We start from the raw sequence: 57312 nt of genomic DNA on the forward strand, positions 1-57312 counted from the left end.
TGCCTTCCAGCGCCGGCAGGGCGCTGATCAGTTCGCGGGTGGCGCCGAAACGGCCGCTGGTGGCAATGCCGCGGATGGACGGCCCATGTTCGCGCAGCAGCGCGGCGGGATCGGCGGCGTCCCACAAGCGATGGACGTGGTAGCGGGACGCCAGATCGGCCACCAACTCGGGCAGCAGGGGGCCGACCATCAGCAGGTGGGGGGCGGAAGCGGGCAGGGAATCTGTCATGGATACGGCTTTAAGAAATGGCCCGGTAACCGGGCCGGATGGAATCAGTTCGTCTGGATATTGCGGGACTTGATGATCTGCCCGTAGCGGGCGCGTTCGCGGGCGGCAAGCTCCTGCAACTGCTGGGGCGTGGAGCCGTGCGCCACCGCGCCCTGGGATTCCAGCTTGGCCTTCATTGCGGGTTCTGCGGCGATGTCGCGGATCGCCTGCGACAGCTTTTCGATCACGGCGGGCGGCGTGCCCGCAGGCGCCAGCACGGCGGTCCAGGAGCCGGACTGCGCATTCTTCACCCCGGCCTCGTCAATCGTCGGCACATCCGGCATGGCGGGCGAGCGTGTGGCGCCGGTCACCGCCAGCGCGCGCAGTTTGCCGCCGGTGACGTAGGGCATGGTCTCCAGCACGGAGGCGAACAGCATGTCGACCCGGCCCGCCATCAGGTCGGTCATGGCCGGACCCCCGCCCTTGTAGGGCACATGCATCAAATCCACGCCGGTGGCTTGCTGGAATATCTCGGCGGACAGGTGCGGAGCGCCGCCGGTGCCCGAGCTGGCAAACGTGTGCTTGCCTGGTTCCGCGCGCGCCAGCGTCACCAGTCCGGCAACGTCCTTGGCGGGCAATCCCGTCGGTACGACCAACACGAAAGGCAGGTCCGAAAACAGCGAAACGGGCGCGAACGCGGTGGCGGGATCCGAATGCAGCTTATAGATCCACGGGTTGATGGCAAGCATGCCGGAGTTAGCGAACAGCAACGTGTAGCCGTCGGCCGGCGACCGCGCCACGAGGTCGGCGGCGATCTGCCCGCCGGCGCCCGGGCGGTTGTCCACCACCACCGAAGACGCCAGCTTGTCGCCCAACGCGGCGGCCAGCAGGCGAGCCGAAATGTCGGTGCCCCCGCCCGGTGAAAACGGGACGATCAGGTTGATCGGGCGCTCGGGATATCCGGCGGCGCTGGCGTTCCAGGGCAACGCGGCGGTGGCGGCCAGGGCCAGCGCCGCGGCGATGAGCCGGACGCGTTGTCGGGCGATAGGGAATGTCTCCATGTCTCTCTTCTCTTTTTAGGCGTGGGGGCGGCAGCTGCCGCGAATGAAACGTGCTGCGAAAATGCTCCTTTTGATCCTGCGGGCCGGCTTGGCGGCCTTGTCGCCGAGTATAAAAACGGCTACCGATAGATAGCCGTTCGAGCTATAAATAGCATTGATCAATTCAAGGATTGAATCGATGGAATTTCGTCAGCTGGAGTGCTTCATCGCGGTGGCCGAAGAGCTGCATTTCGGCCGCGCGGCCGAACGGCTGTGCATGACGCAGCCGCCCCTGTCCCGGCAGATCCAGTTGCTGGAGCAAGACTTGGGCGTGACGCTGTTTGAACGCAATAGCCGGCAGGTGCTGCTTAGCGCGGCGGGCAGGCGGTTCCTGCGCGATGCGCGGCATCTGCTGGAGTTCTCGGCGCGCGCGGCGGCGACGGCCAGGCGCACCTCGGGCGGCGATGCGGGCCATATCACGCTGGGTTTCACTGCCGTTGCATCCTATCGGCTGATGCCGTCGATGATCATGTTGGCGCGCAAGCTGCTGGCAGGCGTCGAGATCCAGCTTCGCGAAACGGTCAGCACTGATCTGGCGCGGCTGTTGCTGGCGCGCGAACTCGACGTCATCCTGGCGCGCAGCGTGCCGCAGCAGGCAGGAATCGAATCGCGGCTGATCGAACGCGAACCATTGGTGCTGGCATTGCCCGCGGATTCCCCCTTGTGCGAACACGACACCGTGCCCCTGCGTTTATTGCAGGGGCAGCCTTTCGTGCTGTATTCGCCGCGCGAGGGCAAGTACTTCTATGACCGCATCGTGGGCGCTTTCGGGCTGGCCGACGTGCAGCCCGACTACGTGCAGCGGGCAGGGCAGACGCACACCTTGCTGGCGCTTGTGCGGGCGGGGTTGGGCGTGGGCATCGTGCCGGATTCGGCGCGGGAACTGCGGTTTGAAGGCGTGGAGTTTCGTCCGATAGGCCAGCGCAACCTGTATGCCGACATGTATTTGGCCTGGCATGCGCAGCACGACAACCCGGCGCTGGACGCCTTTCTTCAACGGGTGGTGGACGCCCCGGCGAAGTGAGTGCGCCTGGCCGGCTGCGACGGCAGCGTTACATCTGCATCTTCTTCTTGCCCAACAGCGTCAGCGCCAGGCTCCTGCCCGTGCGCATGAAGGGGTAGAGCGCGTTCGACAGGCACGGATTGCGAAAAACGGCGGCGTTGACGCTGTTGAACAGGTCGTTGCCGGTGCTGATCAGCGCCAGTCGGTTGATGCAATCGGCGCCCCAATAGTCCTGGCCGTCCAGATGCAGCAGCATGCCCTGGTTCAAGTCGTAGCCTTGCGCTTTGTATGCCACCGCCATATCCGGGTGGTCGCGCATATTCAGCAGATCAATCGGGCCCACGGCTTTTTGCAGTTGCAGCATCCGCACGTAGTTCGAGCAGAAGGGGCAGTCTCCGTCATATAGCAGGAAGTTCTTGGCGATGGACATGGCGCACCCTATGGTTTGCGCGGGCCTGGAAAGCCCGCCCGTGCGTACAGATTAAAGCGCATTTCGCCCGTCATCAAAAAGTGCCCGCCGTGCCCAAGGGCCAGGCGTTCAAGCTTCGGGCCCCGGACCGCGCAGCCCCTCGGCTTCCTGTGGGCGTCGTTCGCCCGCGCCCCGGTCCTGGGCCCGCCAGCCCGCGCGGAGCTCGGCAATGTGGCGCAGCGCCTTCTGCGACATTTTCCACCAGCCGAATGGCCGCGGATCCGCCAGCATACTCATCGCGCGGGCGTAGTCCAAGGTCAGTCCCGGCGTCCAGGCCATCGTGATGGCGCGCTTGCGGATTTGCGAGGCCACCCAAAGCTCGGGCGTCAGCAGTAGCCGGATCAGGACACCCCATCCCGCCCGGCTGCCATGCAGGCGGCCGACCACGCCGTCCAGCGCGGCGTCAAGCGCACGCGCCACCGAACTCGAGCAATTGCGATGGGTCAGGTTGTAGGTGCTGTCCTGCCGGTATTCACTCCAGAACGCGGCCAGCTTTTCCGCGTCGTAATTCCGGATGCGCACCCGCGTGGTCGACGGGCACCAGGCCTTGGACTCGGTCGCGTAATCGGGTTGGTACACGCCGGGAATGTCGTTGTCGGGCGTCGCGCGCAGCAAGTTACCGAACTCGTCGGGCGACCGGTCGATTTCTTCCTTGGGATACAGGCTGATGTAGATGCCCTCCGGGGACTCCAGCGCCGCATGGCCGGTGGAGATCACGCCATTCACGTCGACGGCGGCGATATAGCGGTCGACGAGCGGATAGTTGCGCGTTTGCGCCTTGGCCGACCCGGACGGCGTCCAGACGTGCACGGTAAGGGCCCGTTCAGAGTCCGTCGGGGGGCCATCCCAAACAGGCGCCGGCGCCGCGGGTTCGGCGGGTAGATAATCGGACGAGTCGTTAGCCGCAAACGCTGGGTTAGAGGCCAGGTGTTTGACGCGCCGAGCCAGCCACAGCAATTTCAGGCCAGCGATGGCCAGGAACAGCCCCAGGCAATACGGCACCGTGCCTACGTAGTCCGTGGGGTAGGGCTGGAAGAAGAAAATGGCCAGCAGGATTTCGGCCACCCCGGCGCCAAACGCGTAGCGCCAGCGGTCGTATCGCACGACATAGGCTGCCAAACACTGCAGCACCCCGTCCATCAGGAAAAGCGCGCCGAAGATCATCGACAGCACGAAGTGCCCGTGATGGTGCCCGATCAGGATCAAGCTGCCGGCCAGCAGTACGAAAACGCCCTTGGTGTAGCGCAAAACGCGCTGACCGCCCACGCCGGAAGAGGCGATCAATAACGTGGCCAGCCCTTCAATAATGAAGAGGACGGCAAACGCGTTCAGGGGAAAGTACAGGGCATTGTCAAGCGCGTCGATAAAGACGACGATGCCCGCCGCCAGGAACACGACGCCCAAGCCGAACAGGACGCGCCATCGCTTGCGCAGATAGGGGACGCCCAAAAGCAGCAATACAAGTTGTGGCATGCCAGCGATCCGAGGAGTGGACAGGTAAATTCGGAGTTGACGTCCATGGTACCGAAACCTGCCCGATTCTGAACACGTTAATGCCATTTTTCAATTCGGCTTCGCACCCGTTGCCGGGTGCGGCGGGGCCATCCCACGGCGCGGCCTGCAACCTATCGTCTTAATCGGGCGTTGCCCAAGCCAGGGTCATCGCGTAGGCGCGCACGTCCTGCGGCCAGGTTGCCAGGCATTCGGCAAATTGCGCACGGTCTTCCGCGTACAGCGCCCGGGTCGCTTCCTCGAAGCCAGGCAGGTTCCCAGCCATGCTGGACATGAACCGGTAAGCGGCTTCCTGGCGTTGGCGCAGCTGGTCCCGCGTTTCGTTCTCGCGTCGCGCCTGTTCCACCAGTTTGCGAAGCGCCACCGAGGCGCCGCCGGGCTGCGCGCCCAACCAGTCCCAGTGCCGCGGAAGCAGGGTGACTTCGCGGGGCACCACGCCCAGCTTCGGCCGGCCGCGCCCGCGCGGCGCGGCATCGGCCGAACCGGCCGGGTCCCCGGCGGCGCCGGGCATGACGGCCGGTTTGTCCGCGTTCGGGGGCATGTGACGCGCGATGACCTGCGCATCGTCGCCGCTCAGGTCCAGGTCTGTCTGCTGGCCCGTGCCGTCTTGAAACACCAGCAGTGCCGCGCCGTTCTGATGGCCCAGCGCGCGTTTGACGGCCAGCGCCACGTCGGCCAATGGCCCGGCGGCCAACATGCGGTGGCCTTCGAACGCGGTATAGGAAGGAGGGGTGGCGATGACGTTCATGGCAATAAGGGTCCGAGGCCCGAGTGAAAAGTGAAGCAGGCTCGAATTATGATCCGGGTAAAAACATTCGTCAATATTACCCGGATAAAATAAATTCGTTGTGATTCCACTTCGAGGGCAATAAATCAGGGCCGCATCGCCGATGCGGGCTGGCGCCGTGTTGGCGTTCGGGCGGTGATCCGTCTCCCGCTTTTAGCGCTGCCGAAGGTGCAAAAATTCCGTACAAACCTAGGGTCAACACCTAGTCAAAACATACAGGCGGCGTATAATCTTGCTTTGCGCCCGGAGTTACCCATGCGTCTCGTTCAAAAAGCGCTCACCTTCGACGATGTGTTGTTGGTGCCTGCGTATTCCGAGGTGTTGCCGCGCGACACCTCCCTGGCCACGCGCCTGACTCGCAATATCAGCCTGAATATCCCGCTTGTGTCCGCCGCCATGGACACCGTTACCGAATCGCGTCTGGCCATCGCCATGGCGCAAGAGGGCGGCATCGGGATCATTCACAAGAATTTGTCCGCCGATGCCCAAGCCCGTGAAGTGGCTCGCGTCAAGCGCCACGAATTCGGCATCGTGATCGATCCGGTCACCGTCACCCCCCAGATGAAAGTGCGCGACGCCATTGCGTTGCAGCGCCAGCATGGCATCTCGGGCCTGCCGGTGGTCGAAGGCCGCAAGCTGGTCGGCATCGTGACCAACCGCGATCTGCGTTTTGAAGAAAACCTGGATCAGCCCCTGCGCAACATCATGACGCCGCAGGAACGCCTGGTCACCATGAAGGAAGGCGCCACGCTGGACGAAGCGCAGGCCCTGATGCACAAGCACCGTCTGGAACGCGTGCTGATCGTGAACGACGGCTTTGAACTGCGTGGCCTGGCCACCGTCAAGGACATCGTCAAGAACACCGAACACCCGATGGCCAGCAAAGACGGCCAAGGCCAGTTGCGCGTTGGCGCAGCGGTGGGCGTGGGCGCCGGCACCGAAGAGCGCGTGGAAAAGCTGGTTGCGGCAGGCGTCGACGTCCTGATCGTCGACACGGCCCACGGCCACTCCAAGGGCGTGCTGGAAGGCGTGCGCTGGGTCAAGCAGAACTACCCCAAGGTTGAAGTCATCGGCGGCAACATCGCCACCGCCGCCGCCGCGCGCGCGCTGGTCGAGTACGGCGCCGACGGCGTGAAGGTCGGTATCGGCCCCGGCTCCATCTGCACCACGCGTATCGTCGCGGGTGTGGGCGTGCCGCAGATCCATGCCATCTCCGAAGTCGCCAAGGCGCTGGAAGGCACGGGCGTTCCGCTGATCGCCGACGGTGGCATCCGCTACTCGGGCGACGTCGCCAAGGCGCTGGCCGCCGGCGCATTCGCCTGCATGATGGGCGGCATGTTCGCCGGCACGGAAGAAGCGCCGGGCGAAGTCGTGTTGTTCCAGGGCCGCTCGTACAAGTCGTACCGAGGCATGGGCAGCCTGGGCGCCATGACGGACGGCTCCGCCGACCGCTACTTCCAGGATCCGTCCAACAACGCCGACAAGCTGGTTCCGGAAGGCATCGAAGGCCGCGTCCCCTACAAGGGCAGCGTGCTGGCCATCATCTTCCAGCTGGTCGGTGGCATTCGCGCGTCGATGGGCTATTGCGGCGCCGCCACCATCGACGACATGCGCACCAAGGCCGAATTCGTGGAGATCACCTCCGCCGGCGTGCGCGAGTCCCACGTACACGACGTGCAGATCACCAAGGAAGCGCCCAACTACCGCGCCGACTGATCCACACAGTCAACTACAATGTCATGCATTACGCACCGGCAGAATCGCAAAATCTTGTAGCGGTTCTGCCGGTGCGGTTTTATTTCCAACGGGTAGAGTCTCCATGCACCAGCGCATCCTCATTCTTGACTACGGTTCGCAAGTCACCCAGCTGATCGCCCGCCGCGTGCGCGAAGCCGGCGTCTATTCTGAAGTCCACCCCGGCGACGTCGACGACGCCTTCGTGCGTGAACAGATGGCGCAAGGCCTGAAGGGCATCATCCTGTCCGGCAGCCACGCTTCCGCCTACGAAGAAGGCTCCATGCGCGTGCCGCACGCCGTGTTCGAGCTGGGCGTGCCCGTGCTGGGCATTTGCTACGGCATGCAGTCCATGGCGCAGCAACTGGGCGGCGTGGTCAGCTTCTCGGACCACCGCGAATTCGGCTATGCCGAAGTCCGCGCCCACGGCCACACCAAGCTGCTGGAAGGCCTGGCAGACTTCGACACGCCTGAAGGCCACGGCATGCTGAAGGTCTGGATGAGCCACGGCGACAAGGTCACCGAGCTGCCCCCGGGCTTCAAGCTGATGGCCTCCACGCCGTCGTGTCCCATCGCCGGCATGGCCGACGAAGACCGCCGCTTCTACGCCGTTCAGTTCCACCCCGAAGTCACGCACACCGTTCAAGGCAAGGCCATGCTGGCCCGCTTCGTGAACGAGATCTGCGAATGCCAGGGCGACTGGAACATGCCCGACTACGTCTCCGAGGCCGTTGCCCGCATCCGCGAGCAAGTCGGCACCGACGAAGTCATCCTGGGCCTGTCCGGCGGCGTGGATTCGTCCGTTGCCGCGGCGCTGATCCACAAGGCCATCGGCGACCAGCTCACTTGCGTCTTCGTCGACCACGGCCTGTTGCGCCTGGACGAAGGCAAGCAGGTGATGCAGACCTTCGCTGAAAACATGGGCGTGAAGATCATTCACGTCGATGCCACCGCGCAATTCATGGGCAAGCTGGCCGGCGTTGCCGACCCGGAAGCCAAGCGCAAGATCATCGGCCGCGAATTCGTGGAAGTGTTCCAGGAACAAGCCGGCAAGCAGCAAAGCGCCAAGTGGCTGGCCCAGGGCACGATCTACCCCGACGTTATCGAATCCGCTGGCGCCAAGACGGGCAAGGCCACGTCGATCAAGTCGCACCACAACGTAGGCGGCTTGCCGGACACGCTGAACCTGCAGCTGCTGGAACCCCTGCGCGAACTGTTCAAGGACGAAGTCCGCGAACTGGGCGTGGCCCTGGGCCTGCCGCCGCAGATGGTCTACCGCCACCCGTTCCCGGGTCCGGGTCTGGGCGTGCGGATCCTGGGCGAAGTGAAGCATGAATATGCCGAACTGCTGCGCCGTGCCGATGCGATCTTCATTGAAGAACTGCGGAATACCAAGGACGAGGCCAGCGGTCTGACGTGGTACGAGCTGACGTCGCAAGCGTTCGCCGTGTTCCTGCCGGTGAAGTCGGTGGGCGTGATGGGCGATGGGCGTACTTATGAGTACGTTGTGGCGCTGCGTGCCGTGCAGACGTTTGACTTCATGACGGCCGATTGGGCGCCGCTGCCGCACCCGCTGCTGGCTCGGGTTTCTTCGCGGATCATTAATGAAGTGCGCGGGATTAACCGCGTGGTTTATGACGTCTCGAGCAAGCCGCCGGCGACGATTGAGTGGGAATAACGCCCTTCGGGGGCTACCGCTAGCGACTGCAGTAAGAACGGGAGGCTCGAATTCGAGCCCTCCCGTTTTTTTTGTCCGCACTAAAGCAATCTCGCTAAGCCGCACTTGCTCGTCGCCAGCAAACTAGGGTTATCCGGGATTCTTTATGCTTAAACTTTTGTGAAGAATAAGCGCCAGATGCAGGGCACCGCCGTGATGAGGCATCAAGGCGGTTCACCGGGGTGCGGCACCTGACGCACCGTACGCAGGATCGCGCGGTGGCGCCCCAAAGGAGAATCGCATGCTGCTGCGTAGACATTGCCTGGCCATGATGATGCTGGCGCTGGCTGGTTGGGCGACGGGCAGCCAAGCGCAAACGGCGCCTCAGGCGTGGCCCACCAAGCCGGTGCGCCTGGTCGTGGGGTTGGCCCCTGGCGGGCTGGTCGACGTGCTGGCACGCACGGTACAGCCGCATTTGGCCGAGGCCTTGAAGCAGACCGTTATCGTGGAGAATCGGGGCGGCGCGGGGGGCAACCTGGCGGGCGCCGAGGTCGTGCGCAACGGCGGAGACAACCACACCTTCTTGCTCAATCCATCGACCACCGAATCGGTCAACCCGCTGATGTTCGCCAGCATGCCGTTCGATCCGCAGCGGGATCTGCGGCCGGTCGCCTTGTTGGCCAACAGCCAGTTGTTCCTGTTCGTCCGGTCCTCGCTGGGCGTCGATACGCTCGAAGCGTTCGTCGAATACGCGCGCAAGCAGCCCAATCCGCTCAACTACGGTTCAGCCGGCAATGGCACGACGCCGCATCTGGCTGGCGAGCTGCTCAAGCAGGCTACCGGCATGCAGGCCACCCACGCGCCCTATCGCGGCGTGGCGCCGGCGATACAAGACCTGGCCGCGGGTCAGATTGACTTTGCGTTTGGACCGGCCACGGTCTTTCCCATGGTGCAAGCGGGCAAGCTGAAGGTGCTGGCGGTGGCAAGCCGGCAACGGGCTGCCGTGGCGCCCGACATACGAACCTTTTCTGAGGCCGGCATTGACGGCGTTTTCGCGGACAGCCTGTTCGGCGTGTATGCCGCCGCTGGCACCCGCGACGATGTGGTCGATCGCATGAACGGCGAAATCAATAAGGTACTGGCTCGGCCGGAGATCAAGGCGCGGTTCCTGGACGCCGGCGCCGAGGCGCTACCGCTAAGCGTGGCCGACTACACCGCACGTGTGCAGGACGAGAAGAAATTGTTCGCCCCATTGATAAAGTCGTTGGGGCTGAAGGAACAGTAGAGAAATAAGGAGTCAGACTGCAATTTCGCCGATGCCAGCGCAAAAATGCAGTCTGACTCCATGGTGCATCAACCCAACAGTTCCTTCCGAACAATCTCCGCGCCTTCGCTCAGCGCCAGCAATTTGCCTTTAGCAATAGCGCGCGACAGGGGCGCCATGCCGCAGTTCGTGCACGGATACAGCTTGTCGGCATCCACGAACTTAAGCGCCTTCCGCAGCGTGTTGGCGACTTCTTCCGGCGTTTCAACCTTGTCGCTGGCCACGTCAATGGCGCCGACCATCACCTTCTTGCCGCGAACCAGTTCGAGCAGATCGATCGGCACGTGCGAGTTGTGGCATTCCAGCGAGATGATGTCGATACTAGATTGTTGCAGCTTGGGGAACGATTCCTCGTACTGACGCCATTCCGAACCCAGCGTCTTCTTCCAGTCGGTGTTGGCCTTGATGCCATAGCCATAGCAAATATGCACGGCCGTTTCACACTTAAGGCCTTCAATGGCGCGTTCCAGGGTGGCGATACCCCAATCATTCACTTCGTCGAAGAAGACGTTGAAGGCGGGCTCATCGAATTGGATGATGTCCACGCCTGCGGCTTCCAGTTCGCGGGCTTCCTGGTTCAGGATCTTGGCGAATTCCCAGGCCAGCTTTTCGCGGCTTTTGTAGTGGGCGTCGTACAGCGTGTCAATCATCGTCATGGGACCTGGCAGCGCCCATTTGATGGGTTGCTTGGTCTGCTGACGCAGGAACTTGGCGTCTTCGACGAAAACCGGTTTTTGGCGGCTGACGGCGCCCACCACGGTCGGCACGCTGGCGTCATAGCGATCACGGATTCGAACGGTTTCGCGCTTTTCGAAATCGACGCCGTCGAGATGCTCGATGAACGTCGTGACAAAGTGCTGACGGGTCTGCTCGCCGTCGCTGACGATATCGATGCCGGCGTGCTGTTGCTCTTGCAGCGCCAAGCGCAAGGCGTCTTGTTTGCCCTCGATGAGCTCTTCGTCTTGCAGTTTCCAAGGCGACCACAGTTTTTCAGGCTGTGCCAGCCACGAGGGCTTGGGCAGGCTGCCGGCGGTGGAGGTGGGCAGTAGTTTTTTCATGATCAGGCGGTCTCGTGTGTTTTTTAAGTGATTAGTGCGCGTAGCTGGCGGCCCAGCTTTCCAGCACTTGCTTGTAGGGCTTGATGAAGTGCTCTTCCGTGAACTTTCCCTGCTTCACGGCGAGCTGGCTGCGCTCATCGCGGTCATAGACAATCTGCGTCAGCGAGTAGTCCTGATTATTCAGGCTCGGTTGATAGACCTTCCCCGCGGCGGAATTGGCGTTGTAGATCTCGGGACGGTAGATCTTCTGGAACGTTTCCATCGTGCTGATGATGCTGATCAGCTCAAGGTTCGTGTAGTGGCCAAGCAGGTCGCCCTGAAAGTAAAAGGCCAACGGCGCGGCGCTGCCCGGGGGCATGAAGTAACGGACCTGCAAGCCCATTTTTCCGAAGTACTGGTCCGTCGGCGAGAATTCGTTTTGCTGATATTCAACGCCCAGGATGGGGTGCTGGTTTTCCGTGCGCAGGTACGTCTTGCTGCTTGAGGCGCTGATGCAGATGACAGGCGGCTTGCTGAACCGCGCTTTGTAAGCGCTGGAACCGACAAAGTGCTTGAACAGCTTGCCGTGCAAGTCGCCGAAATCATCAGGCGAGCTGAAGGTGGATTTGTTCTTGTTGTGCTCTTGCAGAAGCACGCTGAAGTCGTAGTCGCGCACGTACGAAGAGAAGTTATTCCCGACGATCCCTTCGATGCGTTCGTTGTTGTGGCGGTCAACGATATTGGTCTTCAAGATTTCAATCAGCGGAAACAGATCACTGCCACCGTTGGCGGCGATGTTCATTTCAACGGAGATGATTTCTAGTTCGACCGTGTAGCGATCCGCCTTGGGGTTGTCCCAATGCGCCAGATTATTGAAGCGCCTGTCGATCATCTTCAGCGTGTTGCGAAGATTCTCCTGGCGGCTCGTGCCCCGCGCCAGATTGGCGAAGTTGGTGGTTATGCGAGTGCCGTCGGAGGGCTGGTAATTTTCATCAAAAGGAATGCTCTTGATGTTGAATGTGAACGCGTTGCTCATGGGGTGTGCTGATTTTGGCGAAAGAAATGCGAAGTCCGGCTGCCGCTTGGCGACGGACGCTATCGCCGCTCCGGGCGGCGGTTGAATTGGCTTTGCGTCAGGCTGCTACCGCTTCTTCTGCGGCGGCAATGCTTGGGTGGCACATCAGTTCGATTAAGGGCAATGCCCGTTGGACCGCCAGTCTGGCCCGCTCGATCAAGGCCTCGTCCTGCAGGCGGTAGTCGGCAAAATCCTTGTCGGTCGCGTACACGCCCAGTGGCAATGTGCGCGCCTGGAAGAAACTGAACAGCGGACGCAATTGGTGATCGATCATCAGGGCATGGCGTTCGCTGCCGCCGGTGGCCGCCAACAAGACGGGCTTGTCGATCAAGGCGTCCTGATGAAGAAAGTCGAAGAAGTGCTTGAACAGCCCCGTGTAGGAGCCCCGATAGACCGGCGTTGTCACCACCAGGATGTCAGCTTGCTCGACCACGCCAAGTTCCCGCTCCACCGTGTCGGGCAATTGGGAGCGCCAAACTGCGCCAGCAAATTGAGGGGCGAGCTGGCCCAGTTCGACCAGGTGTTGTTCGCAGGGAACCGCGTCGGCGATCAGGTCCAGCAGGTGCTCGGCCAGGGCCGCAGACTTGGAGGGGCGTTGCAGTCCGCCGGAAACGGCAACTAGACGGAGTGGACGGGTCATTTTTGCTTCACATGAATGGTTCTACGCGGTGCCGCATCTGCTTTTGTGCAGGTGCAGCAACAAGCCGGCATCGCATACTAGGGTAGGGGAGTGATGAAGTAAAATGGTTTTATTTCACGAATCCATGAGCGGAACTCATCTGAATGCTTGAACGCATCCACCTCAGCATCGTCCAGCAGGTAGAAAAGCAGGGGTCGTTGACAGCCGCCGCGGGCGTCCTGAACCTGACCCAATCTGCCCTGAGCCACAGCATGAAGAAACTGGAGCAGCAACTGGGCACCGACGTCTGGCTGCGGGAAGGTCGAAGCCTGCGCCTGACGCAGGCTGGCCAATACCTGCTGGCGGTGGCGAACCGCGTGCTGCCGCAGCTGGACCTGGCCGAAGAGCGCCTGGGCCAGTTCGCGCAGGGCGAGCGCGGCGCGCTGCGTATCGGCATGGAATGCCACCCTTGCTACCAGTGGCTGCTTAAGGTGGTTTCCCCTTATCTGGCCGCTTGGCCCGACGTGGATGTGGACGTCAAGCAGAAGTTCCAGTTCGGTGGGATCGGCGCGCTCTTCGGTTACGAGATCGACTTGCTGGTCACGCCCGACCCGTTGTTCAAGCCGGGGCTGAAGTTCGAACCCGTGTTCGACTACGAGCAGGTGCTGGTCGTGGCCAGGGGCCATGCCCTGGCAACGGCGGCGTATGTGAAGCCCCAGCAGCTGAATCAGGAAGTGCTCATCAGCTATCCCGTGGACATCGAGCGCCTGGACATCTATAACCAGTTTCTGCTGCCGGCCGGTGTCACGCCCAAGCGCCACAAAGCCATTGAAACCACCGACATCATGGTGCAAATGGTAGCCAGCGGGCGCGGCGTGGCCGCTCTGCCACGCTGGCTGGTCGAGGAGTATGCGGTCAGGATGGACGTCGTGCCGGTGCGGCTGGGTGCGCGTGGCATCGCGAAGCAGATCTTTCTTGGCGCACGCGAGGCAGACACCGCCATCGACTACGTGCGGGCCTTCATCGAACTGGCCCGCCATTCAGCTACCGCCACTGCCGTTGCGCAAGACGCCAATGGATGAACACTATCGTCGAACGCACCCCGCTTGCCGGGCCATTCGGCGTGCCTTTCAGCGATGCCCTTGATTCATTCCAACACCCCCAAATCCCCCGGCCACATTACCGACGCCTATTCGTTGGAGGTCAGCGCGAAGGACATCCCGGCGCTGATCGCAGCGACGCCGCGGATATTGCCGGGGTCGACCATTTCCATTCCCTACCTGCCGGGCCAGGACAACGACGCGCGATTGGCTGCGGCGCGTGCCGTGCGAGAGCTGGGCTTGGTGCCGATGCCGCACTTTTCCGCCCGCCGTATCGCGTCGCTTGCCGAGCTTGAATCCTTCGTCAAGCGCGCGGTCGCCGAGGCCGGCGTTGACCGCTGCTTCGTGATCGCCGGTGATCCGTCGACCCCGATGGGGCCGTTTTCCGACAGTTCCTCGCTGATCGAAACAGGCGTTTTCGAACGCTTGGGCATCCGGGTTGTGGGCGTGGGAGGGCATCCGGAAGGCCATCCAGTCATGAACGCGGCCGACCGGTGGGATGTGCTTGAACGTAAGTGCCAAAGCATCGGCAGGCGCGGCATGACGCCCTTGATTGTCACGCAATTTGGATTCGATGCCGACATCGTGTTGGCGTGGTTGAAAACGCTGCGCGAGCGTGGCATTGAACATCCCGTGCGCGTGGGGGTGCCGGGTCCCGCGGGTATCGCGGTGCTGGCTCGGTATGCTGCGCTGTGCGGCGTTAGCGCATGCGCTTCAATGTGGTCCAAGTACGGCATCTCTCTCGGCAAGCTGTTCGGCACGGCCGGGCCGGATGTTTTGGTGGATCGCTTGGCCGCGGGACTGACGCAAGCCCATGGAAAAGTAAGCCTGCATTTCTTTCCATTCGGAGGCATCGCACAGTCTGTGAAATGGATAGCGCAGTATCGCGCTCGCGCCGAGCGCCCCAGTGATCAGGCGATTGATCATTTGTATTGATGTACCATCGTCCCGCCACTTCCCTGAGAAAAAAGGAAAAAATCTGATGCGCTTAAAGGCTTTTGCTCTCTGCTTGATGACCGGATTTGCGACGTCTGCCGTCGCACAAGACAGCACCCAATCCTTGCAGCATGCCTTGAAGCAGATACCGCAGGCGGTGCTGACCGCGCCGGAAGCGATGCAGATTTTCTTTGTGGACACGCAAGCGTGGCGAGGGCTGGAGAAAAACGGCCCTTCAGCGGACGGCATGCGCAGATTGGCCATGGCGCAATGGATCAGCCCGCTTCAATCGATTGGGTACGGTCTGGATCAATGGTCGGCTAACGCCAAAATCCCGTTTGATGACGTTTTGTATTTCGCTGCATTCGGCCAGACGCCCGGCACAATCACCTATTGGGGATTGAAGGATTCGAAATCCTTGGGAACGTTGGTTGATCATCTTAAGCAGGCCGATTTCTCGGCGGTTGATGGCGACGTTCCAGGCGTTCTCGCGAATGGCGAGGCCAATAAGATGGATATGAAAAAGGCCAATCCAAGAGACCCTTGGAGAGGCACGATGGGCAAGGCGAGCTTTGTTCTGCCTTTGGATACCGCGCTGGTTCAAGCGGCAGCCCCAACGGGTATGAAACTTCTGGCGAAACCCTCGCCGTCGGTTGCGGACAGTGACGTCGTTGGTGCGTCGGTTGCAGGGTTGAAGGACGCCGTTTCTTCCGACCATGGCCAAATTGTGCAGGCTGCGGTCATATCCCCTGTTTTGGGTCTTGAAGGCGTGGATCCGGCAAAGGTGCTGCCCGCCAATCCCAAAGATATCGAAGCCGCGAAACGGAATCTTCAGGCGGCGGTGGAATCGAGCCGGCGCGGTATTCCTCCTTACTTCTCCGGCATCATTGCGGACGCCCAGATCAACAACGTGCCCGCAGTCGTGATTTCCCTGGCTTACGCAGATTGCGCCACCGCCAAGCAGGCCGTCGACGGTATTGGCGCTGCGTGGAAAGAAAGCATGGCTGGGGTGGTGGAAGCCAAGGTCTCGGGGCGTACTGTCCAGGCCGGCAGCCTATGTGCCGCAGTCGTCAGCATGGTTTCGCCCAAGGCAGAGAATGCGGGTAATCCGATTCTGTCGCAGGTGATGACGCGCTATATGCAGCGCAACTTCAGCGTGCTGCAAATTGGTTCGTCGCGCTGATCATCGCTAAACTGCAGGTTCCACTCCGGGGTCGATCCCGGAAATCTTGACTCAGATATTGAACATTGTCTAATATTGAACAATGTTCAATATTCGCGTCTGTCATGTCTGATCGATCTCTGCGCAAACAGCAGCAAACCCGCGACCATCTGGCCCAGACGGCAATCCGCCTGTTCGAGCAGAGCGGCTATGACGCCACCACTATGGATCAGATCTCGACGGCGGCGGACGTCGCTCGGGGTACGCTTTACAACCATTTCGCGGACAAGGACGCGATCGTGGCGTATTGGGTAGACACCCAGCTTGCGCAGGGCATCCCGCTGTTGCTGCACCACGTCATGACGCTATCGTCGTTCCAAGAACGGCTGACGGGCATATTCCAGGCGTCGGCGCAGTGGTGGCAAAGCCACTGGGTCTATATCGCGCCGTATCTCAGGCACCGATTCCAACAGGTACAAAGCGACGACGCGGCGTCCGGCTCCGACATGCTTGCCGTGTACGAACGGTTGATTGCCGACGCGCAGGACGCTCTAGAGATTTCCGCGACCACGCCAGCGCCTCAGTTGGCGCGCTATCTGCATTTTCTGTATCTCAGCGCCGTGATGCACGCGCTGGGCAACGCCGACGTTTCGCTTCCGGATGAACTCAAGCAGGCGGCCGCCTTTTTCCTGGCTGGCTGCCGTGCGCCATCCGCCCTCCCGCCGCATGCGGACCCGCCCGCGCGGCGCCGTCCATCCAAGACCAAGGCCTGATCGATCATGTCGCTAAGACCGCTATTGCAGATGTTGTGGAACGGGCAACTTTTTCCCGCCTTGGCCACCAATGCGCTCTACAAACCGTTCTACAAACTGAGCTTTCTGGCGGCGCTGAAAACGTCCGGGCTGATGGACAAACTCGCCAAAGGACCTGTCCCGTTTCAGCAATTGGCCGGGGCTGGCGCCGCCGACGGCAAAGCGGCCGAGGCCCTGCAGGCCTGGCTGCGGATGGGATGCCGGTTAGGGCTGTTGGAACTAGGGCGCGATGGCTACACGCTGAAACGCTTGGCCAGAAAATTGGCGCGGCCTGAGAACGATGCCGCGTTGGCGTTGGCCCAAGAGGCGGCCAGCATGCACCACCGGTTGATCACCGAAACGCCCGCAAAGCTACGCGACGGCGAACTCTGGGACTTGGACAACCAGGACGGGGAATTGACGGCCCGTTCATCCCGCGCGCTAGAGCCGTTTTTGGTCGAAGCCATCACGCGGTTCATGCCGAAAAATGTGCCGTGCAGCCTGCTGGAAGTCGGATGCGGTTCGGCGGTCTACATTCGGTATGCTGCCCGGCACAACCCGCGATTAACGGCGACGGGGCTGGAATTGCAGCCCCGGGTTGCGCAGCTTGCCGAAGCGAACATCACGGCATGGGGGCTGCAAGACCGCGTCACCATTGCCACGGGCGATATCCGCCACCTGGAAGCGGGGCGGGCCTTTGACTGGATCACGTTGTACAACAATATCTATTATTTCCCCGTCGATGAGCGCGTGGCGCTTCTGGCCAAGATCAGGCAATTGCTCACGCCACACGGGACGTTGCTGTTGGCGACCTGCTGCCAGGGCGGTAATCCCGGCATGGAGGCGTTGAATCTGTGGGGCGCCTCTAATCGGCACGGCGGGCGGCTGCCGGGCGTTGATGAAATGCAGCAACAACTGCGCGAAGCCGGCTATTCCAACGTGGAAACGATGCGGCTGATTCCGGGTGACCGCTTTTTCGCTTTTCGCGCCGCAGTCCGGGCTTAGGCCTCGAACAACGCCCGCTCGTCATCGAACACCTGGATCAGGTAGTCGACGACGGCGCGGATCGGGAGGTCCTTGCGGTCCTGCCGCCGAGTCAGCAGCATGATCTCGCGCGGTGGCGGGGCTTGTTCCAGTTTGCAGGGCGCAAGGCCGGGCGTTGTGCGGCCGATATAGTGCGGCAGCAGCGCAATGCCAACGCCCGATTGGGCGGCCGTGGCTTGCGCCACTTGATTGTTGGCGCGGAAGGCCACGCGGGATTTCGGAAAATGCCGCGCCAGCCACGCTGCTTCTGGCAGATACGCGTTGGCTTCGTCAAACCCTACGAACACCGGCGCGGCGCCTTCTTCTATCCGTTTGCCAAGCGTTGGCTCGCCGTAGAAACCGAACGCCATTTGCCCCAACGGCTTTGCAATGAAATCGCCGTCTTGGGGGCGGCCCAAGCGTACCGCGATGTCGGTGACGTGCCGCTCAAGGCTGACCGAGCGCAGATCGGTGGCCAGGTCGATGTCGATGCCGGGATGCCGCAGCGGCAGTTTGGCCAGCCTGCCCACCAGGAATCCCTGCGACAGCGCAGGCGGCGCATTGACCCGAACCAGGCCGCGCGGCGTGCCGTCCGGGCTGCCTCTTCCCAGGGTATGGACGGCGGTCTCCATGTCGCTGGCCGCCGCCATGGCCTGCGTTCCCGCAGGAGTCAGTACATAGCCCTCGGGCCGTCGTTCGACCAGCTTTTCTCCCAGGCTTGCCTCCAGGGATTGCAGGCGGCGCGAGATCGTCGAGTGGTTGGTTGATAGCGCCCGCGCCGCGGCGGAAAGGCTGCCGTAGCGGCCCAGCGCAAGAAATACGCGGATGTCCTGCCAGTCGGGCTCTGTGCGTTTTTTATCAGCCATTGATGAAGAATAGCGGATTTTCGATCAGCGACGATGCGCCTAATGTTCATGGCACGTCAACCAGATTTGTGAGGAAAACACCATGAACCGTGAACAAAAAGTCGCCATTGTCACCGGCGCGTCGCAGGGGCTGGGCGAGGGCATCGCCCGCGCATTTCTCAACCGTGGGTACCGGGTTGTCGGAACGTCCCGGTCGATCAAGCCGTCGGACCATCCCGACTACCTGACCATCGCGGGCGACATCGGCGATCCGGCGACGGGAAGGGAGGTGGTCGCGCAGGCGCTGGCCCGCTTCGGGCGCGTGGACACGCTGATCAACAATGCGGGCATTTTTATTGCCAGTGAATTCACGAACTACACCGGGCAGCAGTATCAGGACATGGTGTCCACCAACCTGACTGGGTTCTTCCATACGACGCAGCATGCGGTCGAGGCCATGCTTAAGCAGGGGGGCGGTCATATCGTGCAGATCACCACGACATTGGTGGATCAGGCGAATTCCAACGTGCCATCGGTTTTGGCATCACTGACCAAGGGTGGCCTGGCGGCCGCAACGCGCAGTTTGGCGATCGAATATGCGTCTCGCAATATCCGCGTGAACGCAGTGTCGCCGGGCATCATCAAGACGCCCATGCACGCCCCGGAAACGCATGGCGCGTTGGCCGCATTGCACCCCATGAAGCGATTGGGCGAGGTCGCCGATGTGACACAGGCGGTACTCTATCTGGAGGACGCCGGTTTCGTGACGGGCGAGATCCTGCATGTTGACGGCGGCCAGGTGGCTGGCGTCTGATCGGCAAGTCAACCCCATGGCGCAGGCCAGGAATGGAGCATTGAGATGCCTTACGTAAACATCAAAGTCACGCGAGAAGGAACGGAACCGGGTGCAACGGCGACCACGCCGGAGCAGAAGCGGGCGCTGATCAAAGGCGTCAGCGACCTGCTTTTTGAAGTCCTGGGAAAGCCGCATGCGTCAACCTTTGTCGTTATTGACGAGGTCGACATGGAGAACTGGGGCGTTGGCGGCGTCACCGTGCCTGAATATCGGGCAAAGCACGCTAAGCCCGATTAAGCGCGCTTTACCGAGCGGCCGCGGCAACCGCGGAAATCGTTTCGCGCTGCGGTTTCCGCCACCATGCCTTGCCCGCGTGGGGCATGTTCAAGTCCACGCGCTCGCCCATTTCGGGCGTCGTCAACGCCACGCTTTTCAAAGAAGCCAGTTCCGCGACGCGTTCGAAGGGTTCCTGCCAGGCATGCATCGCCAGGTCGAACGTCCCGTTATGTATGGGCAGCAACCAGCGGCCGCGCAAATCCAAATGGGCTTGTAGCGTCTGTTCCGGCTGCATATGCACGTAGGCCCAGCGCTTGTCGTAGGCGCCGGTTTCCATCAGGGTCAGATCGAACGGGCCGAAGGCGTCGCCGATGGCCTTGAAGCCGTCGAAATAGCCGGTATCGCCGCTGAAGAATACGCGCAGATCCGCGTCTTGGATCACCCATGACGCCCACAGGCTGCGGTCGCTGTCGGTCAAGCCGCGCCCGGAGAAGTGCTGGGCGGGGGTAGCCGTCAGCCGCAATCCCTCGACCTCGGTCGACTGCCACCAGTCCAGTTGTTCCACTTGTTTCGCATCGATTCCCCAAGCGATCAATTGGTCGCCCACGCCCAGCGGCGTGATGAAGCGGCCGGTCTTGCCCGCCAGTTGCATGACGGCGGCATGGTCAAGGTGATCGTAGTGGTTATGGGACAAGATGATCCCCGCAATGGGCGGCAGATCTTCGATGGCGATGGGGGGCGCATGAAAGCGTGCCGGGCCCGCCCATTGCACGGGTGAGGCTCGCTTGGAGAAGACGGGATCGGTCAGCCAGTACTTGCCGCGTAGCTTCAAAAGCACGGTGGAATGGCCAAGGCGATACAGGCTGCGGTCGGGCGCGGCTTCAAGTTGGGCGCGATCCAGGGCGCGCACCGGAATCGGCTGATCGGGAACGGTGCCGGTCGGCTTGTCGAACAGGAAAGCCCAGGTCAGTTTCAGTCCCTGCCAAAAGCCCATGGGCGGGCGCGGCGATACATTGGTGAAGCGCCCATCACGGTGCTGGGGCGATTCCGGATAGCTGGGTGGCGTGCAATGGACGTAGGCGGTAGTGGCGGTCACGGCAAGAATTCCAAGCAGAAGGAGGGCAAGGGCAAAGACGCGAAGACGCTTCATGGAAGCCATCAAAAATGTAGACTGCACAGTGTAGTTTCGTTTTCATGGAAAGTACACCGTGCGGTGTAAAATGAGCTTTCTTTGTCTTGGGCCGCCCCATGTCGACGCCGTCACAACGCCTGACCGATCGGAAGCGCGAGGCCATCATGCGCGCGGCGGTCAATGAATTCCGCACCGCCGGGTACGAAGCCACCAGCATGGACCGCATTGCCGCCGCTGCGGGGGTGTCCAAGCGCACCGTCTACAACCATTTCCCCAGCAAAGACGCGCTATTCGGGCAGATGCTTGAGCAGTTGTGGGATAGCAGCGCCGACAGCGTCGATATGGCCTATCGCGCCGACCTGCCGTTGGATCAACAGCTAAAGCAGTTACTGAAGCAGAAGCTGGATTTGCTGAGCGATCCGAGCTTCATTGATCTGGCGCGCGTGGCGTTGGCTGAGATCATTCATTCCCCCGAGCGGGCACAGCGCATCGTGTGCCGCATGGGAGAAAAGGAAAGCGGCGTAACCGTCTGGATCCAGGCCGCCATCGCAGACGGGCGTCTGATCGGGGTGGATCCCGACTTTGCCGGTCATCAACTGCAGGGCCTGGTGAAGAGCTTCGCGTTCTGGCCCCAGGTCACGTTCGGGCAGCCGCCATTGGGCCCGGAAGAGTGCAAGCGGGTCGCGGATTCGGCGGTGGCAATGTTCCTGGGCTGCTACGCGCGCGGGCAGTAGTGGGGGCTACGCACGCAGCGAGTCATGCGGGAGGCCGCCGAACCGCCGCGTGGCATCGGCCATAGCCAAGCATCAAGGCAAGCCGGTCTATCCCCGGCTCATGATGCTCAAGGCGACGGCCTCGGCGATCTTGATGCCATCCACGCCGGCCGACAGGATTCCGCCCGCGTAGCCGGCGCCTTCGCCCGCCGGGAACAAGCCCTTGGTATTGATGCTTTGCAGCGTCTCGTTGTCGCGCTTGATGCGAATCGGTGAAGACGTGCGCGTTTCCACGCCCGTCAGCACGGCGTCGTGCATGCCGTAGCCCTTGATGGTCTGGTCGAAGGCGGGCAGGGCCTCGCGGATGGCCGTGATGGCGAAGTCGGGCAGCGCGGTAGCCAAGTCGGTCAGGTGCACGCCTGGCGTGTAGGACGGAAGCACGGACCCAAACGCCGTCGACGCCTTGCCCGCGATGAAATCCCCAACCAACTGGCCCGGGGCGCTGTAATCGCCGCCACCCAGTTCAAACGCGCGCGATTCCAGGGCGCGCTGAAAATCCACGCCGGCCAGCACGTGTTCCGGGTAGTCCTGCTCGGGCGAAATCCCCACCACGATGCCCGCGTTGGCATTGCGTTCGTTGCGCGAGTACTGGCTCATGCCGTTGGTGACGACACGGTTGGGTTCGGACGTTGCCGCCACCACCGTGCCGCCCGGGCACATGCAGAAGCTGTATACCGACCGCCCGTTGCTGGCGTGGTGCACCAGTTTGTAGTCCGCGGCGCCCAGAATCGGGTGACCGGCGTTCGGGCCGAAACGCGCCTTGTCGATCAGCGATTGCGGATGTTCGATCCGGAAGCCGACCGAGAACGGCTTGGCTTCCATGAAGACGCCTTGGTCGTGCAGCATCTGGAAGGTGTCGCGCGCGCTGTGGCCGATGGCCAATACGACATGATCGGCTTCGATGTGTTCGCCGTTGGCAAGTGTCACGCCCGTGATCTGGCCGTTTTCGCGCTGCAGCGTTTCGACTTTGCTGGAGAACCGGACTTCACCGCCCAGCTTTGTGATGGTGTCGCGCATGACTTCCACCATGCCCACCAAGCGAAACGTGCCGATGTGAGGCTTGCTGACGTACAGGATTTCTTCCGGGGCGCCGGCCAGCACGAATTCCTTAAGCACCTTTTCGCCGTAATGCTTGGGATCTTTGATCTGGCTGTACAGCTTGCCGTCGGAGAACGTTCCCGCGCCGCCTTCGCCGAATTGCACGTTTGATTCCGGATTCAGCACGCGCTTTCGCCACAGGCCCCATGTATCTTTGGTGCGCTCACGCACCGCCTTGCCGCGTTCCAGGATGATGGGCTTGAAACCCATCTGCGCCAGCACCAGTCCGGCAAACAGGCCACAGGGACCGGTGCCGATGACGATAGGGCGCTTGGCCAGGCCGCTGGGGGCTTGGGCGACGAACTTGTATTCGGTGTCGGGCGTCGGCTTGACGTGGCGGTCGTCATGAAATCGCTTGAGCAGCGTTGCTTCATTTTCGACGTCGATATCCAGTGTGTAGGTCAGCAGGATATTGTGCTTTTTACGCGCATCGTAGCTGCGCAAAAAGATGGTGAAGCCGTGCAGGTCGCTGGCCGGGATGCCCAGTTTTTTCAGAATCGCGGCGGGCAATTCCTCTGGGGTGTGGTTCAACGGCAGCTTGATTTCAGACAGTCGCAACATGCTTGGGTCCAGATGAATGGGCGATCACAACGTCGCCAAACCGGGAATTGTACTGGACGGCGGGGAGGGGCCAGCGCGGCGTCCCGTCAACCGATCAGTCAGTGTCATGGCCTTGCGCCAAGCGGGCATTCCGCAACTTCCCGCCCCAATGGTCTCGTGCAAACAATCACATAGGTGGTTGCCTGCGCGACGCTGCTCTTCTCTCGGGAAATTCGGATTACTACGAATCGATTATGTTCGATTTCCTACGGACTTGATGAGGCGCAATCACTAAAGTGATGCCTGTCCACCGCATGTGTCGCGGCGGCGAAACCCCGACGGAAATACAGCGCTTGCCCTGGATAACCCGGTGCTCGCGTCAAGGTCGCCTGTCGGCTGCAAACGCCTTGATGGCGATAGCAGTTAATCCATCAGTCTCAGGAATCAAAAATGAAACGTAGTACTTTCGCATCCTTCTCCGCAGCCGGCGCATTGATGATGGCTTTGGCGCCCGGCGTGTCCCACGCGCAATGGGATGGTCAGGTCAAATTCGTGGGTAAGATCAGCGATACGACTTGCCTCATCAATGGTGAAGCTCCGGGTATCAACAATATTCTGGAAGTGCCGCTGGGCGAACACACGCCTGGCTTCTTCACGGCTATCAACACGCCTACTGCTGCTGTGCCGTTCGACATCAGCTTGACCGATGACGGCACGAACGCATGCTCAACGGGAAAGCAGGCCAGCGTTGCCTTTGACAACGACGCCGCCAACGTTGACAAGACGTCGGGCAACTTGAAGATCACCAGCACGTCTCCCGCCACCGGCATTCAAATCCAAATCAATGACGCAGGCAATGGGAAGGCCGGCAAGATCCGCCTTGGCAGGGCTCAAACAGACCCGCAAAAGGTGCTGCTGACTGCTTCCGGCGGTGTCCTGACTTACTCCGCCAATTATGTCTCCACCGCCGGTAACGTTTCGGCCGGCACGGCTAACTCGATTATTCCGTTCATGGTGTCGTACCAGTAATCGGCGGTTGAGCCAGTAGGAGCAGTAACCATGACGCTAGTAGTGCGTAGGATTTGTGTTGCGTTAATGGCTGGCGTCATGACCTGGGCCGCTTGCGCCAGTTCGGCGCAGGCGGCTTTAGTGCTGATGGGAACCAGGGTGATATACCCGTCGGATGCCAAGGATGTCACGATTCGGGCGCGTAACGCGGGTTCAGAACCCATGCTTACACAGGTCTGGATTGACGACGGTGGCGTGGGCATCGCGCCGGCCAATATGGTGGTTCCTTTCACGGTGTCTCCGGTCCTTACCCGCATCGACCCGAACTCCAGTGCCGTCATTCGGCTGATGTACACGAACGGCCCTTTGCCGGACGACCGCGAAACACTCTTTTATCTCAATGTGCTTGAGGCGCCTCCGCGTAGCGAGTCCACCTCGTCGGCGATTTTCAGCTTCAGAACGCGTATCAAGCTGTTCTTCCGCCCCGCGGCTTTGCGGGATGGCGCAGAAGACGCGCCGGCGAAGCTTGAATGGAGGCTGGTTACGTCAGGAGGGGGCACCGCGCTAGAGGTCAAGAACCCCACGCCGTACCACGTGTCCATGTCGTCCATCCAATCGGTGGTGGGCGGAAAGGCAACTCCTTTGGGGGCAGGCATGGTCGTGCCCTATGGCGTCGAGCGCTTCAAGCTGCCCAAGGGCGCCACCGCCGAGATCGGCAAGATGCGCGTCGACTACGAGGTCATCAACGACTACGGCGGCCGGCATACGTTGGAACGCGCGTTGTCGCACTAGATGCCCCCGGCGGCTAATCGCGGCTGCCAATCAATTCAGCATTTGTATTTGGATCATGGGAATGTACGCTTCATTGCGGGGTAAGACACGTCTGGCGTTTGGCCGACGTGGTAGCGAAGGTGGTTGCGGCAACGCACGATCCCGATGGAAGCCCAGGCTGTTGTCCTTAGCGTTGGCCACCGTGTTTGGTTCTGGCGCGCTTGCCCAGGAGTCCAAGCGGGTCGTGCAATTCGATCCCCAGATTCTGATGCCCGGCATCGGGGGCGGCACCATTGATCTTTCCCGCTTCGAGCGCAGCGGCTATGTTGCGCCGGGCAAATATCGGCTGGAACTCTACGTCAACGGCAAATGGCGCGGCACTCAGGATATCGAATACCGCGGCTCGCAGGCCCTTGGGGGCCAGCCTTGCTACAGCGTCGGCTTCCTGCAGCGTGCCGGCCTTGATGTTCAGCTAAGCGCCCGCTATGCCGCCGAGCAGGGCCGCGTGCCGCTGGGCGATGACCTGGTTTGCGAGGATCTGGACCAGTTTGTACCGGGAGTAATCGTCAAAACCGACTTGGGCGAGCAGCGGCTTTACTTAACCGTTCCCAAGTACTACCTGCATTCTGAGCTGGCGGACAACTACGTGGACCCTCGCTATTGGGATAGCGGCGTCACGGCGGGCAGGTTGAACTACAACGCCAATATCAACACCATGGAAAGCAGGGGGCGGCGCTATACGCGCGGCTATGCGGGGCTGAATGCCGGCCTGAACCTTGGCGCTTGGCGCCTGCGCCACTCCGGTTCATTGACCTGGGCCTCGAATGGCGTGGGCGCGGATTATCAGCGCGGGCAGACCTACGTCACGACCGACCTGCCATCCTGGCGTTCGCAATTGCTGATCGGCGAAACCTCCACGGGCGGCGACTTCTTCGACGCGGTGTCGTACCGGGGCGTGAACGTCAGCAGCGACGAACGCATGTTGCCGCAGAGCTTGCGCAACTATGCACCCGTGATCCGTGGCACGGCGGCCACCAATGCGTCGGTATCGGTTTTCCAGCGCGGCTTCCTGATCTATGAAACCACCGTGCCCCCTGGGCCATTCGCCATCGACAGCCTGCAGGCCGCCGGCTTTGGTGGAGACCTGGATGTCAAGATTGTCGAGGCCAATGGCGAAGAGCGCACATTCGTCGTGCCCTTTGCCACCGGGGTTGAATTGTTGCGCCCGGGCACCATGCGGTATTCGGTGTCGTTCGGGCGGGCGATGTCATCTGTCAGCCGCAGCAGCGGGCAGAATATCTTCGAAGGCGTTATCAGGCGCGGCCTGAGCGACATGGTGACGGGATATGGCGGCTTGGCGGCCAGCGATTATTACGGATCAGTGATGGGCGGGGCGGCAATCAATACGTCTTTGGGCGCGTTTGGCGGCGATATCACCCTTGCCAGCGCCAATCTTCCGAATCAGGGCACTATTTCCGGTTCCAGCTATCGCCTTGCCTATAGCAAGAACCTGCCGAACAGCGGCACCAACTTTTCATTGCTGGCGTATCGGTATTCCACCAGCGGCTTCGTGGGTTTCAACGAAGCCATCGCAATGCGGGACGCAGGCCAGATCAGCAGATATGGCGATTTGGGCCGGCCGCGCAACCGGTTTGATCTTAACGCCAGCCAAGACCTCGGCTCGTCGCTCGGTACGGTCTATGCCAGCGGATCGGCAACGCAATATTGGAAGCGCTCCGGCAGCGCCATGAGCTACAGCATGGGTTACACGAACCGATGGCGCGACGTGACGTATTCGCTTAGTTTGCAACGCGTGCAAAGTATGTGGCCGGGCAGTTCGGTATATGCGGCGGGCCGCGATAAGAGCACGGTAGTGGCGTTCAATATTTCCATCCCGTTGGGCCGCGCCGTCAATGCTCCCGTCCTGACGACCTTCGTAAACCACGACAGCCGTAGCGGTACGGACGTCTCGACCGGTGTCTCGGGCTATCTGGACCAGGGCGGCGACATGTCCTATTCCCTATCGGGGTCGCGCGATACGCGCGGCGGCGCCAATTCCGCCAGCGGCAATCTGGACTATCGAGCGTCTGCGGCCAACGTTGGCCTTAGCGCGTCTCAGGGCAGCGGGTATCGCCAAGGGTCCTTGCGGGCCAGCGGCAGCGTGCTGGCACACCAGGGCGGCGTGACGTTCGCACCCATGCTGGGTGAAACCGTGGGCTTGCTGCATGCACCTGATGCAGAGGACGCCCGCGTGGGATTCAGCCAGAACAAGGTCGATAGCCGCGGTTACGCGTTGGTCACAAGCCTGTCGCCCTATCAACTCAACACGGTGGAGCTCAATCCCGGAGACATGTCGGATGACGTGGAGCTGTTGAATAGTTCGCGCAGTGTGGCTCCCCGTGCCGGCGCGGTCGTGTTGCTGTCTTATCCGACGCGGCGGGCGCGGCCTGTCCTTATCGACAGCCGCCTGCCCAACGGCGACACGTTGCCGTTCGGGGCGGATGTGTTCGATATCGCCACCGGCGATTCGATCGGCGGGGTAGGCCAGGGTAGCCGCATCGTGATGCGGGCACAGGAAGATCAGGGGTCGGTCCGCGTCGAGTGGGGGGGCAAGCCCGATCAACAGTGCGTGATCGACTATCAATTGCCAGAGCGCGCCAAGGGCCAAAAGCAAGACGGATACGACACGTTGGCACTGCCCTGCAAGCCGGCGCCGGCCAAGGCCGCCCCGATATCTCCGTTGGCGGGCCGATGAGCGCGCGTTGTCGATCCTCTCGCGTGTGCGGATGGCTGGCGCGGCTCTGCTTGATGTTGTCGGCCGCCGTGCCCCCGCCAGCATGGGCCGACCTGGCCGTCACGGGTACGCGTTTCGTCTACCCGGAAGGCGAGAAAGAAATCATCGTGTCATTGCGCAATACCGGCAATGACCCCGTCTTGGTGCAGACCTGGCTGGATCGCGGTGGACCGGAGTCTGACCTGAGCCGCCTGCAGGTGCCATTTGTGCTGATGCCGCCGCTATTTAGGGTGGATCCGGGGCAGCGCAAGGCCCTGCAATTGCGATACACCGGCGAGCCATTACCGCCGGACAGGGAAACCGTGTTCTGGATCAACCTGCGGCATGCGCCCGCCAAACAGGACACGCAGCAACGGTTGCAGGTGGTGTTGAGCTATGTGATGAAAGTCCTGTACCGCCCGAAAGGCCTGGCTGGGAAGGCCGGCGATGCGCCCTCCCAAGTGCGGTGGAGCTACCACCGGGGCTCGAAGCAAGCGGCCTCGTATCTCCAGGCCGAGAACCCCACGCCCTATGCCGTGTCGCTATCCACATTAAGCCTGCGCAACGGCCCAGTACCCATCGCGTGGACGGGGTTGACCATTCTGCCCAAGACAACGGAACGCTTTGCGTTGCCTGCCGGATCGGCCCCGTCGCTTGGCAGTGGCGCCGGGCTGGAATTCGAGGCCGTCGATGACTTGGGGTTGGTGATCTCTGGTGCAGCAACCCTTCAGGCCGCCGCGCCGTAATCGTGTCACGAGCGCGTCCCTGACAAGAGGGGCGGCAATATTGGAGAAATTCAGCTATGCAGAACGTTTCTTTTTTTAAGGCTCTCAGGCGAGAGGGCAGCCGGCTTGCGCTGGGGGCTGCGCTGTTTTTTTGCGCGATGGCGGCCGCCCAGGCCCAAACCGCGCTCGCCTATTACTATCTTGAGCAGTGCAAACTCTTTCAATTTGGTGCGGGAGGCCATGGCGGTTCATCACCATGGAGCAAAACCGGCTTGGACACGTCAACGGTAAACAACGTCATCGCAACTCGGACACTGTCTATTACGATAACTAGTGAGTACTCGTCCGTTGCCGCGATTGGTGCTAATCCGAACTTGATCGTGGGCGCGCGCTGGGCTGGTGCGCCTTATAATGCGACGCCGGTAATTCCGACCAATGTGAAGGGGCTGGGTATTCGAGTATCCAGTGCCTTGAACATGGGGGAGCCTGTAAAGCCGCAGGGGGCGGGAAAGTTCCTGACACTGTTCTCCACCAAAATTATTACGGCCCACGAAAGGCCTATCGGCAAGCCGGAACTTTATCTAAACTCCCTATTCGCTGAGCTGGTGGTGACGGGGCCGGTGGCTCCCGGTCAACATGTCGTGAGCGGTATAGATCCAGATTGGCCTGCCATCGACTTTGAAGTCGTGGGAGTACAACGAACGGCGGCCCAGTCGCCAGCAATGGGCGCGCCCATGGAGTCAAGTGCCGCAGATGGAAAGTCGCCCGATGGCAGGCGCATATGCAATACCACCGCCAAATATAGCGTGGTCGACATTCTGACGTTCGGTGGGGGTGCCCCGCAAATCGAGGCAAAGTGCACGGTGGATGCCAAGTTTGCCGGCGGGTTTTCGTTGCCGATGGGAGAATATGGGTCCGGCGATTTTCGCACCAACGGGGCCGTCAGCAGGGAAGTGCCTTTTGAAGTATCCGTCCATACGTGCGGAGCCGGCGCCAAGCCGAAGATCGCGTTTAACGCACAATACGGGTTGATTCCCGGCACCAATGTTCTCCAACTAAAAGACCAAGGGGAAGGGACGACCGCAAAAAACCTGGGCGTCATTCTGACAAGGCAAGGCGGGGACCCTCGGAATCCGCTGAGCATTGGTCAAGGCGGAGCCGTGGGGAAAAAATACGATTTCGACGATATTCCCGGCGGTGGCGTGACCGCAAATGGTGCGGCAGAGATAAAGCTCGGCGCCCGCTATCAGCGGGTAGATCAAATTCAGTCCGGCGTTACGGGCGGCAGTGCGGATAGCCAAGTGAATTTCAAAATCTACTACGATTGATTCGGCTCTGACGCAAGGCAGAACACTAACGTCATCGGTTTATGTTTACCCACGAAAACGGCCGCCGTATTTCTACGTCGGCCGTTGTTCATTGCGACCGGGCTAACCCCGGCCAAGCGAGCGGCTCAATAGCGTTAATAGGCCATGTCGATAAATCCGTAGTTGGTGCCGGCTATCGGCATCAATCCCGTTTGGCCCATCACGGCGTTGCCGCGCATCGTGCTGTAGTTGATGCCGACCAGCCCGCCGAACGTCTGGTTCTTGCCGTAACGGTAGTCCACCTGGCTAGCGGTTTTGGAATAGGTGACCTCGCCTTGGTTCATGCCGATCAGGCCTCCCAGCGTCATGCCGTTGCCATAGTAATAGGATGAACCAAATTGCTGCCCCGTAACGCGGCCCGTTGATGTGGAATGCTTGATCTCGCCGCCCATCTGGTTTTGAGCAACCAAGCCGCCAATGGTGGCGTAATGGTGGCCAATGACCGAACCGGTGGCGATGCCGCCGGAAATGTTGCCGGTGTTCACGCCTACCAGACCCCCGGTCATGCTGTATTGCCCGCCTTGGGCCACGCTGGTCGAACTGGAAGTCTGGATAGAGCCGCTGTTGTGGCCTGTCAGGCCGCCCACTGTGGCGTAGTTGCCCGCGCTGACTCTCTGCACCCGCGAGACGCTATAGTTGATTTGGCCGTTATTGGCACCCACAAGGCCGCCCACGCGGGTACCGACGTTAGCGAAGGCAGACGAGACACTTGCGCCGCTGGCCTCTCCGTTTTCGATGGCTCCTCCGACGCCGTTGTAGCCGACCAGGCCACCGATATTCCCCGCGTATTGCCGATCTTCCACAACGCCGCTGGCAATAACGTCCCGAATTTGACCGCCGTTGTTCGCGCCGATCAGACCGCCCGTGTTCGAGCCGTTGGTCGTGGAAACTTTGCCGGATGCACCGGATTCCGAGATGGGGCCGCCGTTATTGACACCGACCAACCCCCCAACAGAGCTGCCCGCCGTGGCTACGACCGAACCGCGGCTTTCAGTCTGAGTCAAGGAGCCGTTATTGACGCCGATCAGGCCCCCCACGTTGCTCGAGGCGCCGCCGGACACCGCCCCGGTGCTGCGCACGTTGGCAAGTGTGCCGTTGCGGTTCGATCCAACAAGCCCGCCGACGTTGAGATTTGCAGTGCTGGTGGTGACTGCGGAAGCGCTGTTCGAAGATTCGATGGTGCCCTGGTTTGCGCCTACCAGGCCGCCGATGCCGCCCACGTCGTTGCGCTGCATCGTGCCGCTGACAGTGCCCTTGGATTGGCTGGCGACAATTAGCCCTGCGCCACCCAGGTTGGCGCCCACCAAACCGCCCATGCTCTCCGTGTATGTGCCACTGCGAACCGCGCCGGAATAAGACGAGTTGCTGATAGTCCCATTTGAGTTGATGCCAACCAGACCACCGGTGATATTGGACCGGTAACTGTTGCCGTTGACGGTAGATGCGGAGACGTTGACGTTGTCAATCAGGCCCGTGTTGTAGCCGGCCAGCGCCCCGATGGACATCGACGCAATGTTGACAGATGGCGAGGTGACCGTCATCGATGCCAGGTTCAGGTTGCGGATGAGGCCCGCGGACGACGAGAACAAGCCAACGTTGCCGCCGCCGCTAGAGACGGCGAATTTTGTCAAAGAGTGGCCCATGCCGTCGAACGTGCCATTGAACGTGCCGTAGGCGCCGCCGATGGACTGGAATGTTCCCGTACCCTTCAGGTCGGTTCCCAGGACGTAGAAACCGTAAAGATTGTTGTTGACGGCTTGCAGGGCCGCCTGGTTCTGGATGATGTTGTGGAGGATGTTATTGGAAAGGAAGGTGGCGCCGACGCCGCTTAGCGTGATATTGGCTTTGGGATTCTTCAGTACGTAGTTTGCGGTAGCGGGTTTGCCCGTGGAACCTCCTGTTCCGGTAGCGGCGGTCGTGGTGTTCAGCGTGATGCGGGAGTTCGGTCCGCTAAGAATAATCCGGTCGCCGATGTCGATGCGTTCATCGGCCTGCAGGTTTAGGGTGGCGCCCGTGCCGGTCGCGGATACTGCGCCATTCAGAGCGGTCTTGCCGCCGCTGCCGTGCTGGGCATTCAACGTCAGGCTATTGCCGGTGTTCCAATTCACCGGTGCGTTCACCACGACGTCGCCGACGGAACTGGCCAGTTCGATATTGGTGTTGACGAGGTTGCGATTCAGCGTGTCGGCATGAATGGTCGGGGCGGAAATGGCCGCCGTGTTTTCGACATTGACGTCGCTGCTGGTGAGCTTGAAGGTGCCGGTGTAACCGTTGATGGCGCGGGTGTCGATGTTGGTGCCCAGGCGGACGCGAACGTGTTCACCGGAGGCTTCGATGGCGCCGCCATCGCCGTAGGAAGTCAGGGCGTTGGCGCTTAGCCGACCCGCGACTTCCACAATGCCCTGTGTGCCGCCGTCCAGCACGATTTTGCCAGGCACATTGTTGAGGGTCTTGGCTTCGATGACGCCGCTATTGTTGACTACGGTGGCGAGGGGCGAGGCGTTGCTGCTGCTGCCTTTAAGCAGCACTTGTCCGCCGTCTGCGCGGATCGTGCCGCTGTTCCGTGCCAAGGCATCGGCAGCGGCGGCGTTGATTTCCAGTTTGACCAAGCCACTGCCCATGCTGACCGTGATTTTGCTGCCAGCAGCCAGGGCGGTGGTGCCGCCGTTGGCTTGGATCGAGCCGGTGTTGACGGCTTGGGTGCCAAGCAGCAACACATCGCCACTGTGGGCGGTGATCAGCGCGCCATAGTTATAGACGCTATTTGTGGTCGTTCCTTCAAATACGAATTCGCCGTTGGTGTTGTTGTAGAAACTTGCGGGATCCGTCATCAAGGTCGAGGCCACCAGACCGCCGACATTCACGTTGGCGCCGGCGTTGAAGACGACACCTTGCGGGTTGACGATGAAGATCTTGCCTTGCGCGGAGAGATTGCCGCTGATTGCCGTGGGAGACGCACCAGAAACGTAGTTCAGCGCCATGTCGCTGGCCCGCTGGTTGAAGGTGACGCGTTCGCCTGCGTCGACACCGAAGCTATCCCATTTGATGACGGCTTTGGGCGTGCTCTGATTGATCACCGTTTCCGCGCCGTTTTCCCAGACCTGCGCGGTGCCATGGGTAACCGTGCCGCCCGTGGGCAACGCGTAGGCTGTTGGCATCAATGCCGACAGCCCGAGCACGACGGCGGCCATGGCTCCGGCGCGAACGCCCGAGCAGCTGGATTTGCCGCGTTGCTTGGCGGTTTCGCCTGCGACGATCCAGCATCCCTTGGTTTCATTCCATATGACGGTGTAGGACTTGTTCATTGTGCCTTCTGGTAAGTATCGCGTTGGGGTAAGCCGACGCGGGGTTGAAAAACTCTTGTGGCGTTGGGGTCAGAAGAGCCGGGTCGCCTGGAACCACAAGTGTGGTTCGCGCTTGGGGCCTTCTTGTTGATAGTTGTTTTGTTCCAGCGGCCATGCGGCCGTCAGCGTGATTTGGTGTTGCCGACCGGTTTGGATCAGGCTTACGCCCATGGCGGATAGCTGCTGGCTGTTGCGGCCGCTGGCCCACGGGCGTTTGTTGAGGCGCACGGCGCCTTTGTCGATGAAGGCGGCAAGCTGCAGGCCGGGAAAGGGCAGGTAGCGCAAGTCCAGGCTGCCTTGCCAGCCTTCGTCGCCGCTGGCGGCGCCGTTTGGGAAGGCGCGCACGCCAAAGGGGCCGCCCAAGCTGAATTTCTCGGAGCTGTCCAGATTCTTCGATGCCAGTTGGGCGTTGAATTGCGCGGACAGCATGAATGGGCCCGGCAGGTTCTGCATGCGCAACAGGGTGATGTTGGCCTTGCCGAATCTGCCGGCCGCGCGGCTGTACAGGCGGTCGCCTTGGCGGCTGTTGGGGTCGCGAAGCTGCAGCGAACCGATGCCATAGGACAGGTACATCGCGCTGCGGCCGCCGCCCATCAGGCCATCGTCTCGACTGCCGTTCAGGGACGCCGTCCACAGGCCCACGTGCTTGCGGTTGACGATTTCAAACAAATCCATGGCGTCGCGCATGCTTTTGTCGTCATACTGCAATTGGGCCTGTAGCGTGAGGTTCCGACTGCGCAAGAGCGGCTGTTGCACGAATAGACTCACGATCGAGGCTTTGCCGTGCGCGTCCAACAGATCGAAGTCCCGGCCCAGCTGGTAGCTCATGTTGGAGGCACTGGTGCCCAGTCGCGTCAGGCTGGCGCCAACCGGCACTTGGTAGGCCACACGGTAGTAGCGTTGTTTCTTGTCGCTGGTAAGCAGGCGCAGATTCAGCTGGTCGCCCAGGTGTAAGGGGCTGTTCACATCCAGCGTGCCCGCCAGGCGGAATTCACCGGTGTAGTAGCCGCCGAAGTTGTCGACATCCAGGCTGCCGGCGGTCAACGGGCCGGGCTCGGCATCGATGAGCAGCTCGGTCGAACCGGGCGCCTTGCCGGGGCGCAGCGTGCCTTGGGCCTGGACGCCGGGAATGTCATTGACCAGCATCAGGCGGTTCTCCAGCGCCTCTAGATGCACGGCGTCGCCTTGGCGCAAGGGGGAAAGCGCTCGAAGTAGGACTGAGTCGCTTACGCGAGTCTGGTTGGTCAGCGTCACGCCGTCGTAGACGCCTTCCTGGATGGCGATCTGCACGACGCCGTCGATGATGTCCTGGGGAGGCAGGTAGGCGCGGGCCAGCAGGTAGCCATGGTCTTGATAGAACTTGGTTATGCGGTCGGAGGCGGCGCGCAAGCCATCAAGGCTTTGCTCGGTGCCCGGCAGGTCCGCAAGCAGAGGCAGTAATTCCGTATCATCGAAAGTCTGGTTGCCGCGCAGTTGGAATCTGCTGACGGGCACGCCGGGGCCTTCAGATTGGCCGGTGGCCGAAGGCCGCGAGGGCGGGGCGGCGACGTCCAGGCTGGGTTGGGAAGCCGGCGGCGTAAACGCGGGCAGGGTAGATTCAAGCTCTCTGAGCGCGCGGCCGGCGTCCGGGATTTGGGCAAGAGCGGCTAGCGGAGGCAGTGCCATGAACAGGCCAAGCGTCAGTCGCCAGCGCAAGCCCGCTGCGGTGAAAAATACCGGAATGGTATTGGGACGCCCACGGAAAATCCGCCGGCGCACTGCCGCCCATGTGTCGTGGAATATCACGTCGTTCTACCCGCTGCGTGCAGCGGCCCTTTATTTGTTGTGAGGTCGTTTCCGTGAGTCGATCGCGAACGCGTTCTGAAAATGTGCGATAACCACTGAGTGCATCGAAAACAGCGCGCGCGGCGACTTATTTATTGCGTGCTGTATTTCTCATGCTTCGATTGTCACGGAGGGTGACTATAGGTTTTTGTAGGACGAAGAGAGTTAGGAAAGATACGAAATTGAGTGGGTAGTTATTCGAAAGTAATATCGTTTAATTTTTGGCTAGGATGGTATTTCTAATAAAGAACAAGAGGAATAACCGTTTTTTCGGGGTCTGGTGTTCAATGGGTGCTCGTTTTGCGGCTAATTTCGGGTGCTGAAGTTGTCTTATTTTGGGTCAGCGTGGGCGGTCGGGGTGCAGAGTCTCAATATTCTCGAAACCTGGCGCTCGTCTACAATAAATTCGAACGAGCGGGTTCCTCCCTTGATATGGAAAAGTGCATTGGCGTCTGAAACCGATATATATGTCGTGCTTGTCGATGATCACCCTGCGGTGTCGCTGGGTGTGGTGTCGGTGCTAAGCGAGAAACCCGGGTTGGTGGTCGTGGGGCAAGCCACAGACTCCACGGGTCTGGTGGATTTGCTGAATGAAAACCCTTGTGATGTGCTGATTTCCGACTTTTCGATGCCGGGGGGGAAGTACGGTGATGGGTTGGCGTTGGTGGCCTATCTGGAACGGTGCTATCCGTCGCTGCGCACTGTCATCTACACCATGTTCGATAGCCCAATACTGGTATGGGCGATGGTGCGCCAAAATGTCTTGGGGATCGTCAGTAAATGCGATTCTCCCAGCCATTTGATTAATGCCGTGCAGTCCGTCCATGCCGGGCGGCAGTACTATTCGCCGGTAATAAAAGAGCTGCTGCTGAATAATATGCAGATGGGCGGAGAGGGCCGGCTCACGCCCCGCGAGGCTGAGGTCGTGCGATTATTCTGCGCGGGCGGCACCATTACCAACATAGCGGAAATGGTGCATCGGAGCGTGCAGACGATCAGTACCCAGAAGCGAAGCGCAATGAGAAAACTGGGCGTGACGACGGATGCCGATTTGATCCGTCATGTGTTGGGCAATGGGGCAAATACGTCGATAGACATGGCAGGCGCGATAGGCCTGCAAACGCCTGATTAACGCAGCGGGGCTGGCCCAGCCCGCGTTCACGCCCCTTCCAGCCTGCCTATCGATTAGAAGAACTCGTCTAGCAGGCAATAGAAGTTGATGCGTCGCGCATCGGGTGCAACACCATATTCGCGGAAAAAGGCGGGCACCCATTCCTCGCCGACATTGCGGGCGATGCTTCGCGCCGCCAGCGCCAGGTCTTGAAAGCGGTCGGCGATGCCCAGGCGGCCGCAATCGATGAAACCCGTGAACTGATGGCCGTCGACCATGAGGTTGGGAAGGCAGGCGTCGCCGTGCGTGACCACCAGATCGTGTGTCGACGGGCGGCTTGATAGCAGTTCGGCCAACACCTGGTTGGCCGATTGCCCCAGCCGTTCGTCGTCGAAATCCGCTTCGTCAACCAGCCCGGCGTCGACGTGGCGCTGCGCCTGCGCAATCCGCGCTTCCAGCCGGTGGTCGAACGGGCAGGCGGCAATGGGCAGGCGGTGCAAGTCGCGCAATGCCGCCGCCAACACGCCGATGACTTGCGCGGCAGGCAGGGCGGCGCTGGCCAGGTCGGTACCGCGAAGCGCCGTCATCAGAAGCCAGTGGCGGCCGCTTTCCGTCGCGGAGTCCACCACGTGCGGGGCGGGTTGGCCGGTTTGCTGCAACCAGCGAAGCCGGTTGATCTCGTCCGGCAGCTCGCTTACGGCGCCGGCAAGTTCCGACTTTATAAAAAGATCAGGCTGGTTGGGGCGCCGCACGCGGAACACGTCCGCGCGGGATTCGCCGATGGATTGCGGTTCCAGCGATGCGTGGACGAAGTCTTCGCGCCACTTGGCGGGAAGGGCGATGCTGCGGCTTTCCGTTGCGTTGGACGATTCCATTGGCTTACCGATTCACATGGCGGCTCAGGAGCGAGCTTCGACATGATAATCAGGCTGGGCCAACGTGTGGCGTTACCCGCGGCTGGATCCGCTTTCGTATTGCTGCCATGCTTCGCGCGCGCTGGCGCCCTGGTGGATCATCGCCATCAGTGCGCGCACGACTGCCGACGGGGAGGCGTGCTGGTAGACGTTGCGTCCGTACACGAGGCCCACCGCGCCTTGGTCCAGCAGTTCCCACGATCGCCCCAACACGCGTTGCAGGTCTTCGCGGCCGCCTCCCCGTACCAAGACCGGGCAGCGCGCGGCCTGCACCACGCGGTGGAAATCCCGGGTTTCGGTGGTGGGGTCGGCCTTGATGATGTCGGCGCCCATTTCGCGGGCCAGACGGACCAGCGTCACGATTTTCTCGGCGTCGCCGTCCACCATGTAGCCGCCGCCGGCGGAGTGGGGCGCCATGACCAGGGGTTCGATCATCAGCGGCATGCCATAACGGTCGCAGTCGGCGCGCACGCGTGCGATGTTCGACACGCATTGGCGGAAAAGGTCGGGCTCGTCGGGCAGCATGAATAGGTTGACGACGACGCAGGCGGCGTCCATCTGCACGGCGGGCAGCACGGGATCTTGTGTGTTCTGCAGTACGGCCCACATGACGCGGTGCGTGGTGGCGTTGTAAGGGTTGCCCATGTCCAGGCGCATGACTAACGCGGGTTTGTCGCGCCCCGGACGTTGTTGCAGCAGGCCCGCCTGGCCGTAATTGAGCTGGATGGCGTCGGGGCGCGCCGCAACCAATTGATCCATGACGGCCGGCATGTCTTCCAGGCCGTCCAGGAATCCCGGTTCGTTGCAGACGCCATGGTCGACGGCGATGTCCAGGCAGCGCCCGACGGTCAGCAGGCGGTTCAGGCGCGCTTCTTTGTTATGCGTCATGAGGAGGTTTCCTTGTGTCCTTCAGTCCAGCGTTTCAAGATGGAGGGCGGCCGCCGTGTCGATGGCGGCGAGGGCGGTCGGGTCCAGCGTGAGGCGGGCGGCGCTGGCGTTCTGGATCGCCTGCGCCGGCGTGCGGGCGCCGCACAAGGCGGTGCTGACGCCGCCCTGGCGGGTGGTCCAGGCGATCATCAGTTGCGCGTAAGAGCAATCCAGGCGTTGCCGCAAGGGCGCCAATGCGTCGAAGAAGGCCTTCAGACGCGCGCGGTTGTCGGCGGAGAAACGCGGGTTGCCGGCGCGCTGGTCGTCGCCTGTGAACTGCCGGCTGGGGTCGATCGGGCCGGCCAGCAGGCCAAGCGCCAACGACGAATAGCCCAACGAGGCCACGCCGTGTTCGCGGCACAGCGGCAACAGCGTGGATTCGATGTCGCGATCGATCAGGCTGTAGCGTTCCTGGATGGCGTCCACCGGGCCGTGGCGCAGGTATTCAGCCAGCGTTTCGGGCGTGGCGTTGCTGATGCCGATGGCGCGGATCTTGCCCTGGCGCTTCAGGTCCAGCAGCGCGCCCATCGTTTCCTCGACGGGTGTGCCGCTGTCCTGCCAATGGGTGATGTAGAGGTCGATGTAGTCGGTCTGCAGGCGGGCCAGGCTCTGTTCCACTTCATGGAAGATAGACGCGCGGCCCAGGTGGCGGTGCACCGGTTTGCCGTCTTCGTCGAAGAAGTGGGCGCCCTGTTGCGTGTGCCATACCAACCCGCACTTGGTGGCGATGACGGCCTGATGCCGGCGTCCTTGCAGGGCCGTGCCGACCAGGCGTTCGGCGTGTCCCAGGCCGTAGGCGGGCGCGGTGTCGATCAGGCGCACGCCGGCATCCACGGACGCGCGGATGGCGTCGGTAGCCGCCGCATCGTCGCCGCCGCCCCACATCCATCCCCCCATGGCCCAAGTGCCCAGGCCGACGGTTTCGCATTCGATGCCGGATGCGCCCAGCGTTGTGATGTTCATCGGTGTCCTTTCTTGACGTTCATAAGATGGTCGACGGTGACGGCGGCCAGCAGGATCAGGCCTTTGACGACGTCTTGCCAGTACGGCGAGACATCCAGCAGGATCAGGGAACTGGTTACGACGGACAGCAGGGCCAGCCCCAATACGGCGCCCAGGACCGTGCCGGAGCCGCCCTTCAGGCTGGCGCCGCCGATCACCACGGCGGCGATCACGTTCAGTTCCATGCCCATGCCGAAGGTGGGCGTGGCGGCACCGAAGCGGGCGGTGTAGACCACGCCCGCCAGCCCCGCCAGTGTCGAACACAGCACGGTGACCCAGAACTTCACGCGGCCGGTGCGGATGCCGGAGTACAGCGCGGCCTTTTCGTTACTGCCGGTGTAGAACACTTTGCGCAGCAGCGCGGCACGGCGCAAGGCGAAGTCGCTGACGATGACGATGGCGGTGAAGATCAGGATGACCGCGGGGATGCCGCCGATGATGCCCTGGCCGATGAACTTGAACTGCGCGGGCAGCGAGAACAGCGACTGCGGCGTGCCTTGCGTGATGGCCAGCGACAAGCCGCGCACGATCACCATGAAAGCCAGCGACGCGATGAAATGGCTTAGCCCGATGCGCGTCACGCACAGGCCGATCAGTGCACCCACGACGCCGCTTGCCGCGATGGCCGCCAGGCTGGCGGTCCACGGGTCGACGCCCATCAGGAACAGCTTGCCGGTGATCACCATGGCCATGCAGACGACCGAGCCCACGGAAAGGTCGATGCCGCCCACGATCACCAGCAGCGTCATGCCGACCACGACGATGCCTTCGATGGAGAACGACAGCAACATCGCGCGGATGTTCTCCCAGGTCAGGAAATGGGGTGACGCGAAGCTCATGCCGATGGCAAGCAACGCGATAATCAGTAGCAGGCCGGCCTCGCGCATGCTGGCCAGCCGGTGCCGCAACGGGAGCCCGGCGGCGGGGCGCGCGGCGGCCAGGCCGCCGTCGGATACCAGGACGGCGCCGGCCGTGGAGGAAGGTTTGAGTTCGGACATCAGATCGTCTCCTGGGCGCTGAGGCCGGAAGCCAGTCTCAGCAACCGTTCTTCGGTCATTTCGCTGGCGGCCAGTTCGCCGGCCAGCCGGCCGTCCCGGATCACCAGCGCGCGGTCGCACAGGCCGATGATTTCCGGCAGTTCGGACGAGATCACGATTACGCCCACGCCCTGGCTCGCCAAGTCGCGCAAGATGTGGTGGATCTCGGATTTGGCGCCGACGTCCACGCCGCGTGTGGGTTCGTCCATCAGCAGCACGGCGGGATGCGTCGCCAGCAGCTTGGCGATCGCTACCTTCTGCTGATTGCCCCCCGACAGGCTGGCGGCGTCGATGGCCACGCCGTTGGACTTGAGTTTGAGCCGGGCGCCCAGCTCGGTGGCCAGACGCCGTTCCGCGCGCCGACGCAGCAGGCCGAAGCGCGAACTGATGCGGGCGAGCGCCATGGACGATATGTTCTGCTCGATGGGCAGTTCCAAGAATAGTCCGGCGGCCTTGCGGTCTTCGCTGAGGTAGGCGATGCCGTGGCGCAGGGCGTCGCCATAGCGGCGTATCCGCAAGGGTTGGCCGCGCAGCCGCACCGCGCCGCGGCGCGCGCGCCGCAGACCGCACACGGTCTCGGCCAGTTCGCTGCGCCCCGCGCCCATGAGACCGGAGATGCCCAGGATTTCGCCGCGCTTAAGCGTGAAAGACACGCCGTGCACACAGAGGCCGTCGGCGATGTCGTCGACCTCCAGCAAGGGGGCGGCGTCTTCGCCCGCCGCCTGTTTCGGCGGGTAGTAGCAGCCCAGGTCGCGTCCGACCATGCCGCGCACCAGCGCATCGGGCGTCAGGCTGGAAAGCGGGGCGCACAGCACGTCGTGGCCGTCCCGCAGGACGGTGACGCGGTCGCAGTGCTGGAAAATCTCGGCCATACGGTGGCTGATGTAGATGATGCCGATGCCTTGCGCTTTCAGGTCGTGCAGCACGCGGAAGAGGGCGGCCGATTCAACCTCGGTCAGCGCCGCCGTGGGTTCGTCCAGGATCAGGACTTTGCAATCCAGGGTCAGCGCCTTGGCGATTTCAACCAGTTGCTGGCTGGAGATGCCAAGATCGTCCACGCGCAGGCCGGGGTCGATCTGCTGGCCCAGCCGCGCCAGCGCCTGGGCCGCGCGCCTGTTCAAGCTGGCGAAGTCCATCCAGGCGCGGGGCCGGGCGGCGATCTCGGGCATGAAGATGTTCTCGGCGACCGTGGCGTCGCCGCACAGCGCGATTTCCTGGTGGACCAGGCCGATGCCCAGCCGCATGGCGTGGGCGGGGCCGTCGATGACCACGCGCTCGCCATTCAAGCGGATTTCGCCTTCGTCCGGCGCGTGGATGCCGTCGATGATTTTCATCAGCGTCGACTTGCCGGCGCCGTTCTCGCCGCACAGGGCATGGATTTCACCCCGTTGCAGCGAGAAATGCACGCCGGCCAGTGCGCGCGACGCCCCGAAACGCTTGGCGATGCCGTGCAGTTCCAGCAGGGGCGGGTGCGCGGTCATTCGTTGATGCCCTTGGTGCCGCGCCGCGCCAGGTACTTGTCCCAGTAGAAATCGTCGGCATTGGCTTTGCTGACGATGGACAGGCCGTTGTCCAGAAAGGGCACGGCCATCGGGTTGGTGCCGTTGCGCTTGGCGTCGTTCATGGGATCAATCAGTTGCTGGTTGCGCGCCAGAAACAGCAGCATCATGCCCATATAGCCTTGCACGCCCTGGTTCGGATTGACGGACCCGAAGACTTCGCCTGACTTGATCATGTCCAGGATCTTGGCGTTCACGTCGCAGCACAGCACCTTGATGTTCTTCTTGGTCTCGATGCTGGCCTGCGCGGCGCCCAGCGCGGAGTTGGCTTCGGGCATGAACAGGGCGGCCAGGCCCGGGTTGGCCTGCGCCAGGCTCAACGTGGCCTGATACGCCTTGTTGGGATCCTGGTTGCTGGCAGCGCGGCCCACCAGCTTCATGCCCGGATGCTTGGTCTTCATGCGGTTGATGAAGGCCGCGATGCGGCGGTCATGGTTGTCTTGCCCGGGATTTTCCAGCACGGCGTAATCGCCTTTGCCGTTCAATGCGGCGGCGATCGCATCGGCGGCCTGCGCGCCTTCGCGTTCATTGTCTGACGTGACGAACGAGACCCGCTTGGAGTTGGGCGAGTCGGCGGCGAAGGTGACCACGGGAATGCCCATCGCCGCGGCGCGATTGATGGGTTCGATGAACGGGTCAGGGTTCATCGGGTGCAGCAGGATCCCGGCGGGCTTGCGGGCGAGCTCCTGTTCGAACGAGGCCAACTGCTTGTTGACGTCGTACTCGGGCGTGCCCGAGTAACGCGTCTTGACGCCGAGCGTTTGGCCAAGCTGCTTCATCATTTCATACACCGGGAACCAGTACTCCACCCCGGACACCATGACGTTCATGACATAGACGTCGTTGGCGGCGCCTTTCAGGCCCGTGCCCGGCGAGACCGGCGCGCTTTGCGCAAAGGCATTGGCTCCTGCCAGGCTGGCGCCCGCAGCGGCTACGGTCTTCAAGAAATCTCTTCTCATGTTGCGCTCCTTTTCCTCGCATTGATCCATTGCCTGTTGGCGTGGATACCCGGTGGTGGGCCTGATTTGGCTCAACTAGTTGTTATGACATCGACTGAACTATATGGCAGCCGAATTATTTCTTTTACTAGGGGAAACACTGCTATCCTGCCGAAAATATCTGTAGACAATGTCATAACATGAAAGCTGACATATTCCTGGGTATCGACATGGGGTCCACGGGCTTGAAGGCGGTTGCCTTCGAAGCCGGGACGGGAGCCACGCTGGCCGCGTCGGGTAGCGCAATGCCTTACCAGCATTTGCCTGGCGGGGGCTGCGAGTTGCGGGCGGATGCCATCGATGCCGCGTTGATGCAGGCGCTGCGTGGCGTAGCCGAACAGCTGGGGCCGCGTGCGGCCCAGTTGCGCGCGTTGTGCTGCACCGGGCATGGCGCGGGGCTGTACGCCCTGGACGAGCGGGGCGGCCTGCTTGCCGAACGCGCCGTGGCGTCGACGGATCAGCGGGCCGTGGGCCGTGCGCGGCGGCTGGCGCGCCAGCATGGGGACGCCCTGTATCAAGAGGTGGGCTGCCGGCCGTGGGCGGGCCAGCCCAGCCTGGTCGCGGCGGAACTGTTCGATGCGGAAAGCGGCGGGCACCACGCGATACGCCGCCTGTTGTTTGCCAAGGACTATCTGGGGTTCTTGCTTAGCGGAGAGATCGCGACCGACGCCAGCGACGTCAGCACTGCGGGCTTGCTGAGCCTGGAAGCCGGTACGTGGTCGGCGTTGGCGTTCGAGGCCGCCGGGTTGGCGGCATTGATGCCAAGCGCGTTGCCGCCGATCGTTCCCGCGGGAACCGTGATCGGGCACCTGTTGCCCGCGCGCGCGGCGGCCTGCGGATTGCCGGCCGGCCTGCCGGTCGCCATGGGCGCGATCGACCTGCTGGCCTCGCTGTCGGCGGTGGGCGCCGTGAAAAGCGGCCATGCCGTTGCCGTCTTCGGGACGTGGTGCGTGAATGCGGTGGTGGCGCCCGCGCGCGAGCCCAAGCCGGACGTCGGCGCGATCGTGCGCCACGGTCCGGCGGCTTCGCGGCTCTATCTTGAGAACAGCCCATCGTCCATGGCGAACGTGGCGTGGCTGGCGCGCACGTTGCAGTTCGACGACGCGGCCGCCGTGGTGGATAGCGCGATGTCGGTGCCGTTGGGGGCCGAGGGCCTGCGTTTCCTGCCATTTATCAACGGGGGCGGCGTGGCGGCCGGGGCCGCGGCGGGATTCGTGGGGCTCAAGGGGCATCATGGCCGCGCGCACATGGCTCGGGCCGTGATCGACGGGGTAGCGGCATTGCATGCCTGGCACCTGAAGCGTCTGGCCGCGCGTGGCCTGGGCGTGCCGGGCCGGGTGGCTGCCTTGGGCGGCGGCGCGCGCGATCCGCGGCTGGTGCGCTTGTTGGCGGACTTCATGGGGCATCCGGTGGAACGTTGCGGCGATGACGAGACCGGCGCGCGCGGAGCGGCCGGTTATGCGGCGATGTCGCAAGGGGCTTGCGCGGACGAGGTCTTGCCGGTGCGCTGCGTGGCGGAAGCGCCTGTCGCCGAGGCTGCGCCGGCCCATGCGGCGTTCTATTCGGAATTTGAAACGCTGATCGGCAATATGACCCCCGTGTTCGGACAATTGGCGGAGCGTGCGGCATGAAGACAGACGCCTTGCCTTATGTGCGCCCCTCGGCGTTGGCGGGCCGCCACTTTTCCACGGTGATCGTCGGCGCGGGCATCAACGGCGTGGGCGTGTTTCGCGATTTGTCGCTGCAGGGCGTGGACTGCCTGATCGTGGACAAGGGCGACTTCGCGGCAGGCGCCAGCAGCGCGCCGTCGCGGATGATTCATGGCGGTCTGCGCTACCTGGAAAGCGGCGCGTTCGCGCTGGTGGCCGAAGCCACCCGCGAACGCAATCTGCTGCTGCGCAACGCGCCGCATCTGGTGCGCCCGCTGGAAACCGTGGTGCCGCTGTCCAGCCGGTTCGGCGGTTTGCTGGGCAGCATGCTGCGGTTTGCGGGGTTCGCGGCGTCGCCCGGCGCGCGGGGTTTGTTCGTGGTGGCGCTGGGTCTGCGCCTGTATGACCGCCTGGGGCGGCGCCAGCGCGTGATGCCCGAACATCGCATCGCCCGGGCTTCGGCCGCCGATGGTGCGTTGTTCCGCGATACGGTAGGTTGGACGGCGACTTATTTCGACGCCTGGATCAGCCATCCCGAATGGTTGATTCTGGAACTGATGTCCGACGCGCATGCCGACCAACCCGCCTCGTTGGCCGCCAATTATTGCAATGTGACCGCTTGCCGCGGCAAGACGCTGAGCCTGCGCGATGAGATCACCGGGGAAACCGTCGAGGTCACCGCGGACACCGTAGTCAATGCCACGGGCGCCTGGCTGGACCGGTCGGCGGGCGTGCTGGAAGGGGCGGGTTCCCGCGTTATGGGCACAAAGGGGTCGCACCTGATCCTGGACCATCCTGCGCTGCGTTCGGCGTTGGGCGGGCGCATGGTGTATTTCGAAGCGTCGGACGGCCGCGTCTGCATCGTGTATCCCTTCATGGATCGCGTGCTGGTGGGTTCTACCGACATTCCCGTCGACGATCCTGATCAGGCGGCAACCGATCCCGCCGAGATCGACTATCTGCTGGACGTGCTGGGCGAGGTCTTTCCGCGGCTGCGTTTCGCGCGCGAGGACGTGGTCTACACTTACGTCGGCGTGCGTCCGCTGGCGTACTCCGATGCGGACAAGCCTGGCCAGATCTCGCGCGATCACGCCGTGGTGGTCGACCCGCCGAACGCCGTGCGCAAGGTGCCGCTGGTGTGTCTGGTGGGTGGAAAATGGACCACATTTCGTTCGCTGGCGGAAATGGCCGCGAACCAGGTGCTGACGCAACTGGGCCGGCCGCGCCTGCGCCTGACCGAGACGCTGGCCATCGGCGGCGGCGCGGACATGCCTGCGGAGGGGCAGGCCAGGGAACAACTGATCGACAGGATTCAACACCGGTCCGGCTTGCCGCGCGAGCGCATCGACGGACTCGTTGCCCGCTACGGTTCGCGCGCGGACGCGCTGGCGCAGTCCTTTGCCGGTGCGGGCGATGTTCCGCTGCGCCATGCGCCGGACTATTCCGAAGCCGAGGTCCGCACGCTGTGCCAAGAGACCGGCGTGCAGCATCTGGCGGATCTGGTGATCCGCCGGACTTTGCTGGCAATACGCGGACGCGTGACCGACGGCTTGCTGGCCGAATTGGCGGATCTGGCCGCGGCGGCGCTGGGCTGGACAGACATGCGCCGGCGCGACGAATGGCGGGCTTGCGCCGCTATCCTGCGCGACCGGCATTTTGTAGATATTGATTCGACTTCTAGCCTTATCACGACATGAGCAGCTCCATTCCGACCCAAGACGTACTGGACCGCAGCGCCAGCGCCCCGCTTTGGACGCAATTCCGCGACGTGGTGCGCGGCAAGATCCTTCAGGGCGAGTTAGCGGTGGGGGCCAAGCTGCCCACCGAAGCCGAATTCGGCGAACAGTACGGCATTTCCCGCATCGTGGTCAGGGAGGCGCTGGCGGACCTGGTGCGCAATGGCCTGATCTACAAGATCCGAGGGCAGGGCGCCTTCGTGTCGGCGCGCGAGCGCGACGAGGATTTCGTATCGACAGTGCTGGGCTTTTCAGACGAAATGGCGCGCAAGGGCCGCACGGTCCGCACCCAAGTGCTGGTGCAAGAGCTGCGCCCGCCCACCGTGCAGGAAGCCTCGGCCTTGGCCCTGGCCGAGACCGACATGGTGGTGGGGCTGAAGCGGCTGCGCAGTGTGGACGGCGAACTGCAGTTGCTGGTGGAAACCGCCGTGCCCGCGGATCTGGCGCCCGGCCTGCACCGCACGCGGCTAGAGAACCGTTCGCTGTATGACGTGCTGCGCCGGCAATACGGATTGCGCATCGTGCGGGCGGAGCGTTGGATCGATGCGGTGGCCCCAGACGCGCCAACGTGCGAATTGTTAGGCATGGCCAGCACGGAACCGCTGCTGCGCATCGAGTCCATCGCCTACGGATCGAATGGGCGGCCGCTGGAGCACTACCGCGCGTTGCACCGATGCAAGTCTAGCCGGCTGCACGTCCAGACCACGACGTAGGCGCGGCCAGGTTCAAAATACCCCCAGCGCTTGCGCTACCCATAACGCCAGGCCGATGGCGATGCCGATCAGCAGCGTGCGGCGCAATCCTCCGCCCGGGCGCACCGCGCCGGGCGATAAGGACGGGTCGGCAGCCGCCATGCGCACGGCGTCGTCCGCGGGGGCGAAAGGCACTGGGCTGGCGGCTTCCCGGTTCGGGTCGTCGGTCTCTATCGTGAAGGCCGGCTTGCTTTTGGCGTCGGCCAGGTCGCCGGCCAGATTTTTGACGTCGACACCGGCGTTTTTCAGCATATCCCACAGGCCGCCAAGGTCGTTGCCGCTGCGCAGCGCATCGATGCGTTCGCGATCAGCACGGGGAACCTCGTCCAGGCTGTCGTACTTGCGGCCGTTCACGGTGACCGCGCCGTCCTTGATCTGGACGTTGAAGACTTCGCCGTTTTCAAGACCCGAGTAGTTCCATTCCTGGCTGACGCTGACGCCGTCCATCCGGCTGTCCAGCAGGTCTTCGATGTGGACGCGCTGCTCGGGCGTGAGGTCCGTGGTGGTGCTCCAGCTGCGCGTGGTCGTCGAACTGCGCCAGGTCTTCGTCTTGTCGTTCATGGGTGGGATCCGTTGCTGTTCCTGTCGCGGAATATACAGAATCCGTTAATCCGCTTGTCAGAAAAGCCCGCTTTTGCGGGCTTCTTACATTGTCCTTAATGCAAAAGATATTTTCATGTCAAGAAAATCGAACTGATACGGTCAGAAGAGCAGATCAGATGGTCGAAAAGGCGCATAATGCCGGCACCTTTTCTTACGTCCCTTTTCAAGAACAGGTCCAATTTTCTGTAAGCAAAGAGCGTGTTGTCACTAGCTCGGCAGTTCGTGTTTCCAGGTTTCATGTTCGGTAGCGCGCTAGGACAACTTGGAGTAATCACGGAGATGTCTATGACAGAAGATGCAAAGCCGCGCCGGCGGTTTCTGCAAGCGTTGGCCATCGTGCCGGCGTCGACGTTAGCGGTAGGCGGCTTGACCACGGCCTGTACCAGCGGCGATGACGGCAAGACCGCCCAGGCGGCCAAGCCCTACGCACCCACCTATTTCACCCAGCCCGAATGGACGTTCATCGTGGCGGCCGTGGATCACCTGATCCCCGCCGACGAGTACGGCCCGGGCGCTATCGCCGCTGGCGTGCCCGAGTTCATCGACCGCCAGATGGAAACGCCTTTCGGCCATGGCAAGCTCTGGTACATGGACGGTCCGTTCCATACGGACCAGGTGCCGGAACTGGGTTACCAACTGAACCAGAATCCGCGCGAGGTCTACCGCCACGGCATCGAGGCCTGCAACGCCTGGTGCGTGAAGACGCATGGCAAGGTGTACGCCGAGCTGGACAAGCCGCTGCAGGAACAGATCCTGAAGGACCTGCAAGGCGGCAAGATCAAGCTGGACACCGTGCCCGCCACCACATTCTTCAGCTTTCTCTTGTCCAACACCAAGGAAGGGTTCTTTGCCGATCCGATCTACGGCGGCAACAAGAACATGGTGGGCTGGAAGATGGTGGGCTTTCCCGGCGCGCGCGCCGACTATATGGACTGGGTTGACCAGCCCAATGTGAAGTACCCCTATGGCCCCGTGTCGATCTCTGGGGAGAAGGGTTAATCATGGCGATCAAAAAAGACAAAGTGGATGCCGTGCTGGTCGGGTTCGGCTGGACGGGCGCGATTCTGGGCCAGGAGCTGACCGAAGCCGGCCTGCATGTGCTGGCGCTGGAACGCGGCGGCATGCAGGACACGCCCAAGGACGCCGAGTATCCCAAGGTGGTCGATGAGCTGGCGTACTCCGTGCGCGGCAAGCTGTTCCAGGACCTGTCCAAGGAAACCGTGACGATCCGCCATGGCGTGGACGACGTGGCCGTGCCGTACCGCCAGAATGGCTCGTTCCTGCTGGGAACGGGCGTGGGCGGGGCGGGCTTCCATTGGAACGGCATGCACTACCGCGTGTTGCCGGAAGAGCTGGAACTGCGCACGCGCTATGAAACGCGCTACGGCAAGAAATTCATCCCGGAAGGCATGACCATCCAGGATTTCGGCGTGACCTACGACGAACTGGAACCGTACTTCTCGAAGTTCGAGTACGTGTGCGGCACGTCCGGCAAGGCGGGCAACCTGAACGGCAAGATCGTCGAAGGCGGCAACCCGCTGGAAGGCAAACGCAGCAAGGAATTCCCGTTGCCCGCGCTGCCCAACACCTATGGCGCGCAGCTGTTCGAGAAGGCCGCGCGCGAGGTCGGGTTCAATCCGTATCCCGCGCCTGCCGCGAATGCGTCAGGCCCGTACACCAATCCTTATGGCGTGCGTCTGGGACCCTGCAATTTCTGCGGTTTCTGTGAAAACTACGGGTGCTACATGTACTCGAAGGCGTCGCCGCAGACGACCATCCTGCCGGTGCTGCTGAAGAAGCCGAACTTCGAGCTGCGCACGCATTCGCAGGTGATCAAGGTCAACCTCGACTCCACCGGCAAGAAGGCGGTTGGCGTGACGTACATCGACGCCGAGGGCCGCGAGATCGATCAGCCGGCCGATCTGGTGATTCTGTCGGCCTATCAGATGCACAACGTGCGCCTGCTGCTGCTGTCGGGCATCGGCAAGCCGTATGACCCGAAGACCAACGAAGGCGTGGTCGGCAAGAACTACGCGTACCAGATGAACGGCGCGGTGAACGTGCTGTTGCCCAAGGGCACCCAGCTGAACCCCTTCGTGGGCACCGGCGCGGGCGGCGTGGGCATGGACGACTTGAACGGCGATCAGTTCGACCACGGCCCGCTGGGTTTCGTGGGCGGCGCCAGCATCCGTCACGTGCGCTATGGCGGCCGCCCGATCAAGCAGACGCCCACGACGCCGGGCACGCCCACTTGGGGCACCGCGTGGAAGGCCGGCGTGCAGGACGCGTACCAGCGCTTCATGACCATCGGCATTTCCGGTTCGGTGATGTCGTACCGCGACGCCTATCTGTCGCTGGACCCGACGTACAAAGACGCCTATGGCCAGCCGTTGCTGCGCATGACGTTCGACTGGCACGACAACGAGTTCGACATGCTGGGCTACATGGGCAAGCGCATGGAGACCGTGGCGAAGGCCATGAACCCCGAGAAGCACTTCGTGGCGGTGCGCAAGAAGGGCGCGCGTTATGACACGCGGGTCTACCAGAGCACGCACAACACCGGCGGCGCGATCATGGGCTCGAACCCCAAGGAAAGCGTGGTCAACAAGTATCTGCAAAGCTGGGATGTGCCTAACGTGTTCGTGATGGGCGCCTGCGTGTTCCCGCAGAACATGGGCTACAACCCGACGGGGCTGGTGGGCGCCTTGGCCTTCTGGGCCGCGCAGGCGATTCGTGACCAGTATCTGAAGAACCCCGGCCCGCTGGTCCAGGCTTAAGGAGACGGCACAATGTTGAAGCAAACCATTGTTGCGGCCTTCTCGGCCTTGGTGGCCAGCGCTGCGTTCGCCGCCGACGGCACACCGGCCGCGGCCGATGCGCAGATGATCAAGCAGGGCGAATACCTGTCGCGCGCGGGCGACTGCATTGCCTGCCACACGGCCAAGGGCGGCAAGCCCTTCGCCGGCGGATTGGGCATCGAGTCGCCGTTGGGCACGATCTATTCAACCAATATCACGCCCGACAAAGAGACGGGCATCGGCAATTACACCTACGAAGACTTCGACCTGGCTGTGCGCCACGGCAAGGCACGCGACGGGCACTCGTTGTATCCGGCCATGCCTTACACGGCGTATGCCAAGGTCACGCCTGATGACGTGAAGGCGCTGTATGCCTATTTCATGCATGGCGTGGAACCCGTCAAGCAGGAGAACAAGGACACGGACATTTCCTGGCCCATGTCGATGCGCTGGCCGTTGACCGTGTGGCGCTGGATGTTCGCGCCGGACGTCGTCAACGGTCCGGCCGCCAGCGATTTGCAGGGCGCCGACCGCGCAGCGCTGTTGCGTGGCCAGTACCTGGTCGAAGGCCTGGGCCATTGCAGCACCTGCCATACGCCGCGCGGCTTTGCCTTGCAGGAAAAGGCGCTGAGCGACGCCGACGGTTCGGCCTTCCTGTCGGGGGGCGTGGTCGAAGGCTGGTTGGCCAAGAACCTGCGTGGCGACGTCACCGACGGGCTGGGAAGCTGGACGAAGGAGGACATCGCCGTGTTCCTGAAGTCGGGCCGCAACGGCCATTCGGCCGCGTTCGGCGGCATGGCGCAAGTGGTCGAGGACAGCACGCAACACTTGTCCGACGCCGATCTGAACGCCATTGCGGTGTATTTGAAGAGCTTGCCGCCGGTCAACAAGGACGCGGCCAAGCCGCTGGCCTATGACGAGTCCGTGGCGCAAGCGTTGCGCACTGGCCGCGACAAGAGCGATGGCGCGATGGCGTTCCTGAACAACTGCGCCGCCTGCCACCGCAGCACCGGCAAGGGCTACACGGAGACGTTCCCGCAATTGGCGCTGAGCTCGACGGTGAACTCCGCCGATCCCGCTTCGCTGATCCACATCGTGCTGAAGGGGGCGCAAATGCCGGGCACGACGGCGGCGCCGACTGCCTACGCGATGCCGGGCTTCGACTGGCGCATGACCGACAAGGAAGTCGCGGATGTGGTGACTTTCGTGCGATCCAGCTGGGGCAACAAGGGCGCGGCGGTCAGCGCGTCGGATGTGGCCAAGGTGCGCAAGGACGTGGGGGCAGCCCCGCAACCGGTGCGATAGCGCCAGTCGCTTTTCGCGCACGGTCCCGCACGACGGCGGCGCCGGAAAGCCCAGGCTTTCCGGCGCCGTTTTTCATTTCACCATCGGTTCGTGTCAGGCGGGCAGCACGCGGCCGGCATCTACCGGCGCAGCGTCACGCTCGCCAGCGGACGCTAGGCGATGCTTGATGATGCACAACGGTCTTTATATCGTGCAATTCTCGCAGTCAAAGCGGAAACAAATTCTGCACGATGAAGTCCACGAACACCCTGATCTTGGGCGACAGATGTCGGCTGGATGGCCACAAGATTCGGAATGTGGTGCGGTCTTGGTTGTAGTGGTCCAGCACAGTGATCAGTTTGCCTTCGTCGATTTGATGACGCACGGCGATGTCAGGGACACAGGCAATACCCAGACCTTGTTCGGCAAAGCAGATTTGCGGGTCCAGAGAATTCGTCACCATGCTCGCTGAGAGATCCAGGGCAAGGGGCTGTCCGTCCGTGCTCAAAGGCCATACATCCGTTTTGCCAGTGGTGGGATACCGGTACAGCAGGCAGGCGTGGCCGGCCAAGTCTTCAGGGTGCTGGGGGAGTCCGGCCCGCTGGAAATAGTCGGGAGCTCCGACGATGACCCTTCGGTAGGTGCCGAGTACCCGCGCCATCAATCGGGAATCGCCGGGTTCCCCAGTACGGATCACAGCGTCGAAACCCTCTTCGATCACTTCCACCAAAGCCTTGTCTCGCTTTGCCGGCGAGTCGGTTGACGTGGCGCAATCCATGTACACCACGGGCTGGAACACCGCGGTGGCCAGCGGCGGCGTTGTTGGCGGAATTCTGCTTGATCGTTCAGGCGTGGCGTCCTTTGCATGGATCGTTATCGGAATTCTCGCGGTCTCGTTGTTGGGCATCGTCTTCGCCATGAACAGGGCCTTGACGCGAACCGCCTATGTGGCGCCTGGACGGAGAGAAGCGACGAGCGCGCGCGGAAGGGCGAATCGGGCTTAACCCTTTTCCCCGTAAGCCCTTTCGCATCGCGGCGGATCCACACCAAAGACCTGATAGCGGGCACTTTTCATTGCGGCGTATCGTCGATTTGGATCAATCGTAGACGGGCGCCGGACGCGGCAGCCTGCTATGATTACTGGATAAAACCCCAGTTATCCGGCCGGCCGATGTTCCCCCCGCACCGTTACTACTACCTGCACAATTTCCAGCGCGCGCTTGCGTGGGTCTGCGATCGCTACGCCGACCTGCTGGACGCGGACGAACGCCGTTTCCTGGATGACTTCCACGCCTTGCCGCAGGCGTCCCAGGCGCTGCTGGTGCGCATGTTGATGCGGCGCGGGCCGTGGTTCCGCGCCAGCCGGCTGGTCTACGAAGAAATCCCCAGCACGTCGGAGGCCGCCGCGCCGTTGCGGGCGTTGGGGTGGCTGGACGCCGATGCGCCGATGACGCTGGACGAGCTGTTCGGCCTCTATACCAAGCCCGAGCTTTGCCGCATGTTCGCCAGTGCGCCGATCAAGCCTGCGGCGCGCAAGGCAGAGCTGCTGGAAGCCGTGCGTGCCTGGCTGGGTGGCCCGCACTCTGAAGCGGGCCGGCCTTATGCCGCCTGGAATCCCGACGCCGAAGAACCGGTCTGGCGCGTGCGGGTGGGCGATCTTTGCGAACGCTTCCGCCTGATGTTCTTCGGTAATCTCCACCAGGATTGGTCCGAATTCGTGCTGTCCGACCTGGGCGTGTTCCAGTACGAAACCGTGCCGTTCGAGGCGTCGTCGCGGGCGTTCCAGACGCGTGCCGACGTGGACCGCTATCTGGCCTTGCATGCCTGCCGCGCGGCGCTGGACGACGGCGCCGAACTTGACGCCTTGCTGCAGGCGGTGGACGGTTGCGCCAGCCAGAACCCCTGGCTGGAAAAGCGCCGCGCCAAGGTGCTGCTGCGGATCGGGCAGGCGTGCGAGCGGGCCCAGGACTGGCCGGCGGCGCAACGGGTCTATGAACGCTGCGGGTACCCGGGCGCGCGGCATCGCCGCATCCGCGTGTATGAACGCATGGCGCGCTTTGACGAGGCCCTGGCGTTGGCCTTGCAGGCGCAAGCCGCCCCGGAAAGCGAGGAAGAAAGCCAGCGTTTGGCGCGCATGCTGCCGCGCTTGTATCGGGGGGCGGGGCGGGGCGCGCCCGCGCGGACGGCAGCGCCCGCTTTGCTGCGCACGGATCTGACCTTGCCGCGACCCCCAGCGCCGACCGCCGTGGAATACGTCACCCGCGATCATCTGCATCAGGACGATGCGCCGGTGCACTACGTGGAAAATGCGCTGATCAATTCGCTGTTCGGTCTGCTGTGCTGGCCCGCAGTCTTTGCGCCGTTGCCCGGGGCATTCTTTCATCCCTTTCAGCGTGGCCCCGCCGACCTGGACGCGCCGGATTTCCACGAGCGCCGCAAGGCCCTGTTCACGGACTGCCTGGCGCAGTTGGATACCCCGGCCTATCGCGATGTGATCCTGCGGCGCTATGCCGAAAAATCGGGCGTGCAGTCGCCGTTCGTGTTCTGGGGCGCACTGTCGGGCACGCTGTTGGCCCAAGCGCTGGATTGCCTGCCCGCCGCGCATCTGAAGCTGTACTTTGCGCGGCTCTTGCGGGACGTCAAGACCAACCGGTCCGGTTTTCCGGACCTGATTCGTTTTTGGCCGGCAGAGCGCCGCTATGAACTGGTCGAGGTCAAAGGGCCCGGCGACAAGCTGCAGGACAACCAGATCCGCTGGTTGCAGTATTGCGTGTCGCACGGGATGCCGGTGCGCGTCTGCCATGTCAGCTGGCGGGAGGAGGGGGCATGAGCTACGCCGTGGCGGTGCGCGCGCTATGTGAATTCACGGCGCGGGCGGGCGATCTGGATCTGCGCTTCACGCCTGCGCCGACTGGCCTGGAGGGCATGGCGGGCCATGCCGTGGTGACGAGTCGGCGCGGCCCCGATTACGAGACCGAAGTCGCCCTCTCCGGCCAGCATGAAAACCTGCTGGTACGGGGGCGGGCCGACGGCTACGACCCGGTGGCCAATCAACTGGAAGAGGTCAAGACGTATCGAGGCCAACTGGACAGCGTGCGCGAGAATCACCGCGTGGTGCACTGGGCGCAGGCGCGCGTCTATGGCCATCTGCTGTGCCAGTCGCGCGGGTTGGCTCAGGTGCGCGTGGCCCTGGTGTATTTCAATGTGGTCACCGAAGAAGAAACGGTGCTGGTGGAAACGCACGAGGCGCCGGCGCTGGCTGCTTTTTTCGCGGAGCAATGCGACCGTTTCCTGAATTGGGCCAAGACCGAGCTTGCGCATCGCCAATCACGCGATGCGGCGCTGGAGAAACTGGCGTTTCCGCACGGGGAATTCCGCGCGGGGCAACGCGATCTGGCGGTGGCCGTGTACCGCACGGCGCGCGATGGCCGCTGCCTGATGGCCCAGGCGCCGACCGGTATCGGCAAGACGCTGGGCACGATCTTTCCGCTGCTCAAGGCCAGCCCGGGAACAGGCCTGGACAAGGTCTTCTTCCTGGCGGCGAAAGGGTCGGGACGCGGGCTGGCGATGGACGCGCTGGATACCGTCAATGCGCAACCTGCGGCGCCGGGGCTGCGGGTGCTAGACCTGCAGGCCCGCGACAAGACCTGCGAGCACCCGGACTTGGCGTGCCACGGAGATTCCTGCCCCTTGGCGCAAGGCTTTTACGACCGCCTGCCGCAAGCGCGCGAGGCGGCGCTGCAACATGTCCGGCTGGATGCGCCCACGGTGCGCGCCACGGCTCGTGCGCATCAGGTGTGTCCGTATTATCTGTCGCAGGAGCTGATCCGCTGGAGCGACGTGGTGGTGGGCGACTACAACTACTACTACGACGCCACGGCGATGCTGTACGCCATGACGCAGGCCTACCAGTGGAAAGTGGCGGTGCTGGTGGACGAAGCCCACAATCTGGTGGACCGGGCGCGCCGCATGTATACGGGTGAGCTTGACCAGGCGTCATTGTCGGCGGCGCGTTATGCCGCGCCCAAGGCGCTGAAGAAGCCGCTGGATGGGTTGCAACGCTCATGGAACGCGCTGAACAAGAAGCAGGCTGAACGGTATCAAGCCTATGACATGGTGGCGCCGGGTGTGCTGGCCGCCGTGCAGAAGGCGGTGGGCGCGATCATGGAGCACATGGCCGAGTCACCGTTGCCGCAGGACGATCCGGTGTTGACGTTTTACTTCGAAGCGCTGCAGTTCATGCGGCTGGCCGAACAGTTCGGCTCGCATGCGCTGTTCGATGTGACGTTGTCGGACGTGGGCGGCGCCAGCGCCAAGACACGGCCGTCCACGTTATGCGTGCGCAACGTGATTCCCGCGTCATACCTGGCGGCACGCTATGCGGCGGCGCACGCGACCGTGCTGTTTTCGGGCACGCTAAGCCCGCAGCAGTTCTACCGCGACACGCTGGGGCTGCCGCAAGACACGCCATGGATCGACGTGGCGGCGCCGTTTCAAGCCGAGCAACTGGCGGTGCGGGTGGTGGGCAATGTCTCCACGCGCTATCGCGACCGCGAACGGTCGCTGGCGCCCATCGTTGACCTGATCGCCACGCAGTACGCCGACCGGCCCGGCAACTATCTGGGGTTTTTAAGCAGCTTCGACTACTTGCGCCAGGTGTCCGACCTGATGCGCGAACGCCATCCGTCGGTGCCGATCTGGTTGCAGACGCCGGGCATGGACGAGCCCAGCCGCGCGGCGTTCCTGGCCCGGTTCACCGAAACCGGCCAGGGCGTGGGTTTCGCGGTGCTGGGCGGCGCTTTTTCGGAAGGGGTGGATTTGCCGGGCAAGCGATTGATCGGCGCTTTCATCGCCACGCTGGGGTTACCGCAAGTGAACCCCGTGAACGAAAACATGAAGCGGGCCATGGACTTGCGCTATGGCGAAGAGAACGGCTACGACTACACCTACCTGTATCCGGGCCTGCAGAAGGTAGTGCAGGCGGCCGGCCGGGTGATCCGCACCGAGCACGATGTGGGCACGGTCCACCTGATCGACGACCGCTATCGCCGGGCCAAAGTACGGGGCCTGCTGCCCCGTTGGTGGCGGGTGGACTGAACTGGCTATTGCACCGCCGCCACGCGATCGCCGTTGGCGGCCGGGCGGCGCCTGCCCAGCAGCGCATAGACGGCCAGCGCCGTCAGCACCGCGATGCCAGCCAAGGCATGCAGCACGTGGCGAAAGGCGTCGTCGTAGCTTTGCTGCAGCAGCGCGGTGGCGCCGGGCAACAAGGCCGCGGCCTCGTGCAGCTGACCCAGCGCCGCGCGGTTGGCGGCCATCAGGATGGCCTTGCCGTCGGTCGCGGCGGGCAGCGCGGCCGTCAAGGGGGCCTGGATCAGCAAGGCCAGTAGCGCGCTGACGACGGCGATGGCGATGCCGTCCGCCGACACCCGCACCGTGTTGAAGATGCCAGTCGCCATGCCGACATTGCGCGGTGCCACTACGCTGACGGCCATGGCGTCCATCAACCCCCATGGCACGCCGATGCCGACGCCGATCAGGCCCATCGGCAACCACAGGCCGGTGGCGCCCGTGGCCATGACGTCGGCCAGCCAGACCAGGCCAGCCGCCACCGCCAGCAAGCCGATGGCGGACAGGACGCCGGGGTTGAACCAGCGCGTCAGCAATGCGGCCAGGAACGGCACCACCAGCAGGGGCGCGGCCAGGCCGATCATCAGCTGGCCGGCGGCAAGTGCGCTATAGCCGTCGATGCCGATGAAACGCCCAGGCAACATGGCGATCAGCACAATGAACAGAAAGGCGGGCGATGCGGCCAGCACCTGCACGCCCACGAAACGCGCGTCACGGAACAGGGTCAGGTCCAGCATGGGCCGGACGGCGCGGCGCTCCACGCGCACGAAGGCCACGGACAGCACGGCGGACGCCAGCAGGGCGCCGATGACGTGCGCGTCGGACCATCCGGCTTCGGGCGCCAGCAGGATGCCGTAGGTGAACAGCCCCAGCGCGCCGGTGAAGCTAATGGCGCCGGGCCAGTCCAGCCGGCCTTGGGCCGCGCCCGCCGTCGGGCGCACGCTGATGGCCACCATGATGGCGCCCAACACGCCCACGCCGCCGGTTGCCAGGAATACCCATT

At 62.7% G+C, this 57312-nt stretch carries 48 protein-coding genes (2 of these 48 running past the window's edge); 26 read left to right on the forward strand and 22 right to left on the reverse strand.

Annotated elements, in window-relative coordinates; translation table 11 throughout:
- Positions 1–229 carry the start of a 2-hydroxyacid dehydrogenase gene (locus tag ACI0FO_RS21470; protein WP_416029955.1) on the reverse strand. Its footprint begins 737 nt before the window's first position, so 229 of the gene's 966 nt are visible here — the first part of the coding sequence; the start codon lies at positions 227–229; the stop codon falls past the left edge of the window.
- Positions 230–273: 44 nt separating this feature from the next.
- The gene (locus tag ACI0FO_RS21475; RefSeq protein WP_416029957.1) at positions 274–1269 is read right to left on the reverse strand and encodes a Bug family tripartite tricarboxylate transporter substrate binding protein; all 996 of its coding nucleotides are present in this window, start codon (positions 1267–1269) and stop codon (positions 274–276) included.
- A gap of 178 nt (positions 1270–1447) precedes the next feature.
- Here ACI0FO_RS21475 and ACI0FO_RS21480 point away from each other — a divergent pair, with 178 nt between their 5' ends.
- Entirely contained in the window at positions 1448–2332 is an 885-nt protein-coding gene (locus tag ACI0FO_RS21480) for a LysR family transcriptional regulator (RefSeq protein ID WP_416029959.1), read from the forward strand.
- 28 nt (positions 2333–2360) lie between these two features.
- Here ACI0FO_RS21480 and ACI0FO_RS21485 read toward each other — a convergent pair whose 3' ends face one another.
- From ACI0FO_RS21485 to ACI0FO_RS21495, 3 genes are all read right to left on the reverse strand, one after another.
- Complete coding sequence (locus ACI0FO_RS21485; RefSeq protein ID WP_105556659.1) at positions 2361–2741, reverse strand: DCC1-like thiol-disulfide oxidoreductase family protein; 381 nt, start codon at positions 2739–2741, stop codon at positions 2361–2363.
- Between the two features lie 108 nt (positions 2742–2849).
- The gene (locus ACI0FO_RS21490; RefSeq protein WP_416029961.1) at positions 2850–4253 is read right to left on the reverse strand and encodes an HdeD family acid-resistance protein; all 1404 of its coding nucleotides are present in this window, start codon (positions 4251–4253) and stop codon (positions 2850–2852) included.
- A 160-nt stretch (positions 4254–4413) separates the two neighbouring features.
- Positions 4414–5040 (reverse strand): DUF2239 family protein, encoded by a 627-nt coding sequence (locus ACI0FO_RS21495; protein WP_416029963.1) that lies wholly within the window; start codon positions 5038–5040, stop codon positions 4414–4416.
- A 294-nt stretch (positions 5041–5334) separates the two neighbouring features.
- Between ACI0FO_RS21495 and guaB the strand changes: the two genes are divergently transcribed.
- The 3 genes from guaB to ACI0FO_RS21510 all read left to right on the forward strand — a co-directional run bounded on the left by guaB (position 5335) and on the right by ACI0FO_RS21510 (position 9755).
- Positions 5335–6795, forward strand: a complete 1461-nt coding sequence (guaB, locus tag ACI0FO_RS21500) for an IMP dehydrogenase (protein WP_006224233.1) — start codon at positions 5335–5337, stop codon at positions 6793–6795.
- Positions 6796–6898: 103 nt separating this feature from the next.
- Positions 6899–8491, forward strand: a complete 1593-nt coding sequence (guaA, locus tag ACI0FO_RS21505) for a glutamine-hydrolyzing GMP synthase (RefSeq protein WP_416029966.1) — start codon at positions 6899–6901, stop codon at positions 8489–8491.
- A gap of 280 nt (positions 8492–8771) precedes the next feature.
- The gene (locus ACI0FO_RS21510; RefSeq protein WP_416029968.1) at positions 8772–9755 is read left to right on the forward strand and encodes a Bug family tripartite tricarboxylate transporter substrate binding protein; all 984 of its coding nucleotides are present in this window, start codon (positions 8772–8774) and stop codon (positions 9753–9755) included.
- Positions 9756–9823: 68 nt separating this feature from the next.
- On the opposite strand, the gene ACI0FO_RS21515 is transcribed toward ACI0FO_RS21510, so the two are convergent.
- The 3 genes from ACI0FO_RS21515 to msuE form a co-directional block, all read right to left on the reverse strand.
- A complete protein-coding gene (locus tag ACI0FO_RS21515; RefSeq protein WP_416029970.1) occupies positions 9824–10852 on the reverse strand; it encodes a methionine synthase in 1029 nt (342 codons plus the stop codon).
- A 31-nt stretch (positions 10853–10883) separates the two neighbouring features.
- A complete protein-coding gene (locus tag ACI0FO_RS21520) occupies positions 10884–11867 on the reverse strand; it encodes a DUF1852 domain-containing protein (protein ID WP_416029972.1) in 984 nt (327 codons plus the stop codon).
- Positions 11868–11964: 97 nt separating this feature from the next.
- Positions 11965–12546 carry an FMN reductase gene (msuE, locus tag ACI0FO_RS21525; RefSeq protein ID WP_416029973.1) on the reverse strand — a complete coding sequence of 194 codons (582 nt, stop codon included), beginning with the start codon at positions 12544–12546 and terminating at the stop codon, positions 11965–11967.
- 143 nt (positions 12547–12689) lie between these two features.
- On the opposite strand from msuE, the gene ACI0FO_RS21530 reads away from it, so the two are divergent.
- The 5 genes from ACI0FO_RS21530 (at position 12690) to ACI0FO_RS21550 (ending at position 17519) form a co-directional block, all read left to right on the forward strand.
- The gene (locus ACI0FO_RS21530) at positions 12690–13607 is read left to right on the forward strand and encodes a LysR family transcriptional regulator (RefSeq protein ID WP_416029975.1); all 918 of its coding nucleotides are present in this window, start codon (positions 12690–12692) and stop codon (positions 13605–13607) included.
- Between the two features lie 24 nt (positions 13608–13631).
- Positions 13632–14561 carry a methylenetetrahydrofolate reductase gene (locus ACI0FO_RS21535; protein WP_416029977.1) on the forward strand — a complete coding sequence of 310 codons (930 nt, stop codon included), beginning with the start codon at positions 13632–13634 and terminating at the stop codon, positions 14559–14561.
- Positions 14533–15744 (forward strand): hypothetical protein, encoded by a 1212-nt coding sequence (locus tag ACI0FO_RS21540; protein ID WP_416029979.1) that lies wholly within the window; start codon positions 14533–14535, stop codon positions 15742–15744. The genes ACI0FO_RS21535 and ACI0FO_RS21540 overlap by 29 nt, the downstream gene beginning before the upstream one ends.
- 104 nt (positions 15745–15848) lie before the next feature.
- Entirely contained in the window at positions 15849–16496 is a 648-nt protein-coding gene (locus ACI0FO_RS21545) for a TetR/AcrR family transcriptional regulator (RefSeq protein ID WP_416029980.1), read from the forward strand.
- A gap of 6 nt (positions 16497–16502) precedes the next feature.
- Positions 16503–17519: an SAM-dependent methyltransferase gene (locus tag ACI0FO_RS21550; RefSeq protein ID WP_416029982.1), complete on the forward strand. Its 1017-nt coding sequence runs from the start codon at positions 16503–16505 to the stop codon at positions 17517–17519.
- Here ACI0FO_RS21550 and ACI0FO_RS21555 read toward each other — a convergent pair.
- On the reverse strand, positions 17516–18403 hold the full coding sequence (locus ACI0FO_RS21555; protein ID WP_416029984.1) for a LysR family transcriptional regulator: 888 nt from the start codon (positions 18401–18403) through the stop codon (positions 17516–17518). The genes ACI0FO_RS21550 and ACI0FO_RS21555 overlap by 4 nt on opposite strands.
- 82 nt (positions 18404–18485) lie before the next feature.
- On the opposite strand from ACI0FO_RS21555, the gene ACI0FO_RS21560 reads away from it, so the two are divergent.
- Together ACI0FO_RS21560 and ACI0FO_RS21565 are read left to right on the forward strand one after the other, a co-directional pair.
- Positions 18486–19196 (forward strand): SDR family NAD(P)-dependent oxidoreductase, encoded by a 711-nt coding sequence (locus ACI0FO_RS21560; RefSeq protein ID WP_416029986.1) that lies wholly within the window; start codon positions 18486–18488, stop codon positions 19194–19196.
- 45 nt (positions 19197–19241) lie between these two features.
- The gene (locus ACI0FO_RS21565) at positions 19242–19475 is read left to right on the forward strand and encodes a tautomerase family protein (RefSeq protein WP_416029988.1); all 234 of its coding nucleotides are present in this window, start codon (positions 19242–19244) and stop codon (positions 19473–19475) included.
- A gap of 7 nt (positions 19476–19482) precedes the next feature.
- Here ACI0FO_RS21565 and ACI0FO_RS21570 read toward each other — a convergent pair whose 3' ends face one another.
- Positions 19483–20604, reverse strand: a complete 1122-nt coding sequence (locus tag ACI0FO_RS21570) for an MBL fold metallo-hydrolase (protein ID WP_416029989.1) — start codon at positions 20602–20604, stop codon at positions 19483–19485.
- Positions 20605–20702: 98 nt separating this feature from the next.
- On the opposite strand from ACI0FO_RS21570, the gene ACI0FO_RS21575 reads away from it, so the two are divergent.
- On the forward strand, positions 20703–21320 hold the full coding sequence (locus ACI0FO_RS21575) for a TetR/AcrR family transcriptional regulator (RefSeq protein WP_416029990.1): 618 nt from the start codon (positions 20703–20705) through the stop codon (positions 21318–21320).
- Between the two features lie 87 nt (positions 21321–21407).
- Here the strand turns inward: ACI0FO_RS21575 and ACI0FO_RS21580 are convergent, their stop codons facing one another.
- On the reverse strand, positions 21408–23018 hold the full coding sequence (locus ACI0FO_RS21580) for an NAD(P)/FAD-dependent oxidoreductase (protein ID WP_416029992.1): 1611 nt from the start codon (positions 23016–23018) through the stop codon (positions 21408–21410).
- 429 nt (positions 23019–23447) lie between these two features.
- On the opposite strand from ACI0FO_RS21580, the gene ACI0FO_RS21585 reads away from it, so the two are divergent.
- The 5 genes from ACI0FO_RS21585 to ACI0FO_RS21605 all read left to right on the forward strand — a co-directional run bounded on the left by ACI0FO_RS21585 (position 23448) and on the right by ACI0FO_RS21605 (position 29602).
- Complete coding sequence (locus ACI0FO_RS21585) at positions 23448–24026, forward strand: fimbrial protein (protein ID WP_416029993.1); 579 nt, start codon at positions 23448–23450, stop codon at positions 24024–24026.
- A gap of 126 nt (positions 24027–24152) precedes the next feature.
- Positions 24153–24797: a fimbria/pilus periplasmic chaperone gene (locus tag ACI0FO_RS21590; RefSeq protein ID WP_416030414.1), complete on the forward strand. Its 645-nt coding sequence runs from the start codon at positions 24153–24155 to the stop codon at positions 24795–24797.
- Positions 24798–24957: 160 nt separating this feature from the next.
- Complete coding sequence (locus tag ACI0FO_RS21595; RefSeq protein WP_416029995.1) at positions 24958–27531, forward strand: fimbria/pilus outer membrane usher protein; 2574 nt, start codon at positions 24958–24960, stop codon at positions 27529–27531.
- Positions 27532–27584: 53 nt separating this feature from the next.
- On the forward strand, positions 27585–28295 hold the full coding sequence (locus ACI0FO_RS21600) for a fimbrial biogenesis chaperone (protein WP_416029996.1): 711 nt from the start codon (positions 27585–27587) through the stop codon (positions 28293–28295).
- 56 nt (positions 28296–28351) lie between these two features.
- Positions 28352–29602: a fimbrial protein gene (locus ACI0FO_RS21605; RefSeq protein ID WP_416029998.1), complete on the forward strand. Its 1251-nt coding sequence runs from the start codon at positions 28352–28354 to the stop codon at positions 29600–29602.
- Between the two features lie 134 nt (positions 29603–29736).
- On the opposite strand, the gene ACI0FO_RS21610 is transcribed toward ACI0FO_RS21605, so the two are convergent.
- Together ACI0FO_RS21610 and ACI0FO_RS21615 are read right to left on the reverse strand one after the other, a co-directional pair.
- Positions 29737–32946: a filamentous hemagglutinin N-terminal domain-containing protein gene (locus ACI0FO_RS21610; RefSeq protein WP_416030000.1), complete on the reverse strand. Its 3210-nt coding sequence runs from the start codon at positions 32944–32946 to the stop codon at positions 29737–29739.
- Positions 32947–33015: 69 nt separating this feature from the next.
- Positions 33016–34650 (reverse strand): ShlB/FhaC/HecB family hemolysin secretion/activation protein, encoded by a 1635-nt coding sequence (locus ACI0FO_RS21615; protein ID WP_416030001.1) that lies wholly within the window; start codon positions 34648–34650, stop codon positions 33016–33018.
- Between the two features lie 604 nt (positions 34651–35254).
- Between ACI0FO_RS21615 and ACI0FO_RS21620 the strand changes: the two genes are divergently transcribed.
- Complete coding sequence (locus ACI0FO_RS21620) at positions 35255–35941, forward strand: response regulator (protein WP_416030003.1); 687 nt, start codon at positions 35255–35257, stop codon at positions 35939–35941.
- A 53-nt stretch (positions 35942–35994) separates the two neighbouring features.
- On the opposite strand, the gene ACI0FO_RS21625 is transcribed toward ACI0FO_RS21620, so the two are convergent.
- The 6 genes from ACI0FO_RS21625 to ACI0FO_RS21650 all read right to left on the reverse strand — a co-directional run bounded on the left by ACI0FO_RS21625 (position 35995) and on the right by ACI0FO_RS21650 (position 42318).
- Positions 35995–36795 (reverse strand): APH(3')-II family aminoglycoside O-phosphotransferase, encoded by an 801-nt coding sequence (locus ACI0FO_RS21625; RefSeq protein ID WP_416030005.1) that lies wholly within the window; start codon positions 36793–36795, stop codon positions 35995–35997.
- 72 nt (positions 36796–36867) lie between these two features.
- Positions 36868–37722: a class I fructose-bisphosphate aldolase gene (locus ACI0FO_RS21630; protein ID WP_416030007.1), complete on the reverse strand. Its 855-nt coding sequence runs from the start codon at positions 37720–37722 to the stop codon at positions 36868–36870.
- Positions 37723–37743: 21 nt separating this feature from the next.
- The gene (locus tag ACI0FO_RS21635) at positions 37744–38724 is read right to left on the reverse strand and encodes an aldo/keto reductase (protein WP_416030009.1); all 981 of its coding nucleotides are present in this window, start codon (positions 38722–38724) and stop codon (positions 37744–37746) included.
- Positions 38721–39761 (reverse strand): ABC transporter permease, encoded by a 1041-nt coding sequence (locus ACI0FO_RS21640; RefSeq protein WP_416030010.1) that lies wholly within the window; start codon positions 39759–39761, stop codon positions 38721–38723. The genes ACI0FO_RS21635 and ACI0FO_RS21640 overlap by 4 nt, the downstream gene beginning before the upstream one ends.
- Positions 39761–41281, reverse strand: coding sequence for a sugar ABC transporter ATP-binding protein (locus tag ACI0FO_RS21645; RefSeq protein WP_416030012.1), 1521 nt, complete (start codon positions 41279–41281; stop codon positions 39761–39763). Before ACI0FO_RS21645 ends, ACI0FO_RS21640 begins: the two co-directional genes overlap by 1 nt.
- A complete protein-coding gene (locus tag ACI0FO_RS21650) occupies positions 41278–42318 on the reverse strand; it encodes a substrate-binding domain-containing protein (protein WP_416030013.1) in 1041 nt (346 codons plus the stop codon). Before ACI0FO_RS21650 ends, ACI0FO_RS21645 begins: the two co-directional genes overlap by 4 nt.
- 179 nt (positions 42319–42497) lie before the next feature.
- Here ACI0FO_RS21650 and ACI0FO_RS21655 point away from each other — a divergent pair, with 179 nt between their 5' ends.
- Genes ACI0FO_RS21655 through ACI0FO_RS21665 form a run of 3 tightly spaced genes read left to right on the forward strand, consistent with a single transcriptional unit; the run spans position 42498 to position 46455 of the window.
- On the forward strand, positions 42498–43988 hold the full coding sequence (locus ACI0FO_RS21655; protein WP_416030015.1) for an FGGY family carbohydrate kinase: 1491 nt from the start codon (positions 42498–42500) through the stop codon (positions 43986–43988).
- Positions 43985–45703 carry a glycerol-3-phosphate dehydrogenase/oxidase gene (locus ACI0FO_RS21660; RefSeq protein ID WP_416030017.1) on the forward strand — a complete coding sequence of 573 codons (1719 nt, stop codon included), beginning with the start codon at positions 43985–43987 and terminating at the stop codon, positions 45701–45703. Before ACI0FO_RS21655 ends, ACI0FO_RS21660 begins: the two co-directional genes overlap by 4 nt.
- Complete coding sequence (locus ACI0FO_RS21665) at positions 45700–46455, forward strand: GntR family transcriptional regulator (protein WP_416030020.1); 756 nt, start codon at positions 45700–45702, stop codon at positions 46453–46455. The genes ACI0FO_RS21660 and ACI0FO_RS21665 overlap by 4 nt, the downstream gene beginning before the upstream one ends.
- 12 nt (positions 46456–46467) lie before the next feature.
- Here ACI0FO_RS21665 and ACI0FO_RS21670 read toward each other — a convergent pair whose 3' ends face one another.
- Positions 46468–47055, reverse strand: coding sequence for a hypothetical protein (locus ACI0FO_RS21670; protein WP_416030022.1), 588 nt, complete (start codon positions 47053–47055; stop codon positions 46468–46470).
- A 327-nt stretch (positions 47056–47382) separates the two neighbouring features.
- Here ACI0FO_RS21670 and ACI0FO_RS21675 point away from each other — a divergent pair, with 327 nt between their 5' ends.
- The 3 genes from ACI0FO_RS21675 to ACI0FO_RS21685 are packed head-to-tail and all read left to right on the forward strand — an operon-like array spanning position 47383 to position 51200.
- Positions 47383–48096 carry a gluconate 2-dehydrogenase subunit 3 family protein gene (locus ACI0FO_RS21675; protein ID WP_416030024.1) on the forward strand — a complete coding sequence of 238 codons (714 nt, stop codon included), beginning with the start codon at positions 47383–47385 and terminating at the stop codon, positions 48094–48096.
- Positions 48097–48098: 2 nt separating this feature from the next.
- On the forward strand, positions 48099–49874 hold the full coding sequence (locus tag ACI0FO_RS21680) for a GMC family oxidoreductase (RefSeq protein ID WP_310029184.1): 1776 nt from the start codon (positions 48099–48101) through the stop codon (positions 49872–49874).
- A gap of 12 nt (positions 49875–49886) precedes the next feature.
- Entirely contained in the window at positions 49887–51200 is a 1314-nt protein-coding gene (locus tag ACI0FO_RS21685; protein ID WP_416030026.1) for a c-type cytochrome, read from the forward strand.
- Positions 51201–51405: 205 nt separating this feature from the next.
- Here ACI0FO_RS21685 and ACI0FO_RS21690 read toward each other — a convergent pair whose 3' ends face one another.
- Positions 51406–52098: a LysR substrate-binding domain-containing protein gene (locus ACI0FO_RS21690; protein WP_416030028.1), complete on the reverse strand. Its 693-nt coding sequence runs from the start codon at positions 52096–52098 to the stop codon at positions 51406–51408.
- A gap of 252 nt (positions 52099–52350) precedes the next feature.
- Here ACI0FO_RS21690 and ACI0FO_RS21695 point away from each other — a divergent pair, with 252 nt between their 5' ends.
- Together ACI0FO_RS21695 and ACI0FO_RS21700 are read left to right on the forward strand one after the other, a co-directional pair.
- A complete protein-coding gene (locus tag ACI0FO_RS21695) occupies positions 52351–54009 on the forward strand; it encodes a VRR-NUC domain-containing protein (protein ID WP_416030030.1) in 1659 nt (552 codons plus the stop codon).
- Positions 54006–56276: an ATP-dependent DNA helicase gene (locus ACI0FO_RS21700; protein WP_416030032.1), complete on the forward strand. Its 2271-nt coding sequence runs from the start codon at positions 54006–54008 to the stop codon at positions 56274–56276. The genes ACI0FO_RS21695 and ACI0FO_RS21700 overlap by 4 nt, the downstream gene beginning before the upstream one ends.
- 5 nt (positions 56277–56281) lie before the next feature.
- Here ACI0FO_RS21700 and ACI0FO_RS21705 read toward each other — a convergent pair whose 3' ends face one another.
- Positions 56282–57312: the 3' portion of an MFS transporter gene (locus tag ACI0FO_RS21705; RefSeq protein ID WP_416030034.1), read on the reverse strand. 502 nt of this gene lie beyond the right edge of the window; 1031 of the gene's 1533 nt are visible here — the last part of the coding sequence; its start codon lies off the right edge, out of view; the stop codon is at positions 56282–56284.

It is taken from the genome of Achromobacter marplatensis (assembly GCF_049060505.1).
Taxonomy (GTDB): Bacteria; Pseudomonadota; Gammaproteobacteria; order Burkholderiales; family Burkholderiaceae_B; genus Achromobacter; species Achromobacter marplatensis_A.

Bases quoted from the DNA above. Each gene is read 5' to 3' on its own strand.
- ACI0FO_RS21475 (WP_416029957.1), bottom strand. From the start codon at position 1,269: ATGGAGACATTCCCTATCGCCCGACAACGCGTCCGGCTCATCGCCGCG.
- ACI0FO_RS21480 (WP_416029959.1), top strand. From the start codon at position 1,448: ATGGAATTTCGTCAGCTGGAGTGCTTCATCGCGGTGGCCGAAGAGCTG.
- ACI0FO_RS21485 (WP_105556659.1), bottom strand. From the start codon at position 2,741: ATGTCCATCGCCAAGAACTTCCTGCTATATGACGGAGACTGCCCCTTC.
- ACI0FO_RS21490 (WP_416029961.1), bottom strand. From the start codon at position 4,253: ATGCCACAACTTGTATTGCTGCTTTTGGGCGTCCCCTATCTGCGCAAG.
- ACI0FO_RS21495 (WP_416029963.1), bottom strand. From the start codon at position 5,040: ATGAACGTCATCGCCACCCCTCCTTCCTATACCGCGTTCGAAGGCCAC.
- guaB (WP_006224233.1), top strand. From the start codon at position 5,335: ATGCGTCTCGTTCAAAAAGCGCTCACCTTCGACGATGTGTTGTTGGTG.
- guaA (WP_416029966.1), top strand. From the start codon at position 6,899: ATGCACCAGCGCATCCTCATTCTTGACTACGGTTCGCAAGTCACCCAG.
- ACI0FO_RS21510 (WP_416029968.1), top strand. From the start codon at position 8,772: ATGCTGCTGCGTAGACATTGCCTGGCCATGATGATGCTGGCGCTGGCT.
- ACI0FO_RS21515 (WP_416029970.1), bottom strand. From the start codon at position 10,852: ATGAAAAAACTACTGCCCACCTCCACCGCCGGCAGCCTGCCCAAGCCC.
- ACI0FO_RS21520 (WP_416029972.1), bottom strand. From the start codon at position 11,867: ATGAGCAACGCGTTCACATTCAACATCAAGAGCATTCCTTTTGATGAA.
- msuE (WP_416029973.1), bottom strand. From the start codon at position 12,546: ATGACCCGTCCACTCCGTCTAGTTGCCGTTTCCGGCGGACTGCAACGC.
- ACI0FO_RS21530 (WP_416029975.1), top strand. From the start codon at position 12,690: ATGCTTGAACGCATCCACCTCAGCATCGTCCAGCAGGTAGAAAAGCAG.
- ACI0FO_RS21545 (WP_416029980.1), top strand. From the start codon at position 15,849: ATGTCTGATCGATCTCTGCGCAAACAGCAGCAAACCCGCGACCATCTG.
- ACI0FO_RS21550 (WP_416029982.1), top strand. From the start codon at position 16,503: ATGTCGCTAAGACCGCTATTGCAGATGTTGTGGAACGGGCAACTTTTT.
- ACI0FO_RS21555 (WP_416029984.1), bottom strand. From the start codon at position 18,403: ATGGCTGATAAAAAACGCACAGAGCCCGACTGGCAGGACATCCGCGTA.
- ACI0FO_RS21560 (WP_416029986.1), top strand. From the start codon at position 18,486: ATGAACCGTGAACAAAAAGTCGCCATTGTCACCGGCGCGTCGCAGGGG.
- ACI0FO_RS21565 (WP_416029988.1), top strand. From the start codon at position 19,242: ATGCCTTACGTAAACATCAAAGTCACGCGAGAAGGAACGGAACCGGGT.
- ACI0FO_RS21570 (WP_416029989.1), bottom strand. From the start codon at position 20,604: ATGAAGCGTCTTCGCGTCTTTGCCCTTGCCCTCCTTCTGCTTGGAATT.
- ACI0FO_RS21575 (WP_416029990.1), top strand. From the start codon at position 20,703: ATGTCGACGCCGTCACAACGCCTGACCGATCGGAAGCGCGAGGCCATC.
- ACI0FO_RS21580 (WP_416029992.1), bottom strand. From the start codon at position 23,018: ATGTTGCGACTGTCTGAAATCAAGCTGCCGTTGAACCACACCCCAGAG.
- ACI0FO_RS21585 (WP_416029993.1), top strand. From the start codon at position 23,448: ATGAAACGTAGTACTTTCGCATCCTTCTCCGCAGCCGGCGCATTGATG.
- ACI0FO_RS21590 (WP_416030414.1), top strand. From the start codon at position 24,153: ATGGGAACCAGGGTGATATACCCGTCGGATGCCAAGGATGTCACGATT.
- ACI0FO_RS21600 (WP_416029996.1), top strand. From the start codon at position 27,585: ATGTTGTCGGCCGCCGTGCCCCCGCCAGCATGGGCCGACCTGGCCGTC.
- ACI0FO_RS21605 (WP_416029998.1), top strand. From the start codon at position 28,352: ATGCAGAACGTTTCTTTTTTTAAGGCTCTCAGGCGAGAGGGCAGCCGG.
- ACI0FO_RS21610 (WP_416030000.1), bottom strand. From the start codon at position 32,946: ATGAACAAGTCCTACACCGTCATATGGAATGAAACCAAGGGATGCTGG.
- ACI0FO_RS21615 (WP_416030001.1), bottom strand. From the start codon at position 34,650: ATGGCACTGCCTCCGCTAGCCGCTCTTGCCCAAATCCCGGACGCCGGC.
- ACI0FO_RS21625 (WP_416030005.1), bottom strand. From the start codon at position 36,795: ATGGAATCGTCCAACGCAACGGAAAGCCGCAGCATCGCCCTTCCCGCC.
- ACI0FO_RS21630 (WP_416030007.1), bottom strand. From the start codon at position 37,722: ATGACGCATAACAAAGAAGCGCGCCTGAACCGCCTGCTGACCGTCGGG.
- ACI0FO_RS21635 (WP_416030009.1), bottom strand. From the start codon at position 38,724: ATGAACATCACAACGCTGGGCGCATCCGGCATCGAATGCGAAACCGTC.
- ACI0FO_RS21640 (WP_416030010.1), bottom strand. From the start codon at position 39,761: ATGTCCGAACTCAAACCTTCCTCCACGGCCGGCGCCGTCCTGGTATCC.
- ACI0FO_RS21645 (WP_416030012.1), bottom strand. From the start codon at position 41,281: ATGACCGCGCACCCGCCCCTGCTGGAACTGCACGGCATCGCCAAGCGT.
- ACI0FO_RS21650 (WP_416030013.1), bottom strand. From the start codon at position 42,318: ATGAGAAGAGATTTCTTGAAGACCGTAGCCGCTGCGGGCGCCAGCCTG.
- ACI0FO_RS21655 (WP_416030015.1), top strand. From the start codon at position 42,498: ATGAAAGCTGACATATTCCTGGGTATCGACATGGGGTCCACGGGCTTG.
- ACI0FO_RS21660 (WP_416030017.1), top strand. From the start codon at position 43,985: ATGAAGACAGACGCCTTGCCTTATGTGCGCCCCTCGGCGTTGGCGGGC.
- ACI0FO_RS21665 (WP_416030020.1), top strand. From the start codon at position 45,700: ATGAGCAGCTCCATTCCGACCCAAGACGTACTGGACCGCAGCGCCAGC.
- ACI0FO_RS21670 (WP_416030022.1), bottom strand. From the start codon at position 47,055: ATGAACGACAAGACGAAGACCTGGCGCAGTTCGACGACCACGCGCAGC.
- ACI0FO_RS21675 (WP_416030024.1), top strand. From the start codon at position 47,383: ATGACAGAAGATGCAAAGCCGCGCCGGCGGTTTCTGCAAGCGTTGGCC.
- ACI0FO_RS21680 (WP_310029184.1), top strand. From the start codon at position 48,099: ATGGCGATCAAAAAAGACAAAGTGGATGCCGTGCTGGTCGGGTTCGGC.
- ACI0FO_RS21685 (WP_416030026.1), top strand. From the start codon at position 49,887: ATGTTGAAGCAAACCATTGTTGCGGCCTTCTCGGCCTTGGTGGCCAGC.
- ACI0FO_RS21690 (WP_416030028.1), bottom strand. From the start codon at position 52,098: ATGGCGAAGACGATGCCCAACAACGAGACCGCGAGAATTCCGATAACG.
- ACI0FO_RS21695 (WP_416030030.1), top strand. From the start codon at position 52,351: ATGTTCCCCCCGCACCGTTACTACTACCTGCACAATTTCCAGCGCGCG.
- ACI0FO_RS21700 (WP_416030032.1), top strand. From the start codon at position 54,006: ATGAGCTACGCCGTGGCGGTGCGCGCGCTATGTGAATTCACGGCGCGG.